Origin of the sequence: Pseudomethylobacillus aquaticus (assembly GCF_003730115.1) — a bacterium.
Taxonomy (GTDB): Bacteria; Pseudomonadota; Gammaproteobacteria; order Burkholderiales; family Methylophilaceae; genus Pseudomethylobacillus; species Pseudomethylobacillus aquaticus.
This window is the reverse complement of sequence record NZ_RJVP01000002.1, coordinates 397,948-455,618: the sequence shown is the minus strand read 5'-3', so window position 1 is coordinate 455,618 and position 57,671 is coordinate 397,948. Positions and strand designations below refer to the sequence as shown.

Annotated in this window: 52 protein-coding genes (1 of these 52 running past the window's edge); 26 read left to right on the top strand and 26 right to left on the bottom strand. The window is 60.1% G+C overall.

Going from position 1 to position 57,671, the window contains the following annotated elements:
- The 3 genes from secB to ED236_RS05915 all read right to left on the bottom strand — a co-directional run.
- Positions 1 to 123: the start of a protein-export chaperone SecB gene (gene secB / locus ED236_RS05925; protein WP_123237007.1), read on the bottom strand. 354 nt of this gene lie to the left of the window's left edge; 123 of the gene's 477 nt are visible here — the first part of the coding sequence; its start codon is at positions 121 to 123; its stop codon lies off the left edge, out of view.
- Positions 124 to 323: 200 nt separating this feature from the next.
- A complete protein-coding gene (grxC, locus tag ED236_RS05920; RefSeq protein WP_123237006.1) occupies positions 324 to 581 on the bottom strand; it encodes a glutaredoxin 3 in 258 nt (85 codons plus the stop codon).
- A 2-nt stretch (positions 582 to 583) separates the two neighbouring features.
- On the bottom strand, positions 584 to 997 hold the full coding sequence (locus ED236_RS05915) for a rhodanese-like domain-containing protein (RefSeq protein ID WP_193726064.1): 414 nt from the start codon (positions 995 to 997) through the stop codon (positions 584 to 586).
- Between the two features lie 179 nt (positions 998 to 1,176).
- On the opposite strand from ED236_RS05915, the gene gpmI reads away from it, so the two are divergent.
- Positions 1,177 to 2,724, top strand: a complete 1,548-nt coding sequence (gene gpmI, locus ED236_RS05910) for a 2,3-bisphosphoglycerate-independent phosphoglycerate mutase (RefSeq protein WP_123237005.1) — start codon at positions 1,177 to 1,179, stop codon at positions 2,722 to 2,724.
- 4 nt (positions 2,725 to 2,728) lie between these two features.
- Positions 2,729 to 3,982: a murein hydrolase activator EnvC family protein gene (locus ED236_RS05905; protein WP_123237004.1), complete on the top strand. Its 1,254-nt coding sequence runs from the start codon at positions 2,729 to 2,731 to the stop codon at positions 3,980 to 3,982.
- A 9-nt stretch (positions 3,983 to 3,991) separates the two neighbouring features.
- Here ED236_RS05905 and ED236_RS05900 read toward each other — a convergent pair whose 3' ends face one another.
- The 6 genes from ED236_RS05900 to ED236_RS05875 all read right to left on the bottom strand — a co-directional run bounded on the left by ED236_RS05900 (position 3,992) and on the right by ED236_RS05875 (position 10,850).
- Positions 3,992 to 5,215, bottom strand: a complete 1,224-nt coding sequence (locus ED236_RS05900) for a glycosyltransferase family 4 protein (RefSeq protein WP_123237144.1) — start codon at positions 5,213 to 5,215, stop codon at positions 3,992 to 3,994.
- A 90-nt stretch (positions 5,216 to 5,305) separates the two neighbouring features.
- Positions 5,306 to 6,556: an iron-containing alcohol dehydrogenase gene (locus ED236_RS05895; RefSeq protein WP_123237003.1), complete on the bottom strand. Its 1,251-nt coding sequence runs from the start codon at positions 6,554 to 6,556 to the stop codon at positions 5,306 to 5,308.
- 7 nt (positions 6,557 to 6,563) lie between these two features.
- Positions 6,564 to 6,983 (bottom strand): secondary thiamine-phosphate synthase enzyme YjbQ, encoded by a 420-nt coding sequence (locus tag ED236_RS05890; RefSeq protein ID WP_123237002.1) that lies wholly within the window; start codon positions 6,981 to 6,983, stop codon positions 6,564 to 6,566.
- Positions 6,984 to 7,027: 44 nt separating this feature from the next.
- A complete protein-coding gene (locus ED236_RS05885; RefSeq protein ID WP_123237001.1) occupies positions 7,028 to 7,561 on the bottom strand; it encodes a hypothetical protein in 534 nt (177 codons plus the stop codon).
- Between the two features lie 44 nt (positions 7,562 to 7,605).
- Positions 7,606 to 10,200 (bottom strand): ATP-dependent chaperone ClpB, encoded by a 2,595-nt coding sequence (clpB, locus tag ED236_RS05880; RefSeq protein ID WP_123237143.1) that lies wholly within the window; start codon positions 10,198 to 10,200, stop codon positions 7,606 to 7,608.
- A gap of 125 nt (positions 10,201 to 10,325) precedes the next feature.
- Positions 10,326 to 10,850 (bottom strand): hypothetical protein, encoded by a 525-nt coding sequence (locus ED236_RS05875; protein WP_148042256.1) that lies wholly within the window; start codon positions 10,848 to 10,850, stop codon positions 10,326 to 10,328.
- A gap of 94 nt (positions 10,851 to 10,944) precedes the next feature.
- Between ED236_RS05875 and ED236_RS05870 the strand changes: the two genes are divergently transcribed.
- The 5 genes from ED236_RS05870 (at position 10,945) to ED236_RS05850 (ending at position 18,128) form a co-directional block, all read left to right on the top strand.
- Positions 10,945 to 11,343 (top strand): DUF2946 domain-containing protein, encoded by a 399-nt coding sequence (locus ED236_RS05870; RefSeq protein ID WP_162299585.1) that lies wholly within the window; start codon positions 10,945 to 10,947, stop codon positions 11,341 to 11,343.
- An 89-nt stretch (positions 11,344 to 11,432) separates the two neighbouring features.
- Entirely contained in the window at positions 11,433 to 13,481 is a 2,049-nt protein-coding gene (locus ED236_RS05865) for a TonB-dependent receptor family protein (protein WP_123236998.1), read from the top strand.
- Between the two features lie 82 nt (positions 13,482 to 13,563).
- Positions 13,564 to 15,093 carry a PepSY domain-containing protein gene (locus ED236_RS05860; RefSeq protein ID WP_123236997.1) on the top strand — a complete coding sequence of 510 codons (1,530 nt, stop codon included), beginning with the start codon at positions 13,564 to 13,566 and terminating at the stop codon, positions 15,091 to 15,093.
- A gap of 394 nt (positions 15,094 to 15,487) precedes the next feature.
- Positions 15,488 to 17,698 carry a catalase/peroxidase HPI gene (gene katG / locus ED236_RS05855; protein WP_123236996.1) on the top strand — a complete coding sequence of 737 codons (2,211 nt, stop codon included), beginning with the start codon at positions 15,488 to 15,490 and terminating at the stop codon, positions 17,696 to 17,698.
- A 241-nt stretch (positions 17,699 to 17,939) separates the two neighbouring features.
- Positions 17,940 to 18,128 carry a hypothetical protein gene (locus tag ED236_RS05850; protein ID WP_123236995.1) on the top strand — a complete coding sequence of 63 codons (189 nt, stop codon included), beginning with the start codon at positions 17,940 to 17,942 and terminating at the stop codon, positions 18,126 to 18,128.
- A gap of 10 nt (positions 18,129 to 18,138) precedes the next feature.
- Here ED236_RS05850 and ED236_RS05845 read toward each other — a convergent pair whose 3' ends face one another.
- The 14 genes from ED236_RS05845 to murJ all read right to left on the bottom strand — a co-directional run bounded on the left by ED236_RS05845 (position 18,139) and on the right by murJ (position 35,813).
- Complete coding sequence (locus ED236_RS05845; protein WP_123236994.1) at positions 18,139 to 19,074, bottom strand: histone deacetylase family protein; 936 nt, start codon at positions 19,072 to 19,074, stop codon at positions 18,139 to 18,141.
- Positions 19,075 to 19,078: 4 nt separating this feature from the next.
- The gene (locus ED236_RS05840; RefSeq protein ID WP_123237142.1) at positions 19,079 to 21,784 is read right to left on the bottom strand and encodes a bifunctional acetate--CoA ligase family protein/GNAT family N-acetyltransferase; all 2,706 of its coding nucleotides are present in this window, start codon (positions 21,782 to 21,784) and stop codon (positions 19,079 to 19,081) included.
- 83 nt (positions 21,785 to 21,867) lie between these two features.
- Positions 21,868 to 23,463 (bottom strand): GMC oxidoreductase, encoded by a 1,596-nt coding sequence (locus ED236_RS05835; RefSeq protein ID WP_123236993.1) that lies wholly within the window; start codon positions 23,461 to 23,463, stop codon positions 21,868 to 21,870.
- A 75-nt stretch (positions 23,464 to 23,538) separates the two neighbouring features.
- Positions 23,539 to 25,059 carry a patatin-like phospholipase family protein gene (locus ED236_RS05830; RefSeq protein WP_123236992.1) on the bottom strand — a complete coding sequence of 507 codons (1,521 nt, stop codon included), beginning with the start codon at positions 25,057 to 25,059 and terminating at the stop codon, positions 23,539 to 23,541.
- Entirely contained in the window at positions 25,056 to 25,451 is a 396-nt protein-coding gene (locus tag ED236_RS05825; protein WP_123236991.1) for a hypothetical protein, read from the bottom strand. Before ED236_RS05825 ends, ED236_RS05830 begins: the two co-directional genes overlap by 4 nt.
- A 16-nt stretch (positions 25,452 to 25,467) precedes the next feature.
- Entirely contained in the window at positions 25,468 to 25,959 is a 492-nt protein-coding gene (locus ED236_RS05820) for a hypothetical protein (protein ID WP_123236990.1), read from the bottom strand.
- Complete coding sequence (locus ED236_RS05815) at positions 25,956 to 26,840, bottom strand: acetoacetate decarboxylase family protein (RefSeq protein ID WP_123236989.1); 885 nt, start codon at positions 26,838 to 26,840, stop codon at positions 25,956 to 25,958. The genes ED236_RS05820 and ED236_RS05815 overlap by 4 nt, the downstream gene beginning before the upstream one ends.
- Before the next feature lie 43 nt (positions 26,841 to 26,883).
- Positions 26,884 to 27,918: an alpha/beta fold hydrolase gene (locus tag ED236_RS05810; RefSeq protein ID WP_123236988.1), complete on the bottom strand. Its 1,035-nt coding sequence runs from the start codon at positions 27,916 to 27,918 to the stop codon at positions 26,884 to 26,886.
- 344 nt (positions 27,919 to 28,262) lie between these two features.
- Positions 28,263 to 28,655: a peptide-methionine (R)-S-oxide reductase MsrB gene (msrB, locus tag ED236_RS05805; RefSeq protein ID WP_205125644.1), complete on the bottom strand. Its 393-nt coding sequence runs from the start codon at positions 28,653 to 28,655 to the stop codon at positions 28,263 to 28,265.
- A 200-nt stretch (positions 28,656 to 28,855) separates the two neighbouring features.
- A complete protein-coding gene (locus ED236_RS05800) occupies positions 28,856 to 29,512 on the bottom strand; it encodes a molybdopterin-dependent oxidoreductase (protein ID WP_123237141.1) in 657 nt (218 codons plus the stop codon).
- Between the two features lie 83 nt (positions 29,513 to 29,595).
- Positions 29,596 to 30,075, bottom strand: a complete 480-nt coding sequence (gene lspA / locus ED236_RS05795) for a signal peptidase II (RefSeq protein ID WP_123236986.1) — start codon at positions 30,073 to 30,075, stop codon at positions 29,596 to 29,598.
- A 294-nt stretch (positions 30,076 to 30,369) separates the two neighbouring features.
- Positions 30,370 to 33,243, bottom strand: coding sequence for an isoleucine--tRNA ligase (ileS, locus tag ED236_RS05785; protein WP_123236984.1), 2,874 nt, complete (start codon positions 33,241 to 33,243; stop codon positions 30,370 to 30,372).
- A 71-nt stretch (positions 33,244 to 33,314) separates the two neighbouring features.
- The gene (locus ED236_RS05780) at positions 33,315 to 34,241 is read right to left on the bottom strand and encodes a bifunctional riboflavin kinase/FAD synthetase (protein ID WP_123236983.1); all 927 of its coding nucleotides are present in this window, start codon (positions 34,239 to 34,241) and stop codon (positions 33,315 to 33,317) included.
- A gap of 27 nt (positions 34,242 to 34,268) precedes the next feature.
- Positions 34,269 to 35,813 (bottom strand): murein biosynthesis integral membrane protein MurJ, encoded by a 1,545-nt coding sequence (gene murJ, locus ED236_RS05775; RefSeq protein WP_123236982.1) that lies wholly within the window; start codon positions 35,811 to 35,813, stop codon positions 34,269 to 34,271.
- Between the two features lie 161 nt (positions 35,814 to 35,974).
- Here murJ and rpsT point away from each other — a divergent pair, with 161 nt between their 5' ends.
- The 15 genes from rpsT (at position 35,975) to ED236_RS05700 (ending at position 53,805) form a co-directional block, all read left to right on the top strand.
- Entirely contained in the window at positions 35,975 to 36,238 is a 264-nt protein-coding gene (gene rpsT, locus ED236_RS05770; protein ID WP_123236981.1) for a 30S ribosomal protein S20, read from the top strand.
- Between the two features lie 220 nt (positions 36,239 to 36,458).
- Positions 36,459 to 37,187, top strand: a complete 729-nt coding sequence (locus ED236_RS05765; RefSeq protein ID WP_123236980.1) for a hypothetical protein — start codon at positions 36,459 to 36,461, stop codon at positions 37,185 to 37,187.
- A 253-nt stretch (positions 37,188 to 37,440) separates the two neighbouring features.
- On the top strand, positions 37,441 to 38,004 hold the full coding sequence (locus tag ED236_RS05760) for an ANTAR domain-containing response regulator (RefSeq protein ID WP_338053153.1): 564 nt from the start codon (positions 37,441 to 37,443) through the stop codon (positions 38,002 to 38,004).
- Between the two features lie 179 nt (positions 38,005 to 38,183).
- Entirely contained in the window at positions 38,184 to 39,467 is a 1,284-nt protein-coding gene (locus ED236_RS05755) for a CmpA/NrtA family ABC transporter substrate-binding protein (RefSeq protein WP_123236978.1), read from the top strand.
- Between the two features lie 17 nt (positions 39,468 to 39,484).
- On the top strand, positions 39,485 to 40,411 hold the full coding sequence (ntrB, locus tag ED236_RS05750; protein WP_123236977.1) for a nitrate ABC transporter permease: 927 nt from the start codon (positions 39,485 to 39,487) through the stop codon (positions 40,409 to 40,411).
- A gap of 44 nt (positions 40,412 to 40,455) precedes the next feature.
- Entirely contained in the window at positions 40,456 to 41,211 is a 756-nt protein-coding gene (locus ED236_RS05745) for an ABC transporter ATP-binding protein (protein WP_123237140.1), read from the top strand.
- 92 nt (positions 41,212 to 41,303) lie between these two features.
- Positions 41,304 to 42,719 carry an alginate export family protein gene (locus tag ED236_RS05740; protein WP_240032042.1) on the top strand — a complete coding sequence of 472 codons (1,416 nt, stop codon included), beginning with the start codon at positions 41,304 to 41,306 and terminating at the stop codon, positions 42,717 to 42,719.
- A 301-nt stretch (positions 42,720 to 43,020) separates the two neighbouring features.
- Positions 43,021 to 43,770: a uroporphyrinogen-III C-methyltransferase gene (cobA, locus tag ED236_RS05735; RefSeq protein ID WP_123236975.1), complete on the top strand. Its 750-nt coding sequence runs from the start codon at positions 43,021 to 43,023 to the stop codon at positions 43,768 to 43,770.
- Between the two features lie 55 nt (positions 43,771 to 43,825).
- Positions 43,826 to 46,252 (top strand): nitrite reductase large subunit NirB, encoded by a 2,427-nt coding sequence (gene nirB / locus ED236_RS05730; RefSeq protein WP_123236974.1) that lies wholly within the window; start codon positions 43,826 to 43,828, stop codon positions 46,250 to 46,252.
- A 207-nt stretch (positions 46,253 to 46,459) separates the two neighbouring features.
- Positions 46,460 to 47,671 carry a nitrate/nitrite transporter gene (locus ED236_RS05725; protein WP_123236973.1) on the top strand — a complete coding sequence of 404 codons (1,212 nt, stop codon included), beginning with the start codon at positions 46,460 to 46,462 and terminating at the stop codon, positions 47,669 to 47,671.
- Between the two features lie 52 nt (positions 47,672 to 47,723).
- Positions 47,724 to 49,418, top strand: coding sequence for a bifunctional protein-serine/threonine kinase/phosphatase (locus ED236_RS05720; protein WP_123236972.1), 1,695 nt, complete (start codon positions 47,724 to 47,726; stop codon positions 49,416 to 49,418).
- A gap of 9 nt (positions 49,419 to 49,427) precedes the next feature.
- Positions 49,428 to 49,736, top strand: coding sequence for a nitrite reductase small subunit NirD (nirD, locus tag ED236_RS05715; RefSeq protein WP_123237139.1), 309 nt, complete (start codon positions 49,428 to 49,430; stop codon positions 49,734 to 49,736).
- Positions 49,737 to 52,448 carry a nitrate reductase gene (locus ED236_RS05710; RefSeq protein WP_123236971.1) on the top strand — a complete coding sequence of 904 codons (2,712 nt, stop codon included), beginning with the start codon at positions 49,737 to 49,739 and terminating at the stop codon, positions 52,446 to 52,448. It abuts the gene before it with no gap.
- A gap of 37 nt (positions 52,449 to 52,485) precedes the next feature.
- Complete coding sequence (locus tag ED236_RS05705; protein WP_240032041.1) at positions 52,486 to 52,818, top strand: hypothetical protein; 333 nt, start codon at positions 52,486 to 52,488, stop codon at positions 52,816 to 52,818.
- Between the two features lie 141 nt (positions 52,819 to 52,959).
- Complete coding sequence (locus ED236_RS05700) at positions 52,960 to 53,805, top strand: PA4780 family RIO1-like protein kinase (RefSeq protein WP_123236970.1); 846 nt, start codon at positions 52,960 to 52,962, stop codon at positions 53,803 to 53,805.
- 125 nt (positions 53,806 to 53,930) lie between these two features.
- On the opposite strand, the gene ED236_RS05695 is transcribed toward ED236_RS05700, so the two are convergent.
- From ED236_RS05695 to radC, 3 genes are all read right to left on the bottom strand, one after another.
- Entirely contained in the window at positions 53,931 to 54,215 is a 285-nt protein-coding gene (locus tag ED236_RS05695) for a type II toxin-antitoxin system RelE family toxin (protein ID WP_123236969.1), read from the bottom strand.
- Between the two features lie 12 nt (positions 54,216 to 54,227).
- Complete coding sequence (locus ED236_RS05690) at positions 54,228 to 54,473, bottom strand: type II toxin-antitoxin system Phd/YefM family antitoxin (protein WP_123236968.1); 246 nt, start codon at positions 54,471 to 54,473, stop codon at positions 54,228 to 54,230.
- Between the two features lie 91 nt (positions 54,474 to 54,564).
- Positions 54,565 to 55,239, bottom strand: a complete 675-nt coding sequence (gene radC / locus ED236_RS05685; protein WP_123236967.1) for a RadC family protein — start codon at positions 55,237 to 55,239, stop codon at positions 54,565 to 54,567.
- A 47-nt stretch (positions 55,240 to 55,286) separates the two neighbouring features.
- Here radC and coaBC point away from each other — a divergent pair, with 47 nt between their 5' ends.
- The 4 genes from coaBC to rpmG all read left to right on the top strand — a co-directional run bounded on the left by coaBC (position 55,287) and on the right by rpmG (position 57,569).
- On the top strand, positions 55,287 to 56,480 hold the full coding sequence (coaBC, locus tag ED236_RS05680) for a bifunctional phosphopantothenoylcysteine decarboxylase/phosphopantothenate--cysteine ligase CoaBC (RefSeq protein ID WP_123236966.1): 1,194 nt from the start codon (positions 55,287 to 55,289) through the stop codon (positions 56,478 to 56,480).
- A gap of 12 nt (positions 56,481 to 56,492) precedes the next feature.
- A complete protein-coding gene (gene dut / locus ED236_RS05675; RefSeq protein WP_123236965.1) occupies positions 56,493 to 56,945 on the top strand; it encodes a dUTP diphosphatase in 453 nt (150 codons plus the stop codon).
- Between the two features lie 221 nt (positions 56,946 to 57,166).
- Complete coding sequence (gene rpmB, locus ED236_RS05670) at positions 57,167 to 57,403, top strand: 50S ribosomal protein L28 (protein WP_123236964.1); 237 nt, start codon at positions 57,167 to 57,169, stop codon at positions 57,401 to 57,403.
- Positions 57,404 to 57,413: 10 nt separating this feature from the next.
- Positions 57,414 to 57,569, top strand: coding sequence for a 50S ribosomal protein L33 (rpmG, locus tag ED236_RS05665; RefSeq protein WP_013441158.1), 156 nt, complete (start codon positions 57,414 to 57,416; stop codon positions 57,567 to 57,569).
- Positions 57,570 to 57,671 lie beyond the last annotated feature (102 nt).

Here is a 57,671-nt window from a genome sequence, read left to right as displayed (position 1 = left end):
CTGCTGGGCGAACACCATGGGCGCGTTAGGCACTTCCAGCGACAAGTCCTTGATATAGATCTTCTCGATACCAAATACTGGTTGTTGCGCCTGCTCTGGCGCGGCTGCCTGTTCTTCTGCCATGTTGATTCCTAAAATGGGAGTTAACGTTAAAGTGGACGGCGGGGCCACCTGCATGCATCAAGTGGACTGCATCGCCGATGGGAATACCGTGGCATGGTCATCCGCACGCGCCACACGCGCTGCCGACTCGCATCACAGCCTCGCATTCTATCTGGTTGCACCGGTTTTTTGAACTGCGCGTGCAGCAGGCAGGACAGTGTTCAGCTGGCCAGCAGGGCGTCCAGCTCGCCGCGCTGGTCCAGTGCACGCAATTCGTCGAAGCCACCCACGTGCAAGGCATCGATATAGATCTGCGGCACGGTACGGCGCCCGGTCTTTTCCATCATCTCGATGCGCTGATCCGGATCCAGATCGACGCGGATCTTGTCGATGTGGCTCACGCCCTTGTTGATCAGCAGCCGCTCGGCATTGATGCAATAGGGGCAGGTGCCCGTGGTATACATCAGGATACGTGGCATGCTCAGTCCTTCACCACCGGCAACCTGGCCTGGATCCAGGCGTTCAAACCACCGCGCAGATTATGCAGCTTGGTGAACTGCTGTTTGGTCAGCAGGCTGCAAGCCTTGCCGGAACGGATGCCGCCCTGGCAGTGCACCAGCAAGGCCTTGTCCTTGTATCGGGTCAATTCCGGCAGACGCGCTTCCAGCTGCGACAGCGGAATATTGATGGCGCCCTGGATATGCCCCTGCGCGAACTCGGTGGCTTCACGCACATCCAGCACGCCGGCATGCGCGCGGTTCATGAGGATGACCGCTTCAGCCGGGCTGGCATCGACAATGCCAGCGGCACTCTTTTTCAGCAAAGGCCACATCAGCATCAGGCCGGAACCCAGTGCCAGGCCGATCAGCAACACATTATCAGCAAAAAAATTCACAACATTCCTTAAGCATGGAGGGGATGGACGGATTTTAAGCCATCCACGTGACAGTTACCACGCAGATGGCGACATCGGCCTGAATAACAAGCCTGTGGCCAAAAGCAAGATTTATTAAGCGATTCACTCTAAAATAGACGGGTATCTGATGCCTGTATCCTCATGAAAGTGTAAACGCCATGACCACCCCCGTACTGTTGCTGATCCTAGACGGCTTCGGCTATCGCGAAGACGCCCAAGACAATGCCATCGTTCAGGCGCGCAAACCCAACTGGGACGCGCTGTGGAAGGCTTATCCGCATACGCTGATCCAGGCCTCCGAGAACTTCGTCGGGCTGCCCGACGGCCAGATGGGCAACTCCGAGGTGGGTCACCTCAACATAGGCGCGGGCCGCGTGGTATATCAGGATTTCGAGCGCATCAACCAGTCCATCAAGACCGGCGAATTCTTCCAGTTACCCAGCCTGACCGGCCTGATCGACCAGCTCAAGGCCACGGACAAGGCGCTGCATATCTTCGGCCTGATCTCGGACGGCGGCGTACACAGCCACCAGGATCATATCCACGCCATGATCAGCATGGCGGTGCAGCGCGGCCTCAGCAAGGTCTATGTACATGCCTTCCTGGATGGCCGCGACACGCCACCGGTCAGTGCTGCGGCTTATCTCGACAAGCTGGAAGCGCATATCGCAGAGGTCGGTGGCGGCAGGATCATCTCGCTGTGCGGCCGCTTCTACGCCATGGACCGCGACAAACGCTGGCCGCGTGTCGAAGCCGCTTATGACCTGATCACCGAAGGCATCAGCGAGTTCCGTGCCGGTTCCGCTTCAGCAGGCCTGCAAGCCGCCTATGCACGTGGCGAGAACGACGAGTTCGTCAAAGCCACCGCCATCGTGGCGGAAGGCGAAAAGCCAGTGCATCTGGAAGATGGCGACGCCGTGGTGTACATGAACTTCCGTTCCGATCGCGCACGCCAGCTCACGCACGCGCTGCTGTCGGCGGATTTCGACGGTTTCCATCGCCGCCATGTACGCAAACTGTCGGCCTACCTGACCTTGACCATGCACGACAAGAATGAAAAGGCCGCGCACGCCATCTTCGGCCAGACCGATATACGCAACACCTTCGGTGAATATCTGGCCAACCATGGCCTGACCCAGCTGCGCATCGCCGAGACAGAGAAATATCCGCATGTGACCTTCTTCTTCAATGGTGGCGAAGAGACCGTGTTCCCCGGCGAAGACCGCATCCTGGTGCCGTCACCGCAGGTGGCCACCTATGACTTGCAGCCGGAGATGAGCGCGCCCGAAGTCACGGACGAACTGGAAGCTGCCATTCTCAGTAAAAAGTACCACGCCATCATCTGCAACTATGCCAACTGCGACATGGTGGGCCATACCGGCGACCTGCAAGCTGCCATCAAAGCCGTGGAAACCATAGACACCTGCATAGGCCGCGTGGTGCGCGCCATGCAGAGCATAGGCGGCGAGGTCATCATCACCGCCGACCATGGCAATGCAGAAGAAATGCAGGACTTCATCAACGCGCAGCCGCACACGCAGCACACCACCAATCCGGTGCCCATGCTCTACATCGGCCGCCCGGCCAGTCTGGCGGATACTGGCGCGCTGTCCGATCTGGCACCGACCCTGCTGGCGATGATGGGCTTGTCGCAACCGGCCGAGATGAGTGGACACAGCCTGCTGACCTTCACGGCTACACATTGATCGCATGCGGCTAGACCGGCACGCGCCCAGCCCCTTGCGAGCGGCCCTGCTGCCAGCCTTGTTACTGGCCGCCATCCTCTGCAGCGAGGCGCAGGCCGATCCAAAAACCGAGCGTCCCAAGCAGGAGCTGTCGGAACTGCAGGCCCGCATCGCCGCGTTGCGCGAAGAACTGGATGAATCCAAAGAGGCACACAAGGATGCCAGCGACGCCCTGAAGGAAAGTGAGCAGGCCATCAGCCTGGCCAATCGCAAGCTCTACGAGATCCAGCAGAACAGTCAGCAACAGCGCGCCATGCTGGGCAAACTGAAGCTGGACCGAAGCAGCGTGGAAAAACAGGTACAACGCCAGCAGCGCCTGCTGGGCCTGCAGCTTTACCGCCAGTATGTGCAGGGCCAGCCCAACCATGCGCAGATCCTGCTGCAACAACAGGATATCAGTGTCATCGCGCGCGACCTGCATTACGCCTCACTGGCGGCACGTGCCCGCGCCGACCTGATCAGCGCCATGCGCAACAACCTGGATACGCTGGACCAGCTCAATGCGGAAGCGGCAGCAGCAGCGGCCGAGATTGCTGCATTGCAAGAGGCCAAGGAGCGCGAACGCCAGGCCCTGCAGCAACAGAAACGTGAACGCAGCAAGGTACTGGCCAGCATCGCCGGTCAGATGCAGGCCCAGCGCGGCGAGATCGACAAACTCAAACGCGACCAGTCACGCCTGACCAAGTTGATCGAGAAACTGGCCCGGGCTGCCGCGCCCAAGCCCGCCAAACGCCAGTCGCAGAACACCAGCACAGGCGGCACCAAGCCCACCACCATCGCCAGGAATGAAGCCTTGCCCAGCAGCCGTTACGATGGCAGCCAGTTCTCCTCGCTGCGCGGCAAGCTGAATCTGCCGGTACGCGGCGAGGTCAGCAACCGCTTCGGTGCGGCGCGGGCCGATAGCGGCGTGTCCTGGAAGGGCATTTTCATCCGCTCTGCCGAGGGCAGCGAAGTGAAAGCGGTCGCCAAGGGTCAGGTGGTGTTTGCGGACTGGTTACGCGGTTTTGGCAACCTGCTGATCGTGGATCATGGCGACGGCTACATGAGCCTATACGGCAACAATCAGAGCCTGCTACGCCAGGTGGGTGACGAAGTCAAAGGCGGCGACACGGTGGCGGCGGTAGGCAACAGCGGCGGCAATGAAAGCAACGGCCTGTATTACGAACTGCGTCACCGCAGCCAGCCACTGGACCCGATGAGCTGGAGCAGCGTCAGGTAGCTGCGCTGGTCAGATGGCGGTCAGCGCCAACGGCTGCTCCACCGCCTCGTGCAGATAGCGGTCGAACAAATCACACACTTCAGCCCAGGCATGCTGCTGCAAAGAGGCCGGAGCAGATAAGCTGAAACGCTGCTGTAGCGCCGCATCCGCCGCCAGCATCTGTGCCGTTTCCACGAAGCCAACAGCATCGCCGAACGGCACCAGACAACCATTCTGACCAGAATGGATCACCATGGCCGGCGCAGCATAGTCGTAAGCCACCACCGCCAGACCACTGGCCATGGCTTCCGTGACCACATTGCCGAAGGTTTCGGTCATGCTGGCGAACAGGAACAGATCCGCTGAAGCGTAGTGCGTGGCCAGCGCCTCACCCAGTTGCGAACCACAGAACACATGGTGCGGGTAGCGTTTGCGCAGCCGCTTCAGCTCGGGGCCGTCACCGACCCAGATCATGCGCGCCTTGGGTTGCCTGCGTTCGATGGCCTCGAAAGCACGTACCACCACATCCAGACTCTTCTCGGCCGCCATGCGCCCGACATAGATCACCGCCAGATCCTGCTCCGCAAGCCCCCATTGCTGACGCAAGGCCGCGGAACGGCGTGCAGGCGAGAACAGGCTGACATCCACGCCACGTCCCAGCACCACCACATTCTGGTACTGCTCCTGCTGCAACAAAGCAGCCAGCGTGGCGTTGGGCACCATGGTCAAGGCGCACTGGTTATGGAACTCGCGCAGATGGCGGGTCACCAGCCCACGCAGCCAGTCCATGCGGTAATAACTGCAATAGCGATGGAAATTGGTGTGGAAACTGCTGGTGACCGGGATATCCAGACTGCGGGCCGCCTTGAGCGCGGCCCAGCCCAGCGGACCTTCGGTGGCGATATGCACCACCTGCGGACGCTGATACTTCCAGGCATGGCGCAGCTTTTCATACATGGGCATGCCAAAACGCAAACTGCCGTAACCGGGGATGGGCAGGCCGGGCACCAATATCTGCTCGATACCTTGATTCACCGCTAACGGGGCAGCGCCCGCATCACGGTCACTGCGCTGACGCGGCCGTACCAGTTGCACACGCCAGCCACGCTGCAGCATGCCTTGCATCAGGCGTGACAAGGTCATGGCCACGCCGTTGATCTCGGGTGGCCAGGTTTCGGTGACCAGTACCAGCGCAGGCGCTGACGCGGAAGCAGTTACTGAGGAAAACGCTGAGACATCATGGAGTTGGTTCATGCTGGCATTGTTGGCAGCCAGCATGACAAAACGATGACAATCAGATGAACATCGCCGACATCATGACGGCATCAGGCCTGGCAGCCCGGCCTAGAGGCGTTCATGCAGAATAGCCGCGACCTCGTCATCCCCGAGCACGATGGGGTTGGTCTTCATGCTGCTGCCACGGCAATTGGCGACCACACGCGGGATATCCGCTGCGCTCATGCCAAAGGCAGACAAGCCTGGCAACTGCATGGCAGTGGTCCACGCCTCCAGTGTCGCGCACAGTGCCTCCAGGCCTTGCTGCTCGGTGAGGCGCATGTCGTTGACCAGCACCTTGCCTGCATGCGCATAGCGCCACAAAGCACTGTGAGACGGTGTCGCCGCCTCCGCAGCATGGGCACCCTGCTGAGCCTGCAACAGCCGGATATTGGCACGCGTACAGGCGGCCACCAGCGTGCCGCACACCACGCCATGCGGCATGGGGAAGAACGCCCCCAGTGGCGCCGCCAGTCCGTGCACCGAGCCCAGGCCGACCTGCGCCAGCGTGATGCCGGACAACATGGCGGCATAGGCCATGTTGGCGCGATGCTGTGCCTGATCGCCAGCATCCGGATCGCTAGCACCCTGATTGCTAGCACCTTGATACCAACCGATCAGGCTGTCGCGTACCGCGCGCAAGCCAGACATGGCCAGGGCATCGGTGATCGGGTTGGCACGTGTGGACACATAGGATTCCAGTAGCTGGGTCAGGGCATCCATGCCATTGGCGGCGATCAGCGCCTGCGGGCAGCTGGCCAGCAGGTCCGGGTCGACCACTGCATAAGCAGGCACCAGCGTATCGTGCCGGAATGACTTTTTGAAACCACCCTCGCCCTGCTGGGACAGCACGGCGTTCTTGGTGGCTTCCGAACCGGTACCTGCCGTGGTGGGCACGGCGATCAGCGGCACTGCCGGGCCAGGGTAGGGCAACTCCGGCCCCACACCTTCAAGAAAATCCATCACGCTGTTCGGCACGCGCAGCAAACCTGCCAGGGCTTTGCCGGCATCCAGCACACTGCCCCCGCCGATGGCGAGCACCACGTCGATGCCCGCCTCGCGATGCTGGCTGCTCAAGGCATCCATGCGGGACGGCGACGGTTCGCCATCGATGGTCACATGCCGCCATTGCAGACCGGCCGCCTGCAAACCAGTCAGCAGTTCCGGCCAGGCCGGGGTACGCTGCAAGGCCTGCTTGCCCGTGACCAGCAGCACAGTGTTGCCGTAACGCGCTGCCAGTGTTGGCAACTGCGCGCGCGTGCCCGCACCAAACACGATGCTAGGCACATGGCCGAAGCTGAACGCCGGGATCTGGGTCATGCCGGCATCACTCGCCGATCAGGGTGAGCAGCACGCGACGCTGATTGCTCATGGTGCGATGTTCATACAGGAAGATGCCTTGCCACTGCCCGAGCGCCACCTTGCCATTCAGGAACGGAATGGAGATGCTGGTCTGCGTAAGCGCCGAACGCACATGCGCGGGCATGTCATCCGGGCCTTCCACCGTGTGGATGAACAGAGGGTCGCCATCCGGCACCAGGCGCGCAAAGAAGGCCTCCATGTCCACCAGCACATCGCTGTCGTAATTTTCGTTGATGAGCAGGCTGGCCGAGGTGTGCTGGATGTACAGCGTCAGCAGGCCGTTGTTCAACCCGCTTTGGCTGGCCCAGTTGAGGACTTGCGGTGTGATGTCATAAAGACGGCGTCCCCGGGTGGGGACGCTGATCTGATCTTGAAGTTGACGCATGCGGGTTCACCCAGATTAAGTTCTACCGCATTGTAATTGCAGAACTACCAGCGGCCAAAGCCGCGGTGGTACCAGGGGCCGGAATAAAAGCCGAATCCGGAATAAGGACGACCAAAACCGTAACGTGGATAGCCAAAATCCCAGAACGGGTCGTAGTAATAGGGGCGTGACTGGTATTGCCAGCGCAAGCGCTTCTCGGCCTGACGCTTCTGCTCTTCGCGCTTGTTGATCTCATCGGCAAAGCTGTCTCGCATGGATTGCTCGCGCGAGCTGTGCATGTAATCCAGCACCTTGGCCGACACGCCTTTCTGACTCAGACTGATGGTGTCGGTCGGCGTCAGGTTGTAATACGAACCCGTGGCCTTGATCCTGGCGATGATCTCGTCTGCTGCCACGCCTTGCTTGGACAAAGTAACGATCTCGTCCACCGGCAGGTTGGGCATGGCCTTGGGGATGATGCGCTCCAGCTCCTCCGGTGAGATACGCGCGATCTGGTTAGGCTGCGACGTTGTCGCGCAGCCCGTTAAGAGCAGCGGCAACAGCGCCACTGCGAGCAACATCATCTGCATCTTGACCATGACAACTCCCGATGGGACAACGCCCGATGGATGGACGCCAGCGTTCAGGCTGCTGGTGTCGGCTTCTTTTCAAAGGTCATACGACCTGACCTGATGTCGATTCTGACCGTGTCCTTGGCCGAAAAATTCCCGTTGAGGATCTCTTTTGCCAACGGGTTTTCGATCTCGGACTGGATCGCCCGTTTGAGCGGGCGCGCTCCATAGATCGGGTCGAACCCGGCATTGGCGATCTCGGCCAGTGCAGCATCGCTGATATCCAGCTGCATGTCCAGTGCTGCCAGGCGTTTGGCCAGGCCTTGCAACTGAATATGCGCGATGGATTTCACCTGCGCTTCACCCAGGCTATGGAACACCACCACCTCATCGATACGGTTGACGAATTCGGGACGGAAATTGGCTTTCACCTCGCCCATCACGGCCAGCTTGATCACCTGATAATCATCGCCAGTCATGTTCTGTATCATCTGCGAGCCCAGATTGGAGGTCATGATGATGACGGTATTCTTGAAATCCACCGTACGCCCCTGACCATCGGTCAGGCGGCCATCGTCCAGCACTTGCAGCAACACATTGAACACGTCCGGATGGGCTTTCTCCACTTCATCGAGCAGGATCACCGAATAAGGCTTGCGACGCACCGCTTCGGTCAGTGCGCCACCTTCTTCATAGCCGACATAGCCCGGTGGCGCGCCTATCATGCGCGAAACCGAGTGCTTTTCCATGTATTCGCTCATGTCGATGCGGATCAGATGCTCTTCCGAATCGAACAAAAAGCCAGCCAGCGCTTTGGTGAGCTCGGTCTTGCCCACGCCGGTAGGCCCCAGGAACAGGAAAGAACCGTAGGGACGGTTGGGGTCGCTCAAACCGGAGCGTGAGCGACGGATCGCGTCCGACACCAGGCGCACCGCTTCATCCTGCCCGACCACACGCTGGTGCAGCTTGTCTTCCATGTGCAGCAGCTTCTCGCGCTCACCGGTCATCATCTTGGAGACCGGGATGCCAGTGGCACGCGACACCACTTCTGCGATCTCTTCCGCGCCGACCTGGGTACGCAGCAGTTTGTATTGTTGCGTATCGCCCTGATGCGCCTCGGCCTGTTTGAGCTGCGCCTCCAGTTGCGGCAGTTTGCCGTACTGGATCTCCGCCAGCTTGTCATATTGCCCGGTGCGCTGCAGCTCGGCCATCTGCGCCTTGAGGCGATCGATCGCTTCCTTGATGTGTGCCGAGCCTTGCACTTGAGCTTTTTCGGCCTTCCAGATCTCCTCCAGATCGGCGTATTCCTTGCCCAGGCGGGTGATCTCCTCCTCGATCAGGTCAAAGCGCTTCTGCGAGGCTTCATCCTTCTCGCGGCGCACCGCTTCGCGTTCGATCTTGAGCTGGATCAAACGGCGGTCCAGCTTGTCCATCACTTCCGGTTTGGAGTCGATCTCCATCTTGATGCGCGAAGCCGCTTCATCGATGAGGTCGATGGCCTTGTCCGGCAGGAAGCGGTCGGTGATGTAGCGGTGCGACAACTCGGCCGCCGCCACGATGGCCGGGTCGGTGATGTCCACGCCATGGTGCAGTTCGTACTTTTCCTGCAGGCCGCGCAGGATGGCGATGGTGGCTTCCACGCTAGGCTCATCCACCAGCACCTTCTGGAAACGGCGTTCCAGTGCGGCATCCTTCTCGATGTATTGACGGTATTCGTCCAGGGTGGTGGCGCCCACACAGTGCAGCTCGCCGCGCGCCAGCGCGGGCTTCAGCATATTGCCTGCGTCCATCGCCCCTTCAGCCTTGCCCGCCCCCACCATGGTGTGCAGCTCGTCGATGAACACGATGGTCTGGCCTTCATCCAGCGCCAGCTCCTTGAGCACGGACTTGAGCCGTTCCTCGAATTCGCCGCGGTATTTGGCACCGGCCAGCAGGGAGGCCATGTCCAGCGACAGCACGCGCTTGTTCTTGAGTGATTCCGGCACTTCACCGTTGACGATACGCTGCGCCAGCCCTTCCACGATGGCGGTCTTGCCCACACCGGGTTCGCCGATCAGCACCGGATTGTTCTTGGTGCGACGCTGCAGTACCTGGATGGCACGGCGGATCTCGTCGTCACGGCCGATCACCGGGTCGAGCTTGCCCGCACGGGCACGTTCGGTGAGGTCCAGGGTGTATTTCTTGAGCGCCTCGCGGCTGCCCTCGGCTTCCTGGCTATCCACACTGCTGCCACCACGCACGGCTTGTATAGCCTGCTCCAGCGCCGTTTTATTCACGCCATGCTGTTTGAGCAGACGCCCGATGGCGCCTTTGTCATCAGCCAGTGCCAGCAGGAACCATTCACTGGCGATGAAGGCGTCGCCGCTTTTCTGCGCCAGTTTGTCGGTCAGGTTGAGCAGGCTGTTGAGTTCACGCGACAGTGATTGCTCACCTGCGTTGCTGCTCATCTTGGGTAGATCATTAAGCTGTTGCTGCACTGCCGTCTTGAGCGCCGCCGGATTGGCGCCCGCGCGCGACAGCAGGGACGCGGTGCTGCCATCGTCCTGATTGAGCAAGGCCGCCAGCAGGTGCGCGGCCTCGATATTGGGATTGTCGTTACCGACGGCCAGGCTCTGGGCGTCGCTCAGGGCCTGTTGGAATTTGGTTGTCAGTTTGTCGAAGCGCATGCTTGCCTCCATCCATTCAAGTTAGTCACTAGATGGGGTAAAGCGGGACGATTTCAACTGCCGATAGCGCTTGTCATACAGCGCGCTTACAGTCATGCAACGCGCGCGGCAGCCATACAGCACCCTCAGTTGCCGGGCAGCGCGAGCGGTTCGCTCCAGTTGCGGCCTTCGTCCTCCGAGCTGACGCTGCGCGTCTCTGCCGCGCCCTCCTCCTGCCAGCGCAACTGCAAAGGCCCGTCCAGACTGAACTCGATCTGTTTTGCGCTGTTCCGGCTGAAGCGCTTGGGCGGAGAAGACACCCAGGCGGCACCGTCCATGCGGGCATAGAACACGCCACGGGCGCTGGACCAGGCCAGATGCCAGCCCCAGTCACCACCATGCGCCATGGCCAGCGCCTGGAAATGACAGCCTGCCTCACGGCTACCGCCGTAGGTGACACGGCGGATCTGATCAGGCGCTGCGGGGCTGGCCATCACCAGATCCTGCACCTCGTTCGCCAGCCGCACAGGCCAGAACTGGTAGACCACACCGCTGGCATCACGGGCTTCAGCGCGTAGCGCAGCCGGACAATCCTGGGCATGTGCCGGAATGGCTGCCAGCAACAATGCTGGCCAGACGAGTCGTATCGATCCCTTCATTACAAGCTGCATCCTGACTCCTGACTAAGCCTGAAGCCTTGGCCTATTGAGGTAGACCGGGCTTCTTGTTCTCAAGTTGCGTTGTTGCTACCATGCCTGCATGCATGTGTTCAGACAACATCGTCGTTTCATCAGCTGGCTGGCTGCGCTGGCCATCGTGCTGAACGCACTGATGCCGACGGTATCACATGCCATGGCCGCCGCCCAGCAGGAAGCGGCACCCTGGCTGGAGGTGTGTACCGTCTACGGCATCAAATACCTCAGCCAGAGCGTTCAGGACCAACAGAACGCAGACCCGGCTCCTGAACGCTCCGATATGCAGAACATGCAGCATTGCCCCTACTGCACGGTGCATGCCGCCAGTGTAGTCATGCTGCATGACACCGGCCTGCCTGTATTGCAGCCACTGACACAGTACCGTGTCGCTGCGCTGTTCCTGCACTCCCCTCGCCCGCTGTTCGTGTGGGCGAGTTCCAATCCGCGCGCTCCTCCCGCTCTAGCCTGACGTTCAGGCCATGCGCTGCATGGCCACCTCAGTCTCGCTGTCGCGCCTAGATGCCGACACGCGTTAGCCTAGCCTCACGGGGGAGCCCCATGAAAGTACCCTACACACCATTATGCATGGCCATCGCCGCCATGTTCAGCAGCCATGCACAGGCGGATCACAGCATCAAGCTACCCGCCATCGAGGTTGTCGACCAGGCGATCAAAGAACCGCTCACCCAGCCTGGCATCGAGATCGCCACCGAGCAGATCAACAAAACCGCAGGCGGTGTCGGCATCGTCGATATGGAACAGGTGCGCGAAGGCCGCGTCTCCACCTTCAATGACACGCTGGGCCTGGCCGCGGGCGTGTTCGTGCAGTCGCGTTTTGGCGCTGAAGAAAGCCGCCTGTCCATACGCGGTTCCGGCCTGCAGCGCACCTTCCATGGCCGTGGCATCAAGCTGATGCAGGACGGCATCCCGGTCAATCTGGCTGACGGCAGCTTCGACTTCCAGGCCATAGAACCCATGGCCACCCGCTATATCGAGGTGTACCGTGGTGCCAATGCATTGCGCTACGGGGCCAGCAATCTGGGCGGCGCCATCAACTTCGTCTCGCCCACCGGCCACACCGCACCCGCACTGGAAACCCGCGTGGAGTTCGGCAGTTTCGGTTATCGCCGCTTCGGGGTCGCGACTGGTGGTGTGATCGGCGATCTGGATTATTTCGTCAGTGCCAGCACCTTTGATCAGGACGGCTTCCGTGACTTCTCTGAACAGCAGGCGCAGCGCATCAACGCCAATATCGGCTATCGCATCAATGAAGACATCGAAACCCGCTTCTACCTGGGTTATTCTAAAAGCGACTCCAACCTTCCCGGCAACCTGACCAAAGCCCAGCTACGCAATGACCCCAGCGATGCTTTCCTGAGCCCGGCCACCTTGCAGCAGAAGCGTGACCTGGAAGTGACCCGCATCGCCAACAAGACCACCCTGCGCTGGGATAATGCACAGCTGGACATCGGTGCCTACTATTCCGACAAGAATCTGTTCCACCCCATCTTCCAGGTGCTGGATCAGGACAACCACGATGCTGGCCTGGATGTGCGCTACACACGCACCGGCAGCCTGTTCGGACACAAGAACGAGGTGGTCGTCGGCTTCAACCCCAGCTATGGCGTGACCAATGACGACCGCTTCGTCAACATTCAGGGCAATCGCGGTGCACGCACCAATCAAAGCCGTCAAACGGCCAAGAACCTGGAAATGTATGCCGAGAACCGCTTCTATGTCACGCCGGAGCTGGCGCTGGTAGCCGGCCTGCAATACACCAATGCCAAGCGCAAGCTGGAAGACCAGTTCTTTGCCAACGCGGCACAGGACGAAAGCTTCAACGTGCGTTATGTGCAGACCAACCCCAAGCTTGGTGTGCTGTATCAGGCCTCCCCGCATGTGCAGTGGTATGCGAACGTCTCGCGCAGCTATGAACCCCCTTCGTTCGGCGAGCTGGCCGGTGGCTTGAGGCCCAATATCGTGTCTGCACAGGAAGGCACCACCTTCGAGATCGGTACGCGTGGCCAGAGCACGCATGTGGATTGGGATGTCTCGGTGTATCACGCCAAGCTGCGCAACGAACTGCTGCAGACGGCCGTGTTCGTTGCCGGCAACAACCCACTACCCGTGGCGCAAACCACCAATGCGGGCAACACCACCCATGCCGGCCTGGAAATGGGCCTGACCGTACGCCTGCCCTGGCAACTGCAATGGCGCCATAGCCTGCTGCTCAACGAGTTCTACTTTGACGGCGACAACAGCTTTGGCAATAGCCGCTTGCCGGGGATACCAAGGGCCTTGTTGCGTGGTGAACTGCTGTATCGCCAGGGTGGCTTCTACATCGGCCCCACCATCGAAAGCTCACCGCAGCGCTACGCCGTGGACTTTGCCGAGACGCTGTACGCGGACAGCTACACGCTGTTCGGTCTGAAGGTGGGGCACCAGATCAACAAGCACTGGTCCTGGTTCCTCGAAGGCCGCAATCTGGGCAACGAAAAATATGCAGCCACGACCAGCGTGATACGCAACAGCAACGGCATGGACGGCCCTTTGTTCCTGCCTGGAGATGGCCGCAGCGCCTACCTGGGCGTGCAATGGCGTTATTGAAGCGAGCAGTTCACCACCGTTAGCAAACAAGCAGGCGGTTGTGCCATAACGGCAACCGCCACTGATCGTTCAAGGCAGGGTAATGACACATTCCTGGCAATTCTGGCACCGCTGGCTGGGCGTTCTCAGCTGCATAGGCCTCATTCTGTGGGGGCTTTCCGGCATCTCCCACCCTATCATGACCCGCGTGCAGCCGGTGCCCGCCGCGTTCCAGCCACCGGCACAGCACCTGGACCTGAAAGCGGCCATCGCGCCTGCGCAGCTGTTACCGCAGCACGGTATCCACGCCCTTAACCAGCTCAGCGTGCATGTGCTGGACGGCAAACCCGCTTATCGGGTGGTGACGGACATGCGCAAGCCCGCGCTATGGCTGGACGCCAGATCAGGTCAGCGCATCGAACATGCAGACCGGGATTATGCGATCCAGCTGGCCCGTCATTACACCCATTGGCGGCAGCGTCAGGTAGTCGATGCGCGCTGGATCACCGGGTTCAGCACGCAATATCCGGCTGTGCAGCGCTTGCTGCCCGTGTGGCAGATCACGTTCGAAGGCGACGACCGGCCACGCGCCTATATCGACAATGGCCAGATACGGCTGGCCACGCTGTCGGATCGCAGGCGCGACCTGTTCTCCGCCTGGTTCCATTTTGGGCATAACTGGGGATTTCTGGATAGCGTGCCAGGCCTGCAAGTGCCGCTCGCCGGCCTGGTGCTAAGTGCCATTCTCATCTCGGCCATCAGCGGTCTGGTGCTGGCGCTGCGTCGTCGCGGCGGCGGCCGTCAGCACGGCGTGCGCCGCGTGCACAGGCAACTGGGCCTGGCGGTTGCACTGGCCACCTTGCTGTTGGCGAGCAGTGGCTTGCTGCATCTGATGGTCAGTGCCGAGCAGGCACAGCGCGCCATGCCTCTGGCAAGCTCCACCATCACGCTGGCCGATCTGCAGGCTGCACCATGGCAGGCGCTGGCCGAGCAGTCCTTGCGCCAGCTCACACTGCTGCAACTGGGCGGAAAACCCTACTGGTTATGGCAGAGCACGTCAGCCGCCACGCCGCGATCGCAAGTGGGCGTGCTGGCACAGGAAAGCAAACCTGCCAAAGCTGCGGATACCAAAGCTACGCATGGCAATGCTACGCTGGCCAAAGCTACACTGGGCAAGGATGCGCATGCAGAACACGGTGGTCACGCCAACCACGGCCGCCTGCCGAATGCCTGGGCCGCAGATCAGCCGGTGGTGTTCGATCTGCCCATGCTGGCCATCGCGCGCCTGCAGCTCGCCATGCTGACCGGACGTCCGGTCGCCGACTTCGGGCACACCTCGGTGGTGCATAAATTTGGCGGGGAATACGGTTTCATCTTCAAACGCCTGCCGGTGGTGCGCATCGACAGTCTGCTGGCCGATGGCCAGCACTATTACATCGAACCGGCCACCGGGGTGCTCGCCGCGCAAATCGAGCCTATGGACCGGTTCGAAGGCTGGGTATTCGCCTATCTGCACAAATGGGTGTTTGCAGATGCCAACAAGACGCTGCGTGATCTGCTGGTCTCGCTGTTCGCGTTGGGCAATGTGGTGCTGGGCGTGCTGGGCATGCTGCTATTTCTGCGTAGAAAATAGTTCTACGCAGAAATAGCCTCTCTCGTGCCGGACATGGCAGCGCCAGGTAAAACACAAGCAAAACACCAGCCGCTGACACTCATGGCATGCACGCGCCATCCGCGCCTTAGCCTGGTGTGGCATGCAAGCCACCAGCACGCCAACATCAATAGCAATTAACTATTGCTCCTATAAAAACTATTGTCTTTATTTATTAACATTCCAGTTCTATGATGCCATGACTGAAGTTCAAACAGCATGACGGGCCGGTGTATTTGCTAATACGCGTGATGGCCGATCACTTCAGTGCATCGCCTTGATTAACTTGATTGATTAACTTTTTCGAATAGCCAAGTCCATGTCGGCTGGCTACAATTTTTCGAAGCATCGCCCATAACAACATGAGGAGAGATTCATGAGTAACGAAGCAAAATGTCCCTTCAGCGGCGCACATGGCGCCCGCACGACGGCTGCCGTACGCTCCAACCGCGACTGGTGGCCCAATCAACTCAACCTGGGCATCCTGCATCAGCATGCGCCTGCCTCCAACCCGCTGGGCGATGATTTCAATTACGCGGAAGAATTCCAGAAGCTGGACCTGCAAGCCCTGAAACAAGATCTGTATGCCCTGATGACAGACTCGCAGGACTGGTGGCCAGCTGACTGGGGCCACTACGGTGGCCTGTTCATCCGCATGACCTGGCACCAGGCCGGCACCTACCGTACCGGCGACGGACGTGGCGGCGCAGGCACCGGCAATCAGCGCTTTGCACCGATCAACAGCTGGCCGGACAACGGTAACCTGGATAAGGCGCGTCGTCTGCTCTGGCCCATCAAACAAAAATACGGCAACCAGATCTCCTGGGCCGATCTGTTCGTGCTGGCCGGGAATTGTGCGCTGGAATCCATGGGCTTCAAGACCTTTGGTTTCGGCGGTGGCCGCGTGGACATCTGGCAGCCGGAAGAAGACATCTACTGGGGCAAGGAAACCGAATGGCTGGCCACCAGCGACAAAGCCAACAGCCGTTACAGCGGTGACCGCGAGCTGGAGAACCCGCTGGCGGCCGTGCAGATGGGCCTGATCTATGTGAACCCGGAAGGCCCGGACGGCAACCCGGACCCAGTGGCCTCCGGCCGCGATGTGCGCGAGACCTTTGCGCGCATGGCCATGAACGATGAAGAGACCGTGGCGCTGGTTGCGGGTGGCCACACCTTCGGCAAGGCCCACGGCGCGGGCGACCCTGCCTTGGTGGGCGTGGCCCCGGAGGCTGCGCCGCTCGAGGCACAAGGCTTTGGCTGGATCAACAGCTTCGCTTCCGGCAAGGGCGTGCACACCACCACCAGCGGCATCGAAGGCGCATGGAAACCCAACCCGACCACCTGGGATAACGGCTACTTCGACATGCTGTTCGGTTACGAGTGGGAGCTGACCAAGAGTCCATCCGGTGCCCACCAATGGGTAGCCAAGGATTGCAAACCGGAACACATGATCCCGGACGCGCATGACCCGAGCAAGCAGCACCCGCCCATGATGACCACCGCGGACTTGTCACTGCGCATGGACCCGGCCTATGAAAAGATCTCGCGCCGTTTCCATCAGGACCCGGACGCTTTTGCTGACGCGTTCGCACGTGCCTGGTTCAAGCTCACGCACCGTGACATGGGGCCCAAGGCACTGTACCTGGGCCCGGAAGTCCCGGCTGAAGACCTGATCTGGCAGGACCCGGTACCCGCCGTGGATCATGCGCTGGTAGATAGCCAGGACATCGCCGCGCTGAAGCGCGAGATCCTCGCCAGTGGCTTGTCGATCTCGCAACTGGTCGCCACCGCCTGGGCGTCGGCTTCCAGCTTCCGTGGCTCGGACAAGCGCGGCGGCGCCAACGGGGCACGCATCCGTCTGGCACCACAAAAGGATTGGGAGGCCAACCAGCCAGCGCAACTGGCCAAGGTGTTGGCGATGCTGGAAGCGATCCAGACCCGCTTCAATGCCGCACAGACTGGCGGCAAGCAGGTATCGCTGGCTGATCTGATCGTACTGGGTGGCAATGTCGCCATCGAAGCGGCGGCACAAGCGGCAGGTCATGCCATCGAAGTGCCGTTCACGCCGGGCCGTACCGACGCCACGCAGGCACAGACCGATGTGGAATCGTTCGAGGCACTGGAGCCATTGGCCGACGGCTTCCGCAATTATCAAAAGACCGCCTACACGGTCTCTGCGGAAGAGATGCTCATCGACAAGGCCCAGCTGCTGACACTGAGCGCACCGGAACTGACCGTGCTGGTAGGTGGCATGCGTGTGCTGGATGCCAACACCAACGGCAACCAGGATGGCGTGTTCACGCACCGTCCGCAGGTGCTGAGCAATGACTTCTTCGTCAACCTGCTCGACATGACGACGGTGTGGCAGCCTGTATCAGAAGCCGGTGCGCGCTTCGAAGGACGCGACCGCAGCAGCGGCGCGGTGAAGTGGACCGGGACACGTGTGGATCTGGTATTCGGCTCCAACTCGCAGTTGCGCGCGCTGGCTGAAGTGTATGCACAGCACGATGCACAAGCCAAGTTCGTGCGTGACTTTGTCGCGGCCTGGACCAAGGTGATGAACCTGGACCGTTTCGACCTGAAGTGATGCAACCGTAACACGGCCCGGCGCTGGATGCCGGGCCTATGCAGCACCAACGCCTCACCTGTGTGGGGCGTTTTTTTATGCGGCTAAATGCTTGAACTGGCGTGGTTTATGCGTTCTTCTCAGGCGATCGCCACCGCCGTGACGGCGTATAAATGAAGCTGTAGCAAGACAGTAAGCAAACAGGAAAGCGAGTCGTTAACAAGGATGTAAGTACGCGATGTAACACATAAGGAATGTCATCATGAGCACACTAGAGCACGCCACAACAGAGATCACCCGTATAGACTGGGATTTTTCCACTATTCCCGGCTGGAACGCCACGCAGCAGATGTGGGACGAATGGGACGATATCGCCGCCGAAGAATTCGAGGTGTCCAGCAATTACAGCCCGATCCCGGCCGTGATCTACCACATCGAAGACTACCAGTAAGCCCGGCAGCTCACTCGGCGCTGAGTGCGCGTATGTGCGCACAGGCACTGCGGCCCAGTGCGCTCAGCGCATAGCCGCCCTCCAGCACCGACACGATGCGGCCTGCCGCGGTGGCCTCGGCCTGCTGCATGAGCAGGCGCGTCACCCAGGCATAATCCGCCTCGCGCAGCGCCAGCCCACCCATCTCGTCTTCACGGTGAGCATCGAAGCCTGCCGAGATGAAGATCATCTCCGGGGCGAACGCCTGCAAGGCGGGCAGCCAGAACTCGGTCACCGCCGCCCGGAACCGGTCACCGTCTGCCCCGGCAGGCAGGGGTACGTTGATGCGGTGCGGGCTATGCGGGCCTGTCCCGCTATATGGGTAGAACGGGTGTCGGAAGGTGGAGCACATCAGCACACGCGGCTCATCATGGAAGATGGCTTCCGTGCCATCGCCGTGATGCACATCGAAATCCACCACCGCCACACGCCGCAAACCGTGATGATGCAGGGCGCGCGCCACCCCCACCGCCAGATTGTTGAAGATGCAGAAACCAGCCGCCTGATGCCGATTGGCATGGTGGCCGGGTGGCCGCACATTGCAAAAGGCATTCAGCGCCTCACCGGCCATCACCATGTCCACCGCCTGCACCACAGCCCCCGCAGCAAAACAGGCGGCCTCCAGCGTATGCGGACCCAGTGCGGTGTCGTCGTCCAGCTGCACCAGCGTCCGGGTCTGTTGTTGCACGCTCGCCATGGCGTACATGCCATCCACATGCTCCACACTATGCACCAGCAGCAACTCCTCGCGCGTCACGGAACGGGCCTGCTGGTAATCCAGCAATTGCATGAGGCCGCTGGCGATGAGTTGGTCCTCGATGGCGTGCAGGCGCGCCGGGGTTTCCGGGTGGTCGCCACCGAGATCATGTTTCAGGCAGGCAGGGTGCGTGAGGTAAACGGTAGGCATGCGCTTACAGCGCTTTCTCGACCAGCCTGAGCGTGTTGTCATCCGGCATGCGGCTGACCGTGAAGCCCAGGCTCTGCATCAGGTGCAGCATGTTGCGGTTATTGTTGAGCACATAGCCTTTCATGCGCTTGAGGCCGTGTGCCCGCGCGGCATCCATGAGCGTGAGCATCAACTGGCGCCCCACGCCGCGTCCGTGCAGCGCGTCGGCGACCACCAGCGCGAACTCGCAACTCAGGCCGTCCGGGCTGATGATGTAACGCGACACGCCGATCTGCTCCTCTTCGCGCTGCTCCCCACTCTGCTGTTTATCAGACGGCACCGTATGCACCGCCATCAGCGCCATCTCGCGGATGTAGTCGAACTGGGTGAACTGCACCAGCATGGTCTGCGACAACTCCTTGAACATGCTCATGTAGCGGAAATAGCGCGATTCCTCGGACAGCCCGCGCACAAAGCGCTGCACCAGGCCGGCATCCTCAGGCCGCATCGGGCGTATGGTGATGTCGGTACCGTCCAGCATCACATAGTGACTGACCAGATGGGTGGGATAGGGGTAGATGGCCATGTGCGCGTAACGCGGCCGCTCCGGCACCTGCGCCTCGATGACCATGCGCGCGTCCACAGCACACACGCCGTTCTCGTCCAGGATCAACGGGTTGATGTCCATCTCCACCAGCCCGGGCAGCTCGCATGCCATTTCCGAGACGCGCAGCAGCACCATCTCCAGCGCCTCCATATTGGCCGCAGGCAGATGACGGAACGCCGCCAGCACCTTGCTGACGCGGGTGCGCTGGATCAACTCGCGCGCCAGGAAACTGTTGAGCGGTGGCAAGGCCACGGCACAGTCGGCCAGCGCTTCGACAAAGATGCCGCCCGCGCCGAAGCTGATGACAGGGCCGAACACCACGTCACGGCTGACCCCGACGATGAGTTCGCGCCCGTGCGGGCGACGGATCATGGGCTCGATGGCGATGCCGGTCAGCCTGGCCTGCGGGCGCTTGACACGCACGTTCTCGGTGATGGTCAGGAAGGCAGAGCGCACATCCGCCGCACTGTAGATATTGAGCACCACGCCGCCCACATCGCTCTTGTGGGGGATGTCCGGCGAGCACAGCTTCATCACCAGTGGATAGCCGATGTCTCTGGCGATCTCCAGCGCTTCACTGACCGAATGCGCCAGCCTGGCGACGGTGACCGGGATACGGAACGCCGCCAGCACCGATTTGGATTCCAGCTCGTTGAGCAGCGTGCGACCTTCGTCCAGCGCCTGTTCTATCACGCCACGCGCACGCTTGATGTCCGGCTCTTCATGGTGAGAGAGCGGGCCAGGCAGCTGCATGAGCAGCTTCTGGTTCTGGTAATAGGCGCTAAGGTAGGAGAACACTTCCACCGCAGGTTCGGGGGTGCGGAAATGCGGCCTGTGCGCCTGGATGAATGCCTTGCGTGACGATTCCACCTGCACCTCGCCCATCCAGCAGGTGATCAGCGGCTTGGTCTGGCCGGCGCCCGCTGCAATCACCGCACCGGCGGCGGCCAGCGGGTCTGTCATCGCCTGAGGGGTCAGGATAGCCAGCACGCCATCCACTTGCGGGTCGTCCAGGCAGGCCTGGACGGCATGGCGATAACGGTCGGCCTGTGCGTCACCGATCAGGTCCACCGGGTTGCCGTGCGACCAGTTGGGCGGCAGCACGGCATCCAGTCTGGCCAGCGTGGCTGGTGACAAGGTGGCCATTTCGATCCCCAGGTCAGCCGCACGGTCGGCCGCCATCACGCCTGGGCCTCCACCGTTGGTGACGATGGCCAGCCGGTTGCCGGTAGGCTGGAAGCCGCAGGACATGGCACGCGCGGCCGAGAACAGCTGAGCGATGGTCTGCACGCGTATCACCCCCAAGCGACGTACCGCCGCATCGAACACAGCGTCGGACCCCGCCAGCGAGGCGGTATGCGACATGACCGCTTTGGAACCGGCGGCATGACGCCCCACCTTGACCAGGATCACCGGCTTGACACGGGCGATGGCGCGCAAGGCACTCATGAAGCGCCGCGCATCGTGGATGCCCTCGATGTAGAGCAGCACATTGTGAGTCTGCACATCGTGCAGCAGATAATCGAGGATATCGCCGAAATCCACGTCGGCACTCGCACCCAGTGACACCACACTGGAAAACCCCACGTCGTTGTTCCTGGCCCAGTCCAGGATGGCCGTACACAGCGCGCCGGATTGCGACACGATAGCGAGGTGGCCGGAATTGGCACTGCCTTTGTTGAAGGTGGCGTTGAGACCGATGGCGGGACGCATGATACCCAGGCAGTTGGGGCCGATCAGGCGTATGCCGTGGCGCCGCGCCGCCTGCAGCGCCTGTTGCTCCAGCTGCCTGCCGGCCTCGCCAGCTTCTGCGAAGCCCGCCGTGATGATGACAGCCGCCTTGACCCCCTGCTGGCCGCAGGCTTCGATGATGCCGGGTACCGTAGCCGCCGGAGTGGCGATGACGGCCAGATCCACCGCTGACGGCACCTGCGCGATGCTGGCATAAGCTGACTGGCCCTGTACCGTGTCACGCCGTGGATTGATGGCATACAAAGGGCCAGTAAAACCGGCTGCGAGCAGGTTATGGAACACGATCTGCCCGATGGCATCCGCTGTATCGCTGGCGCCAAACACCGCTACCGCGCGCGGCGAGAAGAACGGAGTCAGGTAGTGGGATTCCATGATCTGCTTATTGTCGCGCATAAGCGCTCAGGAAAGAACCCGAGTTGCACTGACGCATGGCCTACAGCCAGCCCTGTGCAGGCTCAGGTACGCAGCTGCTGGCAGAGGATCTCGCAATTGCGCTCGGCCAGCGCCGCGATGGTACGTGATGGATTGAGACCGATGGCACGCGGGATCACCGCACCATCCATGACATACAGGTTCTGGTAGCCGAACACCTCGCCATTGGCATTGGTGACGCCGTTGGCAGCGGTCAGGCCCATATTGCAGCCGCCCAGTGGATGCGGCGTGATCAGGTTACGCAACTTGGTCCAGGTCGCTGGCACCACCGCCTCGCCACCCGTCGCGGCGCTGAGCTGCTTGTGCACGGCGATCATGGCTTCCACCGCCGATTCGGAACGCTGGAAGCGCCAGTCGATCTTGAGCTGACGCTGCCAGGGCGCATACCAGCGCCGCCCCAGATAGAGGCGGCCATCCGCGGCATCGATGGCCTGACCGAACCAGGGCATCATGCCGGCCAATGGGTCGGCTGTCTCACTGACCTGGCCGATCTGTTGCCACAGGCGACGCAATTTGCCATGTGGCAAATGCTTGAGCCGACGGCGCACAAAGTCGGTGGCCAGGTTGGGCACGCCCCCGTCCTCGATGAATAGCGCCTCCCCCTGGAAGGAGCGGTCCAGCAGATCGATGGCACTGGAGATGGTGACGCCGTGCGAGGGCGCGATGGTGCGCTTGGTGTAGAAGGCAGGCGTAACGAAATCCCCGTTGAAGGCCCAGCCTTTGCCCAGACAGGCAGACAGGCCGGGTAGCGTGCGGTACTGGTCACGACTACGCAGCAGCAGCTCGGTACTGCCGATGGAACCCGCCGCCAGGATCACGCGCTGTGCGCTCACCGTGCCGCGCTTGCGTTTTCCGTTCGCTAGAACGTCATAGTGGATACGCCAGCCGCCATCGGGCAAGGGCTGCAGATATTCCACCAGATGCAGGGGACGGATCTCGGCGCCGTGATCTTCCGCGACCGCCAGATAATTCAGATCCAGCGTATTCTTGGCCGACACCTGGCAGCCGATATCGCAATTGCCGCACTGCACACAGGTGCCCTGCTCGCGGCCATGCGGGTTGGTGAAGCGCTTGGAGTGATGATCATGCCGGGCATCGGGCAGGTTCTCGTTCCAGTCCGGGTCGAAACTGACCGCCAGCGGTACGGTACGGAAACGGTCACCCCAGCCGCACTTCTCGGCGCCCTCTTTCATGAGGCGGGTACGTGCATTGAACTGCGTAGCTGGCAGCTCGCTCACCGACAACATCTGACCGACACGGTCATAATAAGGCTTGAGTGCCTCATAACTGATGGCGGCCGGCCAGCCGCGCGCGAACGCTTCCGGCTTGGCCTCGACCGACACATTGGCATAGATCAGCGAGCCGCCACCCACACCGGCACCTGCCGCCACCCACATGTCGCTGAAGGTACGCAGATCCGCCCAGCCATTGCATTGATGTGGCTTGTCCTGGTTCCACAGCCAGGCATCGTTGGCATCACGCGGATAGGTCTGCGGCGTCCAGCGCCGCCCGCGTTCCAGCACCAGCACCTTCTGGCCCTGCTCGGACAAGCGGCAAGCGGACACTGCGCCGCCAAACCCGCTCCCGATCACCACTGCATCAAACTCGAACTGTGCCATCGCAGCTCCATCCATGTTTATGGTTCATCGCATCCATGCCCAGCTTGTACCAGGCCCGTGCAAAGGCCTCATCCCTTAGCCAGCGGGACGCCGCAACAGATAGGTGCGCGCCAGCTGCCCAGCGAAAAAACGGAAAAAGGTTGTGATCGCACCTGCCGCTTGCCAGCCAGTGGCGGCATGGGTGGCGTGCACGGTGCTGAGCAGTCGCAACAGTTCGACCACCCCCAGACGCAGCACCCCGGCGCCTATCACTGCAGCACTGGCATCCTCACCAGCGTGCAGCGTGGTGTACAGCGTGGTGGTTTCCGGCCACAGCTTCCACGGCCCGCCCAGCTTCACATGCTTCTTGCCTGCCAGATAATAGGCCTGGCCATCCAGCCGGAACGCCAATTCATACACCATGTAACGGAGCGCAGGGTCGCCACTGGGGCTGAACAGCCCGAACACGCCGTTCTGTGCCGGAATGGACATGCCAAGTGGCGGGAAATCGATGTGCCCGGTGAGCCCGGCCTTGTGCTGCGGATCGGCCACAAACGCCGCAATGTCGTCGATATGCACGGTGGCATGCATGGCCAGTGTGGCCGTGATCTGCGCCACGGGGGGCTTGTCGACCCCCAGCACGAAATCACCGGCCATGGTCTCGCGGAAGGAAACGCCCAGACCAGGCTCGCGCATACGGGTGGCGCTGGGGTCTAGTGGGGAAGCGGGCTGCTGCATGGCGCGGTGCGCATCGCGATACCCCATCGCGATCAGCGTGGCCGCATTGATACGGCCAAAATAGAAATCAGGATCGAGTGGCAAGGGAACCTCCGGTTTGATGATGTGCACGGAAATCGCTTGAGTATGGCCGTGTACGGTTTCACCCGCGGCGATGCGGGCATTGATGGCAGCGATGGCCGCCAGTTCTGCGTTCAGCGCACCGATGGCGCTCATCTCTATCATGTGCACATACTGGTTGAACAGGCCGTCACGCCATACCGGTGTATTGCCTATGCACCACACTAGCCATAGCTCGCGCGCACCGCGTTCGACACAGGCCAGCAGATTGGCGTCCTTGATCCATACCGCATCGGTCCAACAGCTGCCATCCGCTTGCACAGCGGGCATCAGCATAGGCAAGGAGGCGGCCGCGACCAGCCTGGGCATATCCAGCTGCGTATGCGGCAAGGCCACCACAGTCTTGTCGTCAAAACGGCACACATTAAAACTGGCCTGGATGCCAGTGGCTGCACGCAGCTTATCGATCTCTATGCCCAAAGTCGGGTAGACATGCTGCAACAAACCATCCGCATCACCTAGCGAGGCCATGCGTGCCGCCCTGAAATAGTCGCGCGCCGGGCGCAGTGAGGCGAACTTGCGTACCTTGAGCGCACGCCAGCGCTGGCACAGGCGATCGATGTCCACCCCCGACAGTAGCGCAGCCAGATTGATCGTGCCGCCAGAAGCCGCATCGGCATGTGCAAAGCGCATACCGGATTCCAGCAAGGCCTTCACCGCCCCGGCCTGATAGGCGACACGCATGCCGCCGCCGGCCAGCACCAGTGCGCGCGCCGCCTGTGCGTCACCTGCGATGGCGGGCTGGTGAGCTGCGATCATGTACCCTGCCTTGCTAGCGCGAGCCTGCGCCCAAGGTCCAAATACAGCACGGCAGTAGCAAAATCGAATGCCGCCACCAGCCAGGCGACTGGTGCAAACACCTCCAGCCAGACGCCCAGCCCGACCAGTACGGCAGCACCGAGCTTCTGCCAGGCGGACCAGTACAGCACCAGCGGCAATGCGCCAGGCACACGCAGCGCATGCACCAGCGCGCCGCCGAACAACACCATGAACATGCCTACGGTGACAAACAGATGGGCGGCTTCCGCTGTCGCGGTGATCCCCAGCAAGGGCAGTAACAGGGATGGCACCAGCATCTGCGCAGCGCCCGTCAGCGCAGTGAGCCAGGATATCCAGGCGGTCAGGCAACGCTCCAGTGCAATCAGCTTCATCTTCAGCTCCTTGTTGTTAAGGTACGGTCGGCGCAAAACGGGCACGACAAGCCCAGCGCGCGAAATACCAGGCCAGTACCAGCCACTCCAGCGCCCATAACCACAGGCGCAGGGTACTCAGGCGCATGAATTCATCAAGCACCGCATGCATGCGCGCTTCGTCCCGGATATGCCCCGCCATCTCCTCATTGAGCGGGAAGATCATCTCGGTGGTGAGCAGCGATGCCGCGATCAAGGCCAGCAGGAACACGATAGGCACCCAGCGTGTAGGTTGACGCCATTCTGCGATCAGCATGATGGTGCCGCACACCAGCATCACCTTGACCAGCGCGGTGAAGAACTCGGTCGCGGCCTGGATCTGTGGCACGTAATGCAGCCAGTAATTGTCCACGGTGAGCTGTGAAGCAACCGGAAAACTGAACAACACCATGGACACACCGGTACCCAGGTAGATCGAGGCACACAGCAGCAGGATCAGATGATTGATGGTCAGCAGCTTGGCTTTCATGATGCATTCTCCCAGTCAGATGCACGTTGAGGAGGGGCCAGCCACTGCTCGGAGCAGCCCAGTGCATGGGTGGTCTCCAGGCCAGGCATGGGCTGGGCCGGAGGCGCAGGCTCACTGATGAACCAGCATTCGAAATGGTCATCCAGCACACCCGCCGTGGTAGGAAAATATGCCGCGAACACCGGGCAAGGCGTGATGTCCAGCGTCTTGAGCAAGGCCATGCGCGGATGGTCCCCGATCAGCAGGCGCGCCGCGTCCTTGCGCAACATGGAAAACCCCAGCTTGCCGCGGAAATAGATGTAGGACTTCATCAGCATGCCGCGGAACGCACAGTAATTGGTGGCGCCCATATTGAGCGGCAGCCAGGCGCAGGATGGCTTTTTCACATCCAGCCGCATCAGCATCTGCCCATCCAGATCATATTGGCTGCTGACCCAGTCCCGGCCCTCTACGAAATCCAGGCTGGCCTGATGCTTGGGCATGCCCCAGATGCCCTTGCCGCCCTTGACCGACACTTCACTGGACACCGGCAGGTCCAGCACATACTGACCGGTACCATAGGTTTTCATGAGCACACCAGGTAGCAAACGCGGCGCGGGTCGCTCGCCATGGGTGCAGGCGATGGCGATGGAATATTCCACATATCGACCGATATCGGTAGTCACATAATTGATCACGGTGACCACCAGCAGACCTCGTCTCCAGAGTTGGAACGGATGCAGTTCGTTGCCCGGCAACAGACGCCGCGCCGCCTCCAGGTCGATGGAGAACGCCGCCATGAGCACCGGTGAGTGCTCCGAATTGACGGGCAAGGTGAAGGGAATGCCGTCCACCAATGCGTGACGGCCAGCGAGGCGTTTCTGTCGAGCCGGGAGTGCCATTTTTACCTCCTGCTTGAGTCGATCATAAGATTGAACAGATGGATCAGTCTGGCCGGTTCAGCGCATCCAGCAAGATGGGGAAGGTGTCACGTGCCGCATGCTGCCCCATGAACACATCCAGATGCCCGTAGCCACTCAGCACATGCAGGCTGTGATAATTGGGCCGCTGGCGATCGAACCAGTCGAAGCTTTGCTGCTGACTTTGCCAGTGAAAACAGTTGTTCTGCTCACCGGCGATGAACACAAAGCGCGCATCGGTTCTGGCCGGCCCCACCAACAGATCGGCCGGGATGCCAGGCAGACGCTCACCGCTGGGCAACAATGCGCCCGCAGCAAGGCAGCGCGCCATCTGCCGGAAGAAGGTCATGGGCACCGCGCCGAACTCCTGACGCAGCCAGTCATGGGTGGCCGCATTGAGGTTCTCATGTCGCCACAGCACCGGAAAACCATACCCGTAGGTGAAGCTGGAAAAGCGGCATACCGCGTTATCGCATTCATGGTGGGTGAGCTTCACCAGCGCCTGCAGCAGCCTGGGCACCAGCCCGGTTGCCGATTCACCCCACTGCGGGTTCAGATAATCGGTCATGCGCGACACCAGCGGCACCGCCAGCATGGATTTGAGACGTGCCGGAAACGACACGCGCGGGTGCAGGGAAACGGCATTGGAAACGATGGTATCGACTTGCGGCAACAGGCCGGCAACAGCGGACATCACAAAACTGGTAGAGCCCTGACAGTGCACCACCGCTTTGATGCTGCGGGCACCCGTGTGTTGCAGGATGGTGGAGACCGCACGCGGGTGATCGTAGACAGCGGCCTGGTCCAGTGTCCAGGGATTAGGGGCAAGGTCGATACTGGCCCGCCAGTTCTCCAGCCAGACATCATAGCCAGCCTCAAGCAGGGCATCGACAAAACTCACGGCCACGGGCGGGCGGAAGATGTTGGCACGTACCCCGGCCCCGTGCACCAACAGCACTGGGCCTCTGCTGGGTGCGTGCCTGCCATGGACATGAATCAGGTTGCAGGTCCTGCCGTCGTCGGTCACGAACGGGATGATGTCTTCAGTCGCAGCATGCATGGGGTGGTTTCCTCGACCTTATGCTTGTTTTTATAGCAAATCTGCGAATCGACTGTACCACCTACGTGGGTGGATGACTACACCACGAAACTACTACCAAAGGCGGGGCACCCCAACACATGTGGGCGCTTGAAGCTGGACGAGACTGGACGGCGCCTGCAAGCGAACCGCCGGCCCGCCCGCGCTTGGCCCAGTGCAGAACGGACGCGGCCAAGCGTTGAGCAGCGGGTTGGCAGCTGAGCTAATCTGGCAGCCGCTGAGCTAATCTGCTTGGCCGCTGAGCGGAGCCAGTTCGGCCGATTGAGCCTTGAGCCCGGCGGAGCGTTGAAGGACAAGCCTTGAATCTAGACGGGATCGAACTTCAGCGAGGCCGAATTGATGCAGTAACGCAGGCCAGTAGGCGGCGGGCCATCCGGGAACACATGCCCCAGATGCGCGTCGCACACATTGCACAGCACTTCGGTGCGTACCATGCCATGCGAACTGTCGCGCTTTTCGCGTACATTGGCTGCCACGATGGGCTTGAAATAGCTGGGCCAGCCGCAACCCGCATCGAACTTGGTGTCCGACTCGAACAGCGGCGTGCTGCAGCACACACAGGTGTAGATACCGCGTGCAAAATGGTAGGCATATTCCCCGGTACCAGGCCGCTCGGTGGCGGCACGGCGGGTGACTTCATATTGCATGGGCGTGAGTTGTTGTTTCCACTCTGCTTCCGTCTTCACCACTTTTTGCATGATGGTCTCCTCGTCATGGGCGTACTGCCGACGCCTGTTTCCCTAAGACTGATGGCGTTATGTGACGCTTGAGCATCTGTTTTTATCAGCAGGTACGTGCCATCCGCGCCCCGCTTTACTGGTACTTATTGCTTGTTTTGATTGCTTTAGCACTGACGCCAGCCATACAGCGCGGATGCCAGCCTAGCAGGGTTCTACCGTCAGTAATCTTCATCCGTGAAGCGCTGCTCCTCGAATGGAAAGGCCTCGTTGTGATAGCCGCGCGTCTCCCAGAAACCTGGGCGGTCGAACTCGTGCAGCTCGATGGCCTTGATCCATTTTGCACTTTTCCAGGCATAGCGTTTCGGCACCACCATGCGCACTGGCCCGCCATGCGCGGTGGTCAACGGATAGCCCAGCGCACTATGCGCAATCAGCACATCGTCGTCGAGCAGCGCGTCCAGCGGCAGATTGGTGGTGTAGCCGTCATAAGCATGCAGCGTGACATAGTGAGCATTTTCCAGCGGCACTGCCTGCATCAGCAAGGCACGCGCACTGACGCCGTCCCACTGCATATCCAGCTTGCTCCAGCGCGTGACGCAATGAAAATCGGAGATGTCGGTCATCTGCGGCAGCGCCTGGAAAGCGTTCCAGTCCAGGTTCAGCTCCTGCTGCACCATGCCGTAGATGCGCAGTGTCCAGTTATCTTTATTGATGTCGGGCAGGACACCAAGATCCAGGATGGGGAAGTTGGTCACCACGGTCTGCCCCGGCGGCACACGCGCATCCAGACTGGGCTTGCTGGGCGGGTTGCCCAATGCGCGCTGCTTTTCAGCCAATGCGATCTTGGCCGCGATCACCTTCTGCCAGTCTGGCACCTTGCTCTCCTTAACCCTGCCCTGCATACAAACATGATTGGCTCAACGGCTCACCTGCCGCCGCATCACGAGGACACCCCTACCTAGCTTGGTCGGCGTGACGGCCTGAAACTGTCGATCAGCAGCAAGGCCACCCCCACGCAGATGGCGCTATCTGCCACGTTGAAGGCTGGCCAGTAGTAATCCTCATAGTGGAAGAATAAAAAGTCCACCACATAACCCAGCGTCACACGGTCGTACAGATTTCCCAGCGCACCTGCCAGCACTAGACTCAGGCCCAGCGCATAAAGTTTTTGTGCAGGTGATTTGTACAATAAATAAATCATCACGGCAGAGGCGATCATGGCCACCGCGCTGAAGAAGTGTTTCTGCCAGCCACCAGCATCGGCCAGAAAGCTGAACGCCGCACCTTCGTTGTGGAAACGCACCAGATCGAAGTAGGAGGTGATGGTGAGATGATCACCATAGGCAAAGGCCTGCAACACCAGGTGCTTGGTGTAAAGATCCAGCGCGATGACGAGGCTGCTCAGCAGCAACCATTTAAGGAACAAAGGCAGTTTCATAAGCAGTGGTTTCCGGACAGGTGCGCAAATGACAAAGGTTCAGCAAACAATCGACCTGCTCCGTGGTGCATGGCGGAGCACAAAGTGGCGGAGCACAAAGTGGCGGAGTGCAAAGCACCGCAGCGCCTGCGCATGGCGAGCAAGTGGCGCGCGATCACATTCCGTCCGTCATTCCCGCGCAGGCGGGAATCCAGTTCACTCGGTATCTGCGGATACTTAACAAGCAGCACGCAAGCAAGCTTTGCGGCTGTGATAAAGGCCTGGATTCCCGCCTGCGCGGGAATGACGCTGCGATCAAGCATAACGGCGCGTTTCACCGCGACCGAACAGGTTGCTGACGCAGCGACCACAGATATGCGGATGCGCCGGATCGTGGCCCACATCGGCACGGTAATGCCAGCAACGCTCGCACTTGGCATGTGGGCTGGCGGCCACATCGACACGTGTACCCGCAACCTCACTGGCATGCAGGGTGGCACGCGACGTGATCATGACAAAACGCAGATCGTCTCCCAGATGGGAAAGCGCCTCAAATGTGGCCGCATCAGCATGGATATCCAACTCGGACTGCAGCGATGAACCGACATGACCTTGCCCACGCTGCTCTTCAATGGCTTTGTTGGCCAGCGCACGCACTTCACGCACAGATTGCCAGGCCGCAAGCGCGGCATCGCTCAAACCGTGCGCAGGCAGCACATACCAACGATCTTCAAACACGCTTTGCTCGGCGTTCAGGCCCAGTGTCTGCCAGACTTCATCAGCGGTGAAACTCAGGATAGGTGCCATCAAGCGCAGCATGGCATGCGTGATGTGATGCAGCGCGCTTTGTGCAGAACGGCGGACATGCGAGCCCTCACCCGTGGTGTACAGGCGGTCCTTGAGGATATCCAGATAGAAGCCGCCCAGCTCTTCCGAACAGAACCCGACGAACTTCTGTACCGCCAGATGGAATTCATAGCGGTCATAATCGGCACGCACCCCGTCCTGTAATTGCTGGGTGAGCATCAGCGCATAGCGGTCGATCTCCAGCCACTGGTCTACCGGCAACAGGTCACGGCTGGCGTCGAAATCAGCCAGGTTGGCGAGCAGGAAGCGTAGCGTGTTGCGGATGCGGCGATAGCCATCGGCCACGCGTTTAAGGATCTCGTCCGAGATGGTCAGCTCGCCGGAATAATCGGTGGAGGCCACCCACAGGCGCAGGATGTCCGCGCCATAAGTGTCCATCACCTTTTGCGGAGCGACCACATTGCCCTTGGACTTGCTCATCTTGTGACCTGCGCCGTCCACCACGAAACCATGCGTGAGCAGCGCGTCATAAGGCGCACGGCCATCGATGGCGCAACCGGTCAGCAAGGAGGACTGGAACCAGCCACGATGCTGGTCCGAGCCTTCCAGATACAGATCAGCCGGGTGCTGCAGATCCGGGCGACGTTTCAACACCGCCGCATGCGTGGCGCCGGAGTCGAACCAGACATCCAGTGTATCGGTGACCTTTTTGTACTGCTCGGCATTGGCCGGTGCGTGCTCTGCCAGAAAAGCCGCACCGTCCAGCGAGAACCAGGCTTCGATGCCCTGCTGCTCCACCTGCAAGGCCAGGGTTTCCAGCAGTTGCAGGGTTTGCGGATGCGGTTCGCCTGTCTCTTTATGCACGAACAGCGGCATGGGCACGCCCCAGTTGCGCTGCCGCGACACGCACCAGTCCGGGCGATTCCTGATCATGGCTTCCAGACGCGCACGCCCCCAGCTCGGGAAGAACTGCGTGGCCTCCACGGCTTTATTGGCATGTTCACGCAAGCTCACACCGGCCTCATCCTGCGAGTTCATGCCGATGAACCACTGATGCGTGGCAAGCTGCATGAGCGGCGTCTTGTGACGCCAGCAGTGCGGGAAGCTGTGGTGCAGACGTGCGCTGGCCAGCAGCGTGCCGTTGTCCTGCATCACACCCAGGATCACCTTGTTGGCATCCTGACGGCTCAGACCGCGGATGGCGGCCAGCTCGACCAGTTCACTGCTAAAGAACTTGCCATCGCCACCGATCAGTACGCGCGGCTTTTCGCTAGGGAAATGGGCGCGCATCACCAGCCAGTCGTCATTGCCATGTGCGGCGGCGGTATGCACCAGGCCGGTACCGGCATCGGTGGTGACATGCTCACCGGTGATGACAGGCACTTGGCGCTTGTCGAAGGGGTGCTGCAGTAGTAAACCCTTCAGCACCTCGCCTTTGCAGGAAAATAGGGTGGTTGGATTTTCCTCACCGTAACGCTTCAGCGTTGATTCAACTAACTCATTCGCTAAGATCAACACACCCTTACTAGTTCGTACAAAATCGTATTTCAACTCAGGATGTACGCTAACCGCTTGATTAGAAGGAAGTGTCCATGGGGTTGTTGTCCAGATAGCTACGTATAGCTTTTCTCCACCATTTCCAATCAAAAGTTTTGAATAATAATCTTCATCAAAAACGTCCTGATCAGCGTGGCCTCTATCAATAAGAGTTGCAAATATGGAATCAACGTTTTTAACTTCAAAAGCAACATCAATAGCGGGTGAATTGACGTCCTCATACTCGACTTCGGCTTCTGCCAGTGCCGAACCGCAATCCACGCACCAGTGCACAGGCTTGCTGCCCTGATACAGATAGCCGTTCTGGTAGATGGAACCCAGCGCGCGCATGATGTCCGCTTCGGTGCGGTAATCCATGGTGAGGTAGGGCTGATCCCAGTCTGCCAGCACGCCCAGGCGGATGAAATCCTTCTTCTGCTTTTCCACCTGCTCGGCGGCATAGGCACGGCACAGCTCGCGGAATTTGGCGGGGTCTATGTTCTTGCCGTGGTTCTTCTCTACCACCAGCTCGATAGGCAAGCCATGGCAGTCCCAGCCCGGCACGTAAGGCGCGTCGAAGCCGTCCAGGGTCTTGGCCTTGACGATGATGTCCTTGAGGATCTTGTTGACGGCGTGACCGATGTGGATGTCGCCGTTGGCATAGGGCGGGCCGTCATGCAGGATGAACTTTTTGGCGCCGGCACGTGCCTTGCGGATACGCTGATAAACCTGTTTGTCCTGCCAGGCTTTGACCCAGGCGGGCTCGCGTTTAGCCAGATCGCCACGCATGGGGAACGCCGTTTCCGGCAGGTTCAGAGGGTACTTTACGTCTTTTTGATCAGTCATTATTAGTCGGAACGCTATCTTTTAGAAAATCAGCTTGGCTTTAGAAAACCATCTTTGCTTAAGTTTAAGCATCAACCCTGAAAGTAGGCGCGTGCCGCCGATTCGTCGGCACGTATCCATTGGATCAGGGTGTCCAGGTCTGCAAATTTCATCTCGTCACGGATCTTGTGCATGAAATGCACACGCACATGACGGCCATAGAGATCACCATTGAAATCAAACAAATGCACTTCCAGCTTGGGTTTGCCACGGTCGGTGACCGTGGGCCGCACGCCCAGGCTGGCCACACCGGGCAGCAGCTTGCTGCCCAAACCTTCCGATTTTACCGCGCCTTCGAGTTTTACGGCATATATCCCGAAAAGCGGCGGTCTGTCGTGGCGCATGTGCACATTGGCGGTCGGATAACCGAGCTGGCGGCCGATCTTGTCGCCATGCACCACCTTGCCGCTGATGGTGTAAGGGCGGCCTAGCAGGGTGGCGGCATGGGCCAGATCACCTGCCGCCAATGCTTCGCGCACAGCAGTGCTGGAGACACGCTCCTCGCCCACCAGCACATCAGGCAGACTCAACAGGGAAAAGCCAGCCTCGGCAAAATCCGTCACGCTGCCGCTGCGACGCGCGCCAAACCGGAAGTCTTCACCGACCAGGATGGCCTGCGCGTTCAAGGACACACGCAGCATCTGCATGAATTGCTCGGCACTCAGGCTGGCAAAACGGCGGTCGAAGCGGCATACATACACATACTCCACCCCGGCTTCTGCCATGTATTCCAGCTTTTCACGCAGCGAGGCCAGGCGGCTGGGCGCCTGCTGCGGGGTGAAGAACTCGCGCGGATGCGGCTCGAACGTCATCACTGCGGCGCGCAGTTGTTGCGCCCTGGCGGTCGTCACCAGCTTCTGCAACAGCGCCTGGTGGCCGAGGTGCATGCCATCGAAATTGCCGATGGCCAGCGCCAGCGGGCTGCCATCGGCCTGATGAAAATGACGGAATATCTGCATGTTGTGTGGGATCTGGGTCGCGTTGATCTAGATGGCGGTTCTGCGCATGAAGTCCTGCACGCGTATCCCCAGCAGCCACAGCGTGGCAAAGTAACTCGTCGCGCCCACCAGCACCAGGCCGGCCAGATGTAACAGTTTGGGCAATACCGTGTAATTCAACCACAGGCTGCTATCGCCACCTGCGAACCACAGGCACAGCACCATCACCGCAATGGCGGTGAGCAGCTTGAGGAGAAAGCGCCACCAACCGGGCTGCGGCTGGTAGATCGCCGCCTTGCGCAGGTGGTAATACAGCAAACCCGCGTTGATGCAGGCACCCAGACCGATGGCCAGCGCCAGGCCAGCATGATTAAGGCCCATACCGAACACAAAACCGATGTTCATGAGCTGCGTGGCGATGAGTGTGAACAGCGCTATCTTGACCGGCGTCTTGATGTTCTGGCGCGCATAGAAACCGGGGGCCAGCACCTTGACCAGGATCAGGCCTAGCAGGCCCACGCTGTAGGCGATCAGCGCCTGTCGCGTCATCGCCACGTCGTGTGCCGTGAACGCGCCGTAATGGAACAGGCTGGTCACCAGCGGCACAGACAACACGGCCAGCGCCACAGCGGCTGGCAGGGCCAGCATCCAGGTCAGGCGCAGCCCCCAGTCCATGAGCTGGGAATATTCCCCATCCGCCTTATCCGCATAGGATTTGGACAGACTGGGCAGCAGGATGGTCCCCAGTGCCACACCTAGCAGACCAGTAGGGAACTCCATGAGCCGGTCCGCGTAATACAACCAGGACACGCTGCCAGACACCAGAAAAGAAGCGAAGATCATGTTGATCAGCAAGGAGATCTGCGCGATGGATACGCCGAACACGGCAGGCCCCATCAGCTTGATGATGCGCCACATGCCAGTATCGCGCAGGTTGAGCCGGAAGCGCGGCAGCATGCCCAGCCTGAGCAGGAACGGGATCTGGAAGGCCAGCTGCAACACGCCACCCAGGAACACCGCCCAGGCCAGCACCAGCACCGGCGGCTCGAAGTAAGGCGCGAAGAACAGCGCCGCCACGATGAACGACAGGTTCAGCCACACCGGTGTGAACGCTGGCACGCTGAATTTGCTGTAGGTGTTGAGTACACCGCCCGCCAGAGACACCAGCGAAATGAAAAAGATGTACGGGAAGATGATGCGCAGCAGCTGCACGGTCAGTTCGAACTTGGCGGCATCAGCAGCAAAGCCGGGCGCACTCAGTTGCACCACCAGCGGCGCACCCAGCACACCCAGCAGCGTGACCAGCACCAGCGTCAAGCCCAGCAAGGTCGCTACATGATCGACCAGCTGGCGGGTCTGCTGCTGTCCGCGCTGATTCTTGTATTCAGCCAGCACCGGCACGAAGGCCTGCGAGAACGCGCCCTCGGCAAACAGGCGACGCAGCAGATTGGGGATCTTGAAGGCGACGAAGAAGGCATCGGTGTAGAAACCGGCCCCGAACACGCGCGCAATCAGCGTATCGCGGACAAAGCCCAGCACACGCGAGATCAAGGTCATGCTGCCAACGGCAGCCAGGGCTCTAAGCAGATTCATCAGGCTTTTAAAAGCGGTTAAAATGGCGGTTAAAACGCAAGCGCGATTCTAGCATGCCGCAGGCGAACACCCCGCAATCAAGCACCTGATTTGCCTTGCAAACAAAACTGAAACCAGTTAATATGCGCGGCTTCGAATTTTGTTAATCGACTGGACTTTTCATGGCAAATAGCGCACAGGCAAGAAAACGTGCCCGTCAGGCAGTGAAGCAGCGCGCGCATAACGCAAGCTTGCGCTCTACTTTGCGTACTGCGGTCAAAAAAATCATCAAGGCAGTGGAAGCTGGCGATAAAGCCGCTGCACAAGCCGCTTACAACGAGAACGTCAGCATCATCGATCGTATCGCTGACAAGCAGATCATCCACAAGAACAAGGCCGCTCGCCACAAGAGCCGCCTGTCCGCCGCCGTCAAGGCCATGGCGTAAGTTCTTGCCCGATGTGAGAAAGCCGAACCTTGTGTTCGGCTTTTTTATTGCCTGCGGCCAGGCCAGGCTGGCCGCAGCGACAGCAGGACCGGCCACCACGAGCGAGTGAACCAATTGCGCGCAACACTCTCACAGGCATAGCGTTTAATCGTAGGGATGCCTAATCATGCACACAAGCTCTCACCATCGTTCAAAAAATTACTTGCTGTCTGGCGGCGCAATGCTGATGTTACTCAGCGCAGCCGCCCTGTTCAGCACACCGGCCAGCGCTTGCGATAGCGAGCTGCAACGCGGCGCGCTGTATGCACTGGAGTCGCAAAAACTGCTGGAACATGGCCCCAGCTTCCGGCATGGTTGGGAAGACAACGCCATCACGCTGTCCGTAGAAAACCCGGTCAACGCCGCAGCGCAAGCCTGTAAAGCCGAGCTGTTGGTACAGATACCACAGCAGGACCTGGACGAGGTGAACCGCTACCTGGATCAAAATCCAGCCAAACGCATCCTGCTGGGCGCACAAGGCTACAGCGTCCCGGCCAGCAACAGCATACGCGTCGAGACTGCCTATAGCGTCAGCAACACAGGGGACATCGCACTGACCGACTCCCCGGATCGCGCCTATAAAGACATGCACAACAGCCTGGAATTCATGTACCAGCTGTTAGCGCAATTGCGCACCGAAGTGACTGCAAGCAGCCGCAACACGCAAGCCTGGCCTGCCACCTTGCTGGCCGAGGAGCGCAAGCAATGTGCTGCCACGCTCAAAGCCCAGGACATCACAGCCGCATGTGCCTGCCGCACTGACGCACTGGCAAGCAAGATCAGTCCCCGCCAGATGGAACTGGTGTACACCTTGCTGCAACAGCCCTACTCGACCGCCACCGGGGCCTTGATCAGTTACACCACGTTCAGCAAACAAGTGAATCAGCAATGCGGGCTGCAAAAACCCTAAGCTGATGGCACGCACGGCGCGGCTAGACTGGACTGGCCTGACCTGGCACTGCTTGCCAGTCTAGCCGCGCTTCCTTGGTGCGCATGCACCCAATGTGTGCACCAGGCAGATGCGCCAGCATGCACCGGCCTTCCTAGCCATACGGAAAATTCCCTTTCCGCATCATCATCTTAAAAAAAATCCCACATTTCTGGCATGGCAATTGCATAATGCGGTTTGAATCACTTTTGTTGGGTTGGCAATGCTCCGGGTCATGCTGGTTGATAATCACTTGGAGCGGACAGCTCCGCTCAAGGAATCGCTAACAGCAGCCGGGTACGAAGTGATCGCTCATCTGACTGATACCGCGAACCTGGACGATGCTGTGAACCGCTTGCATCCTGATGTGGTGATCATCGATACCGAGTCGCCAAGTCGGGATACGCTGGAACATGTGATCGTGATGAGCCAGAACGCGCCCAAGCCGACCATCATGTTCACGCATGATGGCGATACCGAAAAGATACGCGCAGCGACGCGCGCCGGTGTCAGTGCTTATGTGGTGGGCAACCTGCCCAGCGAGCGTCTGAAACCGATCATGGATGCGGCGATCGCACGGTTCGAAGAATTCAAGGCCCTGCGCCTGGAGCTGAACGAGGCCAACGCCAAGCTCAGCGAGCGCAAGGTGATCGAGAAAGCCAAGGGCTTGCTCATGAAGCAGCGTGGTGTGGACGAGAACGAAGCCTACCTGCTGTTAAGAAACATGGCCATGCGCGAGAACATCAAGCTGGCCACACTGGCAGAACAAGTGGTACAGGCAGCAAAGTTGCTGTTCTGAGCCAACGCGAAACCAGCTAGTACTGGATTGTAATGACGGCAGGCCCAACGGCGGGTTTGTTGTAGCAAGTTTGAAGTAATCAGGTCAACGTTGACCACCGGACAAAGGCGTCCTTGCAGATGGAGTTAATCCATCCGCAGGACGCCTTTTTTATTGCCTAAAAGTTTCAGGAGAATCGCATGAGTGTTGAGCAAAAGACCCCGACCACAGCGGTCGATAACAGCCGTCGTAACTTTTTCCGCGCCAGCGCGGCCAGTGCAGGCATCCTGGGCGCATCCGCCCTGATGGGCATGGTGCCCGAGAAATTGCGCAGCAGCGCCTGGGCCGCCGGCACGGACAAACCGGAGATCACCGAGGTCAAGATCGGCTTCATCCCGCTGACCGACTGTGCCCCTATCGTGGTCGCCGCCGAGATGGGCTTCGACAAGAAATACGGCATCAAGATCACCCCGTCCAAGGAAGCCTCCTGGGCCGGCATACGCGACAAGATGGTCAATGGCGAGCTGCAGGCTGCCCATGTGCTGTACGGCCTGGTCTACGGTGTGCAGCTGGGCATAGGCGGTCAGCAGAAGGACATGAACGTGCTGATGACGCTGAACAACAACGGCCAGGGCATCACGCTCGCCAACCAGATCCGCGAAAAAGGCGTCAAGGATGGTGCTTCACTCAAACGCCTCATCAATAACGAGAACCGCGACTACACCTTCGCACAGACCTTCCCCACCGGCACCCACGCCATGTGGCTGTACTACTGGCTGGCGGCTTACGGCATAGACCCGTTCAAGGATGCCAAGACCATCGTGGTACCACCACCACAGATGGTGGCCAACATGCGCATCGGCAATATGGACGGCTACTGCGTGGGCGAACCCTGGAACGCCCGTGCCATCCACGACAAGGTCGGCTTCACCGTGGCCACCTCGCAGGACATCTGGACCGACCACCCGGAAAAAGTGCTGGGCACCACCGCTGAATTCGCCGCCAAAAACCCGAACACTGCCCGCGCCATGATCATGGCCATCCTGGAAGCAGCACGTTATATCGACGCCACCGCCAACCGTTCCAAGGTGGCCAAGCTGATCGCCAGCAAATCCTATGTGAACGCGCCGGAAGAAGTCATCGAAGGCCGCTTCCTGGGTCACTACGACAACGGCATCGGCAAGAAGTGGGAAGATCCCAACTACATGAAGTTCTTCAACGACGGCAAAGTGAGCTTCCCTTACCTGTCCGACGGCATGTGGTTCCTGACCCAGCACAAACGCTGGGGCCTGCTGAAGAGCGACCCGGATTACCTGGGCATCGCCAAGAAGGTGAACCGCATCGACCTGTACACCGATGCCGCCACGGCACTGGGTATCGCGGTACCTAGCGACCCGATGCGCAGCAGCAAGCTCATCGATGGCTTGGTCTGGGACGGTAAAGACCCGCAGGCCTATGCCGCCAGCTTCAAGATCAAAGCCTGAGCAGGAGCGCAACCATCATGACGCAAGCTTTGATCAAACTCAGCGTGGTCCCCGACGCTGCCAACGAAGTGGCAGCACCGCCTGTGGCCAATGTCAGCGTGCTGACGCCAGCCGCTGCACCGGTCACCGTTTCCACCGTGGCCGCCGCCCCCAGGCCTGGCATCCAGTGGTCGCAACTGGCACGCCAGTTCGCAGGCTGGTTCCTGCCGCCCATGTTCGGCCTGCTGCTGTTCGGCGCGCTGTGGGCGCTGGTCTCGCAGCAATCCGACGGTCTGCCCGGACCGATCTCCACCTGGCATTCGGCGGTGGCACTGTTCAGCGACCCGTTCTACAACAATGGCCCGAACGATCAGGGCATAGGCTGGAACATCCTCAGCTCGCTGCAGCGCGTCGGCCTGGGTTTTGGCATGGCCGCGCTGATCGGCATCCCGCTCGGCTTCATCATCGGCCGCTTCCAGTTCATGTCACGCATGGTAGCGCCCGTCATCAGCCTGCTGCGTCCAGTGTCGCCACTGGCCTGGCTGCCTATCGGCCTGCTGGTGTTCAAGGCGGCCGACCCGGCAGCGATCTGGGTGATCTTCATCTCCGCCATCTGGCCGATGATCATCAACACCGCCGTGGGCGTCAGCAAGGTGCCGCAGGACTACATGAACGTGGCACGCGTGCTGAAGCTGTCCGAATGGAAGATCTTCACGCGCATCCTGTTCCCTTCCGTGCTGCCTTACATGATGACCGGTGTGCGCCTGTCCATCGGCGTGGCCTGGCTGGTGATTGTGGCCGCCGAGATGTTGACCGGCGGTGTGGGCATCGGCTTCTGGGTGTGGGACGAATGGAACAACCTCAATGTCGAGCACATCATCATCGCCATCTTCGTGGTCGGCATCGTCGGCTTGCTGCTTGAGCAAGGCCTGCTGCTGATCGCCAGACGCTTCAGTTACGAGTAAGGGAGAGCATCGTGCATAAATATGTCGAGCTGGAAAACGTGAACATGGTGTTCCACACCAAGCAAGGCCGCTTCGAAGCCCTGCGCAACATCAACCTGCAAGTGAAACAAGGCGAGTTCGTCTCCATCATCGGGCACTCCGGCTGTGGCAAATCCACGGTGCTGAACCTGATCGCAGGACTGCTACAACCCACCGACGGCCTGCTGTTCTGTGCCGGCCGCGAGATCGCAGGCCCGGGCCCGGAACGCGCCGTGGTGTTCCAGAACCATTCCCTGCTGCCCTGGCTGAGCTGTTTCGAGAACGTCTACCTGGCCGTGGAACGCGTCTTTTCCGCCAGCGAAAGCAAAGCCCAGATGCGTGCACGCACCAGTGCCGTGCTGGAACTGGTGGGCCTGTCGCACGCCGCAGAGAAACGTCCCGGCGAGATCTCCGGCGGCATGAAGCAGCGTGTCGGTATCGCCCGCGCCCTGGCCATGGAACCCAAGGTGCTGCTGCTGGATGAGCCATTCGGTGCGCTGGATGCGCTGACCCGTGCCCATCTGCAGGATGAACTGATGGGCATCATGGCCAAATCCGGCTGCACCGCGGTGATGGTCACCCACGATGTGGATGAAGCCGTGCTGCTGTCCGACCGCATCGTCATGATGACCAACGGCCCGGCCGCCACCATAGGCGAGATCCTGGAAGTGGACCTGCAACGCCCACGCCAGCGTCTGGCACTGGCCGAAGACCCGCACTACAACCATTTGCGCAGCGAAGTGCTGAAGTTCCTGCACGAACGCCATGCCAAAGCAGCATAAATCCGAGCCAGCATAAAAATAATGGCCGAAAAAAAGCCCGCACAAGGCGGGCCGAAACGTCACTCACCACTCGCTAAAGAAGGAGCAACACCGTGCAAACTAATATGACTTACCCCTTGCGTCAAGTTTCACTCGCTGTGCTGCTGGCATTCGGTCTGGCCCAGCCTGCGGTGCAGGCCGCCGAACTGGACCTGGTGCCGGAATACACCTTGCTGGATGCCATCAAGGATGGCAAGAGCCTGTCCAGCCTGCGCCTGCGCTATGAACACGTGGATCAGGACCTGTTCCAGGCCAATGGCGACAAGCTGGAAAGCGCCAATGCCTTCACGCTGCGCAGCCTGATCGGCTGGCAGAGCGCGCCGTTCCACAACTTCAGCGCTGCCGTGCAGGTCATCGATGTGGCCAAGATCGAAGATGAATTCAACGACCGTGAAGGCAATGTGCCACAAGTCAGCCGTGCCGAACATGCTGTGGTGGTGGATCCGGAATACACCAACATCAACCAGCTGTTCGTGGACTGGACCGGCATCAAGAACACCAAGGCGCGCTTTGGTCGCCAGCAAGTCAATCTGGACAATGTGCGTTTTGTGGGTGACATCGCGTTCCGTCAGGTGATGCAGGTGTTCGACGGCCTGTCCGTCACCAACAAATCCATCCCGGATACCGAGATCTTCCTTGCGCACTTCGACAAGGTGCGCCAGATCAACACCGAGCTGCGTGACGGCAATATCGAGATCGTCAACGCCAAATACCGCATCTCGCCCAGCGAATCGCTGGTGGGCTATGGCTACTTCATCGACGCAGACAACCTGAGCCAGAACCTGGGCAACCCGGCGGCGGCAGGCAACATCCCGCAAGGCGGCAACGGTCTGGGCGCCAGCAGTGACAGCACGCCGGGCGCCACCACCGATGCCAGCAGCCGCACGCTGGGCCTGCGTCTCGATGGCGTACGCAAGATCGACGACAACTGGAAAGCGATCTACACCGCCGAATTCGCCAAGCAGAACGACTACAAGGATGGCAGCTCGCTGATCAACGCGCATTACCTGCGCCTGGGTGGCGGTGCCGCCTTCGACAAATGGTCGATCCGCCTGGACCACGAAGTGCTGTCCAGCAACAACGGCCAGTATGCGTTCCAGACGCCACTGGGCACCAACCACTTGTTCCAGGGCTGGGCCGACCTGTTCCTGGTGACCCCACGTCAGGGCATACGTGACACCTATGTCACGGTCGCCACCACCGTGGCCAAAGCCAAGATCAGTGCCGAATACCATGTGTTCCGCTCCGACGAGAACTTCACCACGCTGGGCGGGCAATCGGCCAACCAGTACGGCAAGGAATTCGATATCGGCGTCACCTACCCGTTCAGCGACAAGCTGATGGCCAAGCTGGAATATGCCAAGTTCATGGAAGACGACGTCTACGGCACTTCGCTGGCCGCCAGTCAGCGCGCCTTCCGCAAAGCGGACACCGAGAAGATCTGGGCCACCGTGATGTTGTCGTTCTGATGGAACAACTCTAGCGAGAAAAGCCAGGCGAGATAAACAAGAGGATCAGGCGCCGGGACAACGTGTCGGCGCCTGCAACAAGCAAACATTCAAAAGCACCTAGATTCAAAAAGCAGCAATTGAGCAAAGAACGTTAGCAAGACCAACCGAGAAATGGAATCACCATGGCAACACTACACGATCTACATGCATGTACACCCTGCCACGCCAGCCTTGCGCTGGCTTCTGGCTGGCTAGTGACCCCCTTGTTCGCTGGGCGGCCGATCGAACAAAGCATGCAACAAACCATGCGAGGTGCACGATGAAAGCAAGCGTCTATCTGGTGGGCGCAGGCCCCGGCGATGCCGACCTGATCACCCTGAAAGCGGTCAAGGCGCTGCAGGCGGCAGACGTCATCCTCATCGACGACCTGGTCAATCGCGCGCTGCTGCAGCACGCGCCGCAGGCACGTGTGGTGGAAGTGGGCAAACGCGGTGGTTGTCAGTCCACGCCGCAGCACTTCATCAACCGCTTGATGATCTCGCTGGCAGAACAAGGGCAGACCGTGGTGCGCCTCAAGGGCGGCGACCCGTTCCTGTTCGGACGTGGCGGGGAGGAGATGCTGGCGCTGCGTGCAGCCGGCATCCCGGTGGAGACCGTGCCCGGCATCAGCAGCGGTGTGGCGGTGCCTGCCAGTATCGGCATCCCGGTCACGCACCGCGCTTACACACATGGCGTCAGCTTCATCACCGGCCACACGCAGGACGGCGGCAGCCCGGACTGGCAGGCACTGGTGGCCAGCGGCACCACGCTGGTGATCTACATGGGCATGAAACATCTGGCCGAGATCAGTCGCGGCCTGCTGGACGCGGGCATGCCCGCCGACATGCCCGCCGCGGCGATACAGAACGGCACCTTGCAACAGCAGCGGCAAGTGATCAGCACGCTTGCAGAACTGAGCATGGCGGTACACCAGCAAGGCCTGGAAAGCCCCGCCATCATCGTGGTAGGTGAAGTAGTAAGACTGGCAGACAGCGCGATGCTGGCAACGGCACTGGCCGCCGCCGCATGAGGCGCATCGCATACATTTCAGGAATAAGGGCAGATGCCGTGAGCAGGAGCAAACAATGCAAAAAATGAAACTGGTAGTGATAGGCAACGGCATGGCAGGCATGCGCACCGTGGAGGAGCTGCTGAAGATCGCACCCGATCTGTATGACATCACGGTGTTCGGTGACGAACCACACCCCAATTACAACCGCATCATGCTGTCGCCGGTGCTGGCGGGCGAGCAGACCATCTCGGACATCATACTCAACTCGCGCGAGTGGTATGCGGAGAACAACATCACCCTGCACGTGGGCAAACGCATCAACAAGATAGACCGCATGCGGCGCATCGCCTACGCCGAAGATGGCAGCGAGGCAGAGTACGACCGCCTGTTGCTGGCCACCGGCTCCAAGCCCTTCATGCTGCCCATCCCGGGTGGTGATCTGCAGGGTGTGATCGGCTTCCGCGACATCAAGGACGTGGACACCATGATAGACACCGCCAAGCAGTTCAAGCATGCCGTGGTCATAGGCGGCGGTCTGCTCGGCCTGGAAGCGGCCAACGGCCTCAAGATCCAGGGCATGGACGTGACCGTGGTGCACAGGAACGAATGGCTGCTGGAACGTCAGCTCGACAGGACCGCAGGCAAGATGCTGCAGAAATCGCTGGAGGCCAAAGGCCTGACCTTCCTGCTGCAAAAAGATACCGAACAACTGATAGGCAAGGACGGTCGTGTCGCTGCGGTGCGTTTCAAGGACGGCCAGCAAATCCAGGCTGACCTGGTGGTGATGGCGGTAGGCATACGCCCCAATTACGCACTGGCAGAATCCGCTGGCATCTATTGCAATCGCGGCATCGTCGTCAACGACACGATGCAGACCTATGACCCGCGTGTGTACGCCGTGGGTGAATGCGTGGCACACCGTGGCATCAGCTACGGCCTGGTCGCGCCTCTGTTTGAAATGGCCAAGGTGTGCGCCACGCACCTGGCCAACTTCGGGATCGGCCGCTACGTGGGCTCGGTCACCTCGACCAAGCTCAAGGTGACCGGCATCGATCTGTTCTCGGCCGGCGACTTCAGCGGCGGCGAGGACACCGAAGAGATCGTTTTGCACGATGCGGTGGGAGGTGTTTACAAGAAGCTGATCATTAAAGATGACAAAATCATCGGCAGCGTGCTTTATGGTGATACCACGGATGGCAGCTGGTACTTTCAGCTGCTGCGTGACAAAAAGCCCATCCACGAGATCCGCGACCACCTGATGTTCGGCCAGGACAGCTTGGGCAACACCGGCCATCAGGGTCAGGACAAGGCGTCGGCGATGACCGACGAGATGGAAGTATGTGGCTGCAACGGCGTGTGCAAGGGCACCATCGTCAAGGCCGTCAAGGAAAAGGGCCTGTTCACGATAGACGACGTGAAGAAGCAGACCAAGGCGGGTTCCAGCTGCGGCTCCTGCGTGGGCCTGGTGGAGCAGATCCTCGCTTCCACGCTGGGCGGTGGCTATGCGCCGCCGTCCACCAGCAAGGCGGTGTGCGGTTGTACCGACATGAGCCACGAGACCGTGCGTCAGGAGATCCGTACCCATAAATACCTCAATATCCCGGATGCCATGCGCGGCATGGGCTGGCGCACCCCGAACGGCTGCGCCACCTGCCGCCCTGCCCTCAACTACTACCTGATCTCCACCTGGCCGCACGAGGCGGTGGACGATCCGCAATCGCGCTTCATCAACGAGCGCGTGCACGCCAACATCCAGAAAGACGGCACCTACTCGGTGATCCCGCGCATGTATGGCGGCGTCACCAGCCCGGATCAGCTGCGCAAGATCGCCGATGTGGCCGACAAATACGCCGTGCCCATGGTGAAAGTCACCGGCGGTCAGCGTATCGACCTGCTCGGTATCAGCCGCGAGAACCTGCCCAAGGTATGGGCGGACCTGGACATGCCGTCCGGCTACGCCTACGGCAAGAGCATACGCACCGTGAAAACCTGCGTGGGCTCCGAGTTCTGCCGTTTCGGCACACAGAATTCCACGCAACTGGGCATCGACATCGAAAAAGCCTTCGACCACATGTGGGCACCGCACAAGGTGAAGTTCGCGGTCTCCGGCTGCCCGCGCAACTGTGCCGAATCCGGCATCAAGGACGTGGGCATCATCGGTGTGGATTCCGGTTGGGAGATCTATGTAGGCGGTAACGGTGGCATCAAGACCGAAGTCGCGCAGTTCCTGTGCAAAGTGAAGACGGCGGAAGAGGTCATCGAATATTCGGGCGCCTTCATCCAGATCTACCGCGAAGAAGCGCGTTACCTGGACCGTACCGTGCACTGGATCGAACGTGTCGGCCTGGATTCTGTGAAGCAGCGCATCCTCGAAGACGCGGAAGGCCGTAAAGCCGCGTTCGAACGCCTGCTGTACGCGCTGCAGGGTGCCGTGGACCCATGGGCCGAGCGTGCGCAGAAACGCGACACGCACAAGGAGTTCGACACCATCACGGTATAGCCAGCATGGTATGCCCTGGCAGATCCACACACCGTCATTCCGGCGCAAGCCGGAATCCAGTCAGGCGATGGTGGGATGTGCTTGCGGCAAGCACATCACTTCCGTTAAACGATGGGTGAGTGCAAGACCCATCACCCACCCTGAATCACCTCCCTCATGCGCTTGCGAGACAAGACGGGGTAAGGTCTACATATTGAGGAGCACGTCATGCAAAAGAGTTTCTGGCAGGCTGGGCACAAACCCACGCTGTTTTCGGCATTCCTGTATTTCGACCTGAGTTTCATGGTCTGGGTGTTACTGGGCCCACTGGCGGTCCAGATCGCCACCGATCTGGTACTGAGCCCGGCACAAAAAGGCCTGATGGTGGCCACGCCGGTATTGGCCGGTGCGCTGCTGCGTATCGTCATGGGCGTGCTGGTGGATCAGATCAAGCCCAAGATGGCGGGCCTGATCGGCCAGCTCATCGTCATCTCGGCACTGGCCACAGCATGGCTGCATGGCATCCAGAACTTCCAGCAAGCCCTGCTGCTGGGCATGTTCCTGGGTGTGGCCGGTGCGTCTTTCGCCGTGGCACTGCCGCTGGCGTCACGCTGGTATCCACCCGAACATCAGGGCACGGCGCTCGGCATCGCCGGGGCAGGCAACTCCGGCACCGTGTTCGCGGCGCTGTTCGCCCCCGGCCTGGCCGTCGCGTTCGGCTGGAACAATGTATTCGGTCTGGCACTGATCCCGCTGCTGATGGTGCTGGTGGTGTACATGATCTATGCCAAGGACAGCCCGGATGCGCCTCCCGCCAAATCCCTGAGCCAGTATCTGGCCATCCTCAAGGACAAGGACGCCTGGTGGTTCATGTTCTTCTACAGCGTGACCTTTGGTGGTTTCGTCGGCCTGGCGTCTTCGCTGACCATCTATTTCAATGATCTGTATCACCTGGGCCCGGTGGTGGCCGGTTATGCCACGGCGGCCTGTGTGTTCGCAGGCTCGCTGGTACGCCCGATAGGCGGCTACATCGCCGACCGTATCGGCGGCATACGCACCCTGCTGCTGATGTATGGTCTGGCCAGTGTGTTGCTGGTCATCATGAGCCTGGGGCAGCCCAGCCTCACCAGCGCGCTGCTGGTCACCGTTCCGGTGATGGCTGTGCTGGGGATGGGTAACGGCGCCGTGTTCCAGTTGGTGCCGCAGCGCTTCCGCAAGGAGATCGGCGTGATGACCGGCCTGGTCGGCATGGCAGGCGGCATTGGCGGTTTCTACCTGGCGGCCAGCCTGGGCTGGTTCAAGCAGATGACAGGCAGCTACCAGATCGGCCTGCTGATCTTTTCCGGCCTGGCAGTGCTGGCCATCCTTGGGTTGACCGGCGTGAAGAACCGCTGGCGCACCACCTGGGGCTCGGCCGCCGCGACCTCGGCCAAGGTATAAATAGCTCATCGATGATACGCTACGCAGACCAAGTCGCCCCGGGCAGCCTGCCATGAGCTTGAAGATACGCGTAGGTCAAAGCAGCCAGACCGGACTGCGCGCCCGCAATGAAGATTATTGCGGCGTGGTCACGCCACCCGGCGAGCCATTGACCAGCAAAGGTGCACTGCTGGCCGTGGCGGATGGCGTCAGTGGCAATGCCGGTGGCCGTGAAGCAGCCGAGATGACGGTACGCAGCGTGCTGTCCGACTACTACGCCACGCCTGACACCTGGGAAGTACATACCGCGCTGGACAAGGTGTTGACAGCCGCCAACCGCTGGCTGCTGGCGCAAGCCGCCGCTAACCGCGACCTGGCTGGCATGGCCACCACCTTGTCGTTGCTGGTACTGCGTGGTCAGCGCTACTACATGGCGCACATCGGCGACACGCGCATCTACCGCTTGCGTAACGGCGAACTGGCTCAGCTGACCACGGACCATGTGTGGGACAGGCCGGACATGCGCCATGTGTTGAAACGCGCGGTCGGGCTGGACCAGCACCTGGCCGTGGATTATGCCGAAGGTGCCATGCAGGCTGGTGACGTCTATGCCCTGCTCACCGATGGCGTATGGGAGCCACTGGGTCAGAAAGCCATCCACCACGCGCTAGGCCTGTACGACAACCCGCAGATGGTCAGCGACCACTTACTCAGGAGCGCACTCAGTGCTGGCAGCCAGGACAATGTCACGGCGCTGGTAGTGCGCGTGGACGCGCTGGGGGCAGACTCGCTCAGCGATCTGCTGTCTGCTGCAAGTCAGTTAGCCGTGCCGCCCAAGTTCAAAGCAGGCGAGCACATCGATGCCTTCGAAGTGCAGGAGCTGCTGCACGAATCCCGTGTCAGCCTGCTGTACCGGGTGCGGCACCAGCAAAGTGGCCAGGTATGCGTATTGAAGACCTTGCACCCCGCGCTGGCGGAGGACCACGACAGCATGCAGGCGCTACTCAATGAAGAATGGCTGGCACGCCGCGTGGTGTCACGCTATGTGCCACAGGTGCTGCCGCTCAGCATGGAACAGCGTACTGCGCTGTATTACGTGATGAGCTGGCATGTGGGGGCCACCCTGCAACGCCGCCTGGATCAGGGCCATCACTACAGCAGCAGCCAAACGGCGGGGCTAGGCATACAGCTGATGCGTGGCCTAGGCGCGCTGCACAGACTCAACATCCTGCATCGCGACATCAAGCCTGCCAATCTGCATCTGGACGAAAGTAACCACTTACGTATCCTGGACCTGGGCGTGGCGCTGAACACCGGCATGGCGCATATCCCGGCCATGCATAACCCGGGCACGCCCAGCTTCATGGCGCCCGAGCTGTTCGAAGAGCCGACCGCCAGCGTGGCCACCGACCTGTATGCCGCCGGTGTCACGCTGTATCACCTGCTGACACGGCGCTACCCCTATGGCGAGATCGAGCCGTTCCAGCACCCGCGTTTTGGTGAACCGGTACCGCCCACACGTTACCGGCCAGACATTCCACACTGGCTGGAGAACATCCTGCTCAAAGCCGTGGCACGCGAGCCCGCTGCCCGGTTTGAAACCGCAGAAGAGTTACTGCTGGCGCTGGAACAAGGCGAACTCAAGCCCATCCTGCCACCGCAGCGCACGCCACTCATCGCACGTGCACGGCTGATCAAATGGCAGTGGATCGCGCTGCTGTCCACGGTCGTGAATGTATTACTGATTTATTTGTTGCTTGTTTCCTGAAAGAGAATGATGAACCACTGGATCAAAATCACACCGCTCGCCGATATCCCGCGTCTGGGCTCGCGCGTCATCAACAGCGCCAAAGGCGAGATCGCCGTGTTCCGCACCGAGGACGACCAGGTGTTCGCCCTGCACAACAAGTGCCCGCACAAAGGCGGCCCCTTGTCGCAAGGCATCGTCTACGGTGACAAAGTGGCCTGCCCGTTGCACAACTGGAAGATCAGCCTGGTCAGCGGCGACGCGGAAGAACCGGATGAAGGCCATACCGCCTGCTTTGCTGTTAAAGTCGAAGACGACATGGTGTATCTGGAGCTCTAATTGGCAGTCACTGAAACAAAAAGCACCTGCTGCTACTGCGGTGTAGGATGCGGCGTCATCATTGAAGCTGAAGCGGGCAAGATCACCGGCGTGCGTGGCGACCCGGATCATCCAGCCAATTTCGGCCGTCTGTGCACCAAAGGCTCCACGCTGCACCTGACTGCCAAGCCGGATGCACGCGCGCTGTTCCCGGAACTGCGCCGCAACCGCGGCGAGCTACGTCAACGGGCCAGCTGGGATGAGGCCCTGGACCATGTGGCCGAACGCTTCGCCAGCATCATCCGTGAGCACGGCCCGGACGCGGTGGCCTTTTACATCTCCGGCCAATTGCTGACCGAGGACTACTACGTCTTCAACAAGCTGGCCAAAGGCCTGATCGGCACCAACAATGTCGATACCAACTCGCGCTTGTGCATGTCCTCGGCCGTGGCCGGCTACAAGACCACGCTGGGCGCAGATGCGCCGCCAGCCTGCTATGAAGACATCGACCATACGCGCTGTCTGTTCATCGCCGGCTCCAACACCGCCTATGCGCACCCCATCCTGTATCGCCGCATCGAAGACGCCAGGGCTAAAAACCCGGATCTGAAGATCGTGGTGGTCGACCCGCGCCGTACCGATACTGCCGAAGCAGCCGACCTGCACTTGCCCATCCTGCCCGGCACCGATGTCGCGCTGTTCAACGGCATGCTGCATCTGATGCTATGGGAGGGCCTGCTGGACACGCGCTACATACAGGCGCACACCACCGGCTTTGACGCGCTGAAGAACACGGTGCGTGAATACACGCCCAAGATGGTGGCCGATATCTGCGGCATCAAGGAAGCCGACCTGATGACGGCGGCACAGTGGTTCGGAACCGGACCCACCTTGTCCATGTATTGCCAGGGCCTCAACCAGTCCACCAGCGGCACCGACAAGAATGCCGCACTGATCAACCTGCATCTGGCCACCGGGCAGATCGGCAAGCCGGGCACCGGGCCGCTGTCGCTGACTGGCCAGCCCAACGCCATGGGGGGCCGCGAAGTCGGCGGCATGGCCACCTTGCTGTCCGGCCACCGCGATCTGGCCAATGCCGGGCACCGCGCCGAAGTCGCGCGACTGTGGGGCATAGCCAGCGTGCCGGAACGCCCAGGCAAAACTGCCGTGGAGATGTTCAACGGCCTGCGTGATGGCAGTATCAAAGCCGTGTGGATCGCCTGCACCAACCCCGCGCAGTCCATGCCGGATCTCAACAGCGTGCGCGACGCGCTGGGCAAAGCCGAGCTGGTGGTGCTGCAGGAAGCCTATCACGACACCGAAACCACCGAATTCGCCGATGTGCTGCTGCCTGCCACCACCTGGGGGGAGAAAGAAGGCACGGTGACCAACTCCGAGCGCCGCGTCACGCATGTGCGTCCGGCACTGGCCGCCCCTGCAGAAGCACGTGCGGATTGGCAGATCGCCGTTGATTTTGCTCACCGGCTTGGCGCCTTGCTGGAGCAGGCTCCGGTTGCCGAAAAACTGTTCCCGTATACGCAAGCAGAACAGGTCTTCAACGAACACCGCGAGACCACACGCGGCCGCGACCTCGATATCACCGGCCTCAGTTATGCGCTACTGGATGCCCAAGGTCCCCAGCAGTGGCCGTTCCCGGCCGGAGCAAGCACTGGCAAACCACGTCTGTATACCGATGGCGTGTTCGAACAGGAAGATGGCAAGGCGCGCTTTGCCAACACCCTCTACCGCGCCACCGCCGAGAAGACCGATGCGCGTCACCCCTTGCATCTGAACAGCGGTCGTCTGCGTGACCAATGGCATGGCATGAGCCGCACCGGCACGGTGGCGCAACTGTTCAACCATGTGGAAGAACCGGCCATCCTCATGCATGCCAACGACATGCAGCGCCGCAGCATCCATCATGGCGATCTGGTCAAAGTCAGCAACAAGCGCGGCACGCTCATTTTGCCCGCGCACAACTCGGCGGACATGGCGCCGGCACAGACCTTCATTCCCATGCACTGGGGCAGCCAGTACATGAGCGGGCTGGGCGTCAATGCGCTGATGCCCAGCGCCTTTGACCGTGCCTCCAAACAGCCGGAGCTCAAGCACGCAGCGGTCAAGGTCGAGAAGATCGACCTGCCCTGGCGCATGACCGTGATGCGCACCTCGGGTGCCAATCTGGCCTTGCTGCAACAACTGCGCAGCTTGCTGGCCAAGTTTGATTTTGCCAGTTGCGGCCTGTTCGGACGCGGGGAAGGGACGGTGATCCTGCGGGCGGCTCACCATGTCACACCGGACCCGGCCATCATCGCCGAACTGGACCTGCTGCTGGGCATGGGCGACGAGGTGCCCATGCTCAATTACCGCGATGCCAAACGCGGCATCTCCAAACGCATTCTGGTCGAGGCTGAGCAGGTGACCGGTGTGCGCCTGGTCGGCGAGATATTGGCGACCGCCTGGCTCAAGGAAGTGATGGCCAACGGCCAGTTCACCGATGAACTGCGACGCTGGGCACTGGCACCACTCAGCAGCCCGCCCAGCGGTCAGCGCAGTCGCGGCAAAATCATCTGCAACTGTCTGGATGTGGCAGAAACTGATATTCTCGACATCATCAAGTTGGGTGGCAATCTGGCCGCCTTGCAAGCCAAACTCAAATGCGGGACCGAATGCGGCTCCTGTGTGCCGGAGCTGAGGCAGCTGGTCAAGCTGCATGGCAAGCACGAGGCCTGAGCCAGGCGACGATCATGGACAGATGTGGAGAGATGCAATGCAAGAATGGGTGATGAAGTGGATGCCGGTGGCGGTGCTGATGAGTTTGCTGAGTGCCGCCTATGCCACACCGGCATGGGCTGAACAAAAAGCGGGCGTGGACATTGAAGCTGTGACCGCTCAAGGCGACAAGGTGATCCTGCAGCCCAACGGACGCTGGAAATTCGTGGACACCGGCAAGGCGGCAGAAGCCGACCAGGTGGCCAAGCAATATGTGGAGAACCAGGGCTGCCCCAATGGCACCCAGGGCGGCTTCCTTGGTTTTGGGCGCTGTATCGCGCCGGGCGACAAGGACTTCAACCGGGGTTCCATGGGTGGCAAAGGGCGGTGATACCGCTTAGGCGTAATCAGCCATGCTCAAATGCAAGGGCCGCTATATGCGGCCCTTTTTATTTTGTCACTTCTGGTTATTTTGTCACTTCTGGCGGCACATTTCAGGGCGCAAGCAGCAAACTCACCTACAATCCACCCTATGAAAACCCCTAAAAGACTTGAGTCGCTGATCGAAGACGGCTTGATCGATGCAGTGAACCGTCAGCTGATGAGCGGCAAGGAAGCCACCGTGTATGTGGTGCGTTGTGGTGATGAGGTGCGTTGCGCCAAGGTGTACAAGGAAGCCAACAAGCGCAGTTTCCGCCAGAGTGTGGATTACACCGAAGGACGCAAAGTAAAAAGCAGCCGTCAGGCACGTGCCATGGAAAAGGGCTCCAAGTATGGCCGCAAGGCGCAGGAAGAAGCCTGGCAAAGTGCCGAAGTGGATGCTTTGTATCGCCTGGCCGCTGCCGGTGTGCGTGTGCCCGTCCCCTATAATTTTTATGAGGGCGTGTTGCTCATGGAACTGGTGACCGACGAACACGGCAATGCCGCGCCGAGGCTGAATGACGTGGAGTTCAGCGCCGAGGATGCGCGCAAACACCATAAAACCCTGCTCAATGAAGTGGTGCGCATGCTGTGTGCGGGCATCGTGCACGGCGACCTGTCTGAATTCAACATCCTCATCGGCAGCGAAGGGCCGGTCATCATCGACCTGCCGCAAGCCGTGGACGCGGCCGGCAACAACCACGCCAGCAGCATGCTGGAGCGTGATGTGAACAACCTGAGCGCTTATTTTGGCCGCTTTGCACCTGAGTTACTGAGCACCCAGTACGGCAAGGAGATCTGGGCGCTATATGCGCATGGCAATCTGACGCCTGAGACTGTGCTGACGGGCCGGTTCCGTGAGAGCAACAAGCCGGTCGATCTCAAGAGTGTGATCCGTGTGATTGACGACGTACGCAAGGAAGAAGCCGCGCGCAAGCTGCGGCAGGCGGAAACTTAGCCAGGGCTGAACAGCCTGGCGCTGAAGAGGCTAGTGCTGAAGAGGCTAGCGCAGAAGAAACTGGAACAGCAAGTCATGCTGAGGAAACGCATCGCATTGGGCTGAATCTGATTTGGGGCTAGCTTTCATAGCCGTTCCTCTGCAAGTTCATATGCTTTGAGTTTATCGCGTCGGCCTATGGCGATCACTGTGACATAAACAATGTCCTGATCGACGCGATACACCAGCCTGAAACCCATGCGCCTTAATTTGATCTTGTAGCAGTCTTTCATGCCGCTTAAGGCGTCTGCAGCAACGCATGGATCCTCCAGCCGTTCAGCGAGCTTTTTCTTCAGTGGTTGTTTGATACTGCCATCCAGCTTTTGCCACTCGGCTAAAGCAAGCTCGTGAAACCTTAACTTGTAAGTCATGGAGCTGGCTGATTACAAATCACTCAAATTGACATCAACAAATGGCCCATTGGCGCGCTCTTGTGCCAGCTTTGCATCTTCCAGATCTTCCAGATAAGCCATCAGTCGCTCGTAATTTGCAGCTGCCAATAAATAGGCTTCTGGACGATTGTGGTTGAGAATAGCGATCGCGCTTTCGTTTGCCTGCTTAACGATTTCAGCATAATTACGCTTGAGATCGGTGACGCTCACTGTTGAATTGGTCAGAATCGTATCCATGATGGCCTCTGCACAAATTAATTGGCATTTAATTTAGCATCAAATTAAGTTTTTTTATAGCATTTAATTGCCAAATTGAATGGGTATCCCGTTATAAAAAGCCACGTTCCGCAAACGACATGGTGGTATTACCCGCCACGATGAAGTGATCCAGCACGCGCATATCCACCAGCGCCAGCGCCTGCTTCAAGGCGGTGGTGAGTAGCTGATCCGCCTGACTGGGCTCGGCCACGCCGGACGGGTGGTTATGCGCCAGAATGAGAGCCGCGGCATTCAACTCCAGGGCGCGCTTCACCACTTCGCGCGGGTAGACGCTGGTTTGCGTGAGTGTGCCCGTGAACATCACTTCGTGGCAGATCACCCGATTCTGCGCATCCAGGAACAGCACCATGAATTGTTCACGGGGTTCTGCGCCCAGCTTCAGGCACAGGTATTCGCGCACCAGTTGCGGTGACGACAAGGCATCGCGCTGACGCAGTTGCTCACTCAGGGCACGTCGGCTCATTTCCAGAATGGCCTGCAATTGCACATATTTGCTGGCCCCCATGCCATGCACCGTACTGATCTCTGTTGCGCTGGCAGCAAAGATGCCATTCAAACTGGCAAACCTGGCCAGCAGCGCACGCGCCAGATCAACCGCACTGCAGCCACGCACCCCCACGCGCAAAAAGATGGCCAGCAACTCGGCATCTGACAAGGCCGCCGCACCCTGATGCAGCAGCTTTTCACGCGGCCGCTCTGCCGCCGGCCAATCGGTAATCGCCATCGCCCAGCCTTTCGGATAAAATTCAATGGATTAGCAAACAAGCCATTATGAAACTCCTACACATCAAAAAACTATTACTCGGAATGACTGGTGGCATCGCCGCCTACAAGGCAGCAGAACTGGTACGCCTGCTGGTCAAACAGGGCATCGAAGTGCAGGTGGTGATGACTGAAGCCGCCACGCGCTTCATCACCCCGGCCACCATGCAGGCCCTGTCGGGACGCCGTGTATACACCAGTATGTGGGATGACAGCATCGCCAACGGCATGCCGCATATCGAGCTGTCACGCGAGACGGATGCCATTCTGGTAGCCCCGGCCAGCGCTGATTTTATGGCCAAACTGGTGCAAGGTCGCGCCGATGATCTGTTGTCCACGCTGTGCCTGGCACGCGACTGTCCGCTGATGATCGCGCCAGCCATGAACCGGCAGATGTGGGAACACCCGGCCACGCAGCGTAACGCCATGCAACTGGAGATCGACGGCGTGCGTCTGTTCGGCCCGGATACAGGCGTGCAAGCCTGTGGCGAGACCGGCATGGGCCGCATGCTGGAAGCGGAACAGCTGGCCGCCATGCTGCTAACGCCACCCGTCGAGCCAGTGTTGAGCGGAAAACGCATCCTCATCACGGCTGGCCCTACCGTCGAAGCCATCGATCCGGTGCGCGCCATCACCAATTTCAGTACCGGCAAGATGGGGTATGCGGTTGCGCAGGCGGCCCAGGCCATGGGCGCCGAAGTGACACTGGTCAGTGGCCCCACGGCATTGGCCACGCCCCTGGGGGTCAAGCGCATCAACGTCACCAGCGCTGGCGAGATGCTGAATGCAGTGATGCAGCACATCGAAGAACAGCAGGTTTTCATCGCAGTGGCGGCCGTGGCGGATTACCGTCCGACCACGCCACAGCTGCACAAGATCAAAAAACAGCAACAGGCACTGATGCTGACACTGGAGCCCTGCCCGGACATTCTGGCCAAGGTGGCAACGCTGCCCAAACCGCCGTTCTGCGTGGGTTTTGCGGCAGAGAGCGAGAACGTACTGGAATACGCCGCGCAAAAACGCCTGGCCAAACAACTGCCACTGATCGCAGCCAACTTGGTCAGCATCGCCATGGGCGGAGACGACACCCAGCTGACCCTCATCGACGATCAGGGCCAGCACGCCCTGGCTGCGGGCAGCAAGCTCGCCTCGGCACACCTGTTACTGCAACATATCGCTGCCATGCTGGCAGAAAACCGCTGAAAGAAAACCACCATGTCATTGAACGTAGAACTCAAGATCCTCGATCCACGCCTGCATGGGGCCTTGCCAGCCTACGCGACACCGGGCTCGGCTGGTCTGGATCTGCGGGCCTGCATTGAGCATACCCAGACGCTGCATCCCGGTGAAACGACACTGATCCCGACCGGCATCGCCATCCATCTGGCCGATCCCGGCTATGCCGCCATGATCCTGCCACGCTCCGGTCTGGGACATAAGCACGGCATCGTGCTGGGCAACCTGGTCGGGCTCATCGATTCGGATTATCAGGGCCAACTGCTGATCTCGTGCTGGAACCGCGGCAAGGAATCGTTCCTGCTCAACCCCATGGAACGTATCGCACAGCTGGTCATCGTGCCGGTCATACAAGCCAGCTTCAGCGTGGTGGACGAGTTCGCTGCATCGGAACGTGGTGAAGGCGGCTTCGGCAGCACGGGCAAGGCCTAAAAAGCATCTTCTGGCAAAAGCACTGGCGCGCGAAGTGAATCCAGATACCAGCCTGCTGGCCGCCGCTCAGGTGATTCAACGCCTGTCACGCATGCATCACCCTGGTAGCGCAAGGATGACCATGGCATGCGGACAAGAATCCTGGTTTATTTAGCGATTGTGCTTGAGGATGATCCGGGTTTTATGGTATAAATTCGGTTTTTCGAAATTCGGAGTCAACCATGGCACGCGTATGTCAGGTAACCGGCAAAAAGCCGATGGTGGGCAATAACGTATCCCACGCAAACAACAAGACCAAGCGTCGCTTCCTGCCGAACCTGCAGAATCGCAAGTTCTGGGTAGAGAGTGAAAACCGTTGGGTCAGCATGCGTATCACCAACGCCGCACTGCGTACCATCGACAAGAACGGCATCGACGCTGTTCTGGCTGATATGCGCGCCGCTGGCGAGAATATCTAAGGACTGAATCATGCGTGAAAAAATCAAGCTCGAATCCAGCGCCGGTACTGGTCACTTCTACACCACGACCAAGAACAAGCGCACCATGCCTGAGAAGATGGAGATCAAGAAGTTTGATCCAGTCGCTCGCAAGCATGTGATGTACAAAGAAACCAAGCTCAAGTAATCGAGGTTTGGTGATCATGAAAAAGCCCGCAGCTGCGGGCTTTTTTATTGTCCAGTGTTTTACCTTTATACAGCCTTAAGGCTGTATTTTAGCCTTGCGCAC

Coding starts and splice junctions, on each gene's coding strand:
- ED236_RS05705 (WP_240032041.1), top strand. CDS start 52,486: ATGCAAGAATGGGTGATGAAGTGGATGCCGGTGGCGGTGCTGATGAGT.
- ED236_RS05825 (WP_123236991.1), bottom strand. CDS start 25,451: ATGAAGCTGATTGCACTGGAGCGTTGCCTGACCGCCTGGATATCCTGG.
- msrB (WP_205125644.1), bottom strand. CDS start 28,655: ATGCAAAAAGTGGTGAAGACGGAAGCAGAGTGGAAACAACAACTCACG.
- rpsT (WP_123236981.1), top strand. CDS start 35,975: ATGGCAAATAGCGCACAGGCAAGAAAACGTGCCCGTCAGGCAGTGAAG.
- ED236_RS05845 (WP_123236994.1), bottom strand. CDS start 19,074: ATGCCTACCGTTTACCTCACGCACCCTGCCTGCCTGAAACATGATCTC.
- dut (WP_123236965.1), top strand. CDS start 56,493: ATGTCATTGAACGTAGAACTCAAGATCCTCGATCCACGCCTGCATGGG.
- ED236_RS05695 (WP_123236969.1), bottom strand. CDS start 54,215: ATGACTTACAAGTTAAGGTTTCACGAGCTTGCTTTAGCCGAGTGGCAA.
- ntrB (WP_123236977.1), top strand. CDS start 39,485: ATGACGCAAGCTTTGATCAAACTCAGCGTGGTCCCCGACGCTGCCAAC.
- ED236_RS05905 (WP_123237004.1), top strand. CDS start 2,729: ATGCGGCTAGACCGGCACGCGCCCAGCCCCTTGCGAGCGGCCCTGCTG.
- ileS (WP_123236984.1), bottom strand. CDS start 33,243: ATGACTGATCAAAAAGACGTAAAGTACCCTCTGAACCTGCCGGAAACG.
- ED236_RS05720 (WP_123236972.1), top strand. CDS start 47,724: ATGAGCTTGAAGATACGCGTAGGTCAAAGCAGCCAGACCGGACTGCGC.
- rpmB (WP_123236964.1), top strand. CDS start 57,167: ATGGCACGCGTATGTCAGGTAACCGGCAAAAAGCCGATGGTGGGCAAT.
- ED236_RS05755 (WP_123236978.1), top strand. CDS start 38,184: ATGAGTGTTGAGCAAAAGACCCCGACCACAGCGGTCGATAACAGCCGT.
- ED236_RS05820 (WP_123236990.1), bottom strand. CDS start 25,959: ATGAAAGCCAAGCTGCTGACCATCAATCATCTGATCCTGCTGCTGTGT.
- radC (WP_123236967.1), bottom strand. CDS start 55,239: ATGGCGATTACCGATTGGCCGGCGGCAGAGCGGCCGCGTGAAAAGCTG.
- ED236_RS05760 (WP_338053153.1), top strand. CDS start 37,441: ATGCTGGTTGATAATCACTTGGAGCGGACAGCTCCGCTCAAGGAATCG.
- ED236_RS05810 (WP_123236988.1), bottom strand. CDS start 27,918: ATGCATGCTGCGACTGAAGACATCATCCCGTTCGTGACCGACGACGGC.
- ED236_RS05865 (WP_123236998.1), top strand. CDS start 11,433: ATGAAAGTACCCTACACACCATTATGCATGGCCATCGCCGCCATGTTC.
- ED236_RS05690 (WP_123236968.1), bottom strand. CDS start 54,473: ATGGATACGATTCTGACCAATTCAACAGTGAGCGTCACCGATCTCAAG.
- ED236_RS05840 (WP_123237142.1), bottom strand. CDS start 21,784: ATGGAATCCCACTACCTGACTCCGTTCTTCTCGCCGCGCGCGGTAGCG.
- gpmI (WP_123237005.1), top strand. CDS start 1,177: ATGACCACCCCCGTACTGTTGCTGATCCTAGACGGCTTCGGCTATCGC.
- nirD (WP_123237139.1), top strand. CDS start 49,428: ATGAACCACTGGATCAAAATCACACCGCTCGCCGATATCCCGCGTCTG.
- ED236_RS05765 (WP_123236980.1), top strand. CDS start 36,459: ATGCTGATGTTACTCAGCGCAGCCGCCCTGTTCAGCACACCGGCCAGC.
- ED236_RS05815 (WP_123236989.1), bottom strand. CDS start 26,840: ATGGCACTCCCGGCTCGACAGAAACGCCTCGCTGGCCGTCACGCATTG.
- clpB (WP_123237143.1), bottom strand. CDS start 10,200: ATGCGCTTCGACAAACTGACAACCAAATTCCAACAGGCCCTGAGCGAC.
- rpmG (WP_013441158.1), top strand. CDS start 57,414: ATGCGTGAAAAAATCAAGCTCGAATCCAGCGCCGGTACTGGTCACTTC.
- murJ (WP_123236982.1), bottom strand. CDS start 35,813: ATGAATCTGCTTAGAGCCCTGGCTGCCGTTGGCAGCATGACCTTGATC.
- cobA (WP_123236975.1), top strand. CDS start 43,021: ATGAAAGCAAGCGTCTATCTGGTGGGCGCAGGCCCCGGCGATGCCGAC.
- katG (WP_123236996.1), top strand. CDS start 15,488: ATGAGTAACGAAGCAAAATGTCCCTTCAGCGGCGCACATGGCGCCCGC.
- ED236_RS05835 (WP_123236993.1), bottom strand. CDS start 23,463: ATGGCACAGTTCGAGTTTGATGCAGTGGTGATCGGGAGCGGGTTTGGC.
- ED236_RS05895 (WP_123237003.1), bottom strand. CDS start 6,556: ATGACCCAGATCCCGGCGTTCAGCTTCGGCCATGTGCCTAGCATCGTG.
- ED236_RS05745 (WP_123237140.1), top strand. CDS start 40,456: ATGGTGTTCCACACCAAGCAAGGCCGCTTCGAAGCCCTGCGCAACATC.
- ED236_RS05860 (WP_123236997.1), top strand. CDS start 13,564: ATGACACATTCCTGGCAATTCTGGCACCGCTGGCTGGGCGTTCTCAGC.
- ED236_RS05900 (WP_123237144.1), bottom strand. CDS start 5,215: ATGAACCAACTCCATGATGTCTCAGCGTTTTCCTCAGTAACTGCTTCC.
- ED236_RS05830 (WP_123236992.1), bottom strand. CDS start 25,059: ATGATCGCAGCTCACCAGCCCGCCATCGCAGGTGACGCACAGGCGGCG.
- grxC (WP_123237006.1), bottom strand. CDS start 581: ATGCCACGTATCCTGATGTATACCACGGGCACCTGCCCCTATTGCATC.
- lspA (WP_123236986.1), bottom strand. CDS start 30,075: ATGAAACTGCCTTTGTTCCTTAAATGGTTGCTGCTGAGCAGCCTCGTC.
- ED236_RS05725 (WP_123236973.1), top strand. CDS start 46,460: ATGCAAAAGAGTTTCTGGCAGGCTGGGCACAAACCCACGCTGTTTTCG.
- ED236_RS05780 (WP_123236983.1), bottom strand. CDS start 34,241: ATGCAGATATTCCGTCATTTTCATCAGGCCGATGGCAGCCCGCTGGCG.
- coaBC (WP_123236966.1), top strand. CDS start 55,287: ATGAAACTCCTACACATCAAAAAACTATTACTCGGAATGACTGGTGGC.
- ED236_RS05700 (WP_123236970.1), top strand. CDS start 52,960: ATGAAAACCCCTAAAAGACTTGAGTCGCTGATCGAAGACGGCTTGATC.
- ED236_RS05850 (WP_123236995.1), top strand. CDS start 17,940: ATGAGCACACTAGAGCACGCCACAACAGAGATCACCCGTATAGACTGG.
- nirB (WP_123236974.1), top strand. CDS start 43,826: ATGCAAAAAATGAAACTGGTAGTGATAGGCAACGGCATGGCAGGCATG.
- ED236_RS05875 (WP_148042256.1), bottom strand. CDS start 10,850: ATGCAGCTTGTAATGAAGGGATCGATACGACTCGTCTGGCCAGCATTG.
- ED236_RS05890 (WP_123237002.1), bottom strand. CDS start 6,983: ATGCGTCAACTTCAAGATCAGATCAGCGTCCCCACCCGGGGACGCCGT.
- ED236_RS05885 (WP_123237001.1), bottom strand. CDS start 7,561: ATGGTCAAGATGCAGATGATGTTGCTCGCAGTGGCGCTGTTGCCGCTG.